The organism is Planomonospora parontospora (assembly GCA_014647935.1).
GTDB lineage: Bacteria > Actinomycetota > Actinomycetes > Streptosporangiales > Streptosporangiaceae > Planomonospora > Planomonospora parontospora.
Genome location: BMQD01000004.1, coordinates 1 through 57,215 on the forward strand (window position 1 = coordinate 1; position 57,215 = coordinate 57,215).

48 protein-coding genes (1 of these 48 running past the window's edge) are annotated in these 57,215 nt (G+C 72.2%); 28 read left to right on the forward strand and 20 right to left on the reverse strand.

Translation table 11 applies throughout. The features are described from left to right. Nucleotides 1-249: 249 nt before the first annotated feature. Genes IEZ07_RS07615 through IEZ07_RS07625 form a run of 3 tightly spaced genes read right to left on the reverse strand, consistent with a single transcriptional unit; the run spans nt 250 to nt 3,801 of the window. Nucleotides 250-2,529 carry an FtsX-like permease family protein gene (locus IEZ07_RS07615; protein ID WP_191894114.1) on the reverse strand — a complete coding sequence of 760 codons (2,280 nt, stop codon included), beginning with the start codon at nt 2,527-2,529 and terminating at the stop codon, nt 250-252. Between the two features lie 5 nt (nt 2,530-2,534). Continuing rightward, nucleotides 2,535-3,281, reverse strand: coding sequence for an ABC transporter ATP-binding protein (locus tag IEZ07_RS07620; RefSeq protein WP_068894784.1), 747 nt, complete (start codon nt 3,279-3,281; stop codon nt 2,535-2,537). A gap of 13 nt (nt 3,282-3,294) precedes the next feature. Beyond that, the gene (locus IEZ07_RS07625; protein ID WP_068894782.1) at nt 3,295-3,801 is read right to left on the reverse strand and encodes a PadR family transcriptional regulator; all 507 of its coding nucleotides are present in this window, start codon (nt 3,799-3,801) and stop codon (nt 3,295-3,297) included. A gap of 133 nt (nt 3,802-3,934) precedes the next feature. Between IEZ07_RS07625 and IEZ07_RS07630 the strand changes: the two genes are divergently transcribed. From IEZ07_RS07630 to IEZ07_RS07655, 6 genes are all read left to right on the forward strand, one after another. Next, nucleotides 3,935-5,200 (forward strand): ABC transporter substrate-binding protein, encoded by a 1,266-nt coding sequence (locus tag IEZ07_RS07630; RefSeq protein WP_191894115.1) that lies wholly within the window; start codon nt 3,935-3,937, stop codon nt 5,198-5,200. A gap of 102 nt (nt 5,201-5,302) precedes the next feature. After that, nucleotides 5,303-6,643, forward strand: a complete 1,341-nt coding sequence (locus tag IEZ07_RS07635) for an ABC transporter substrate-binding protein (RefSeq protein ID WP_191894116.1) — start codon at nt 5,303-5,305, stop codon at nt 6,641-6,643. A gap of 12 nt (nt 6,644-6,655) precedes the next feature. Beyond that, nucleotides 6,656-8,320, forward strand: a complete 1,665-nt coding sequence (locus IEZ07_RS07640) for an ABC transporter permease subunit (protein ID WP_301549308.1) — start codon at nt 6,656-6,658, stop codon at nt 8,318-8,320. Further along, nucleotides 8,317-9,195, forward strand: coding sequence for a carbohydrate ABC transporter permease (locus IEZ07_RS07645; RefSeq protein WP_068894776.1), 879 nt, complete (start codon nt 8,317-8,319; stop codon nt 9,193-9,195). Before IEZ07_RS07640 ends, IEZ07_RS07645 begins: the two co-directional genes overlap by 4 nt. A 111-nt stretch (nt 9,196-9,306) precedes the next feature. Continuing rightward, nucleotides 9,307-9,984 (forward strand): uracil-DNA glycosylase, encoded by a 678-nt coding sequence (locus IEZ07_RS07650; protein ID WP_191894117.1) that lies wholly within the window; start codon nt 9,307-9,309, stop codon nt 9,982-9,984. Nucleotides 9,985-10,032: 48 nt separating this feature from the next. Then, nucleotides 10,033-10,392 carry a hypothetical protein gene (locus IEZ07_RS07655; RefSeq protein WP_191894118.1) on the forward strand — a complete coding sequence of 120 codons (360 nt, stop codon included), beginning with the start codon at nt 10,033-10,035 and terminating at the stop codon, nt 10,390-10,392. 78 nt (nt 10,393-10,470) lie between these two features. Here the strand turns inward: IEZ07_RS07655 and IEZ07_RS07660 are convergent, their stop codons facing one another. Continuing rightward, nucleotides 10,471-11,409: a hypothetical protein gene (locus tag IEZ07_RS07660; protein ID WP_191894119.1), complete on the reverse strand. Its 939-nt coding sequence runs from the start codon at nt 11,407-11,409 to the stop codon at nt 10,471-10,473. A 45-nt stretch (nt 11,410-11,454) separates the two neighbouring features. Next, entirely contained in the window at nt 11,455-12,225 is a 771-nt protein-coding gene (locus tag IEZ07_RS07665; RefSeq protein WP_068894769.1) for an SAM-dependent methyltransferase, read from the reverse strand. 258 nt (nt 12,226-12,483) lie between these two features. Between IEZ07_RS07665 and IEZ07_RS07670 the strand changes: the two genes are divergently transcribed. From IEZ07_RS07670 to IEZ07_RS07680, 3 genes are all read left to right on the forward strand, one after another. Beyond that, on the forward strand, nt 12,484-13,503 hold the full coding sequence (locus IEZ07_RS07670; RefSeq protein ID WP_301549309.1) for a MerR family transcriptional regulator: 1,020 nt from the start codon (nt 12,484-12,486) through the stop codon (nt 13,501-13,503). Nucleotides 13,504-13,582: 79 nt separating this feature from the next. Further along, on the forward strand, nt 13,583-14,140 hold the full coding sequence (locus IEZ07_RS07675) for an RNA polymerase sigma factor (RefSeq protein WP_191894121.1): 558 nt from the start codon (nt 13,583-13,585) through the stop codon (nt 14,138-14,140). A gap of 52 nt (nt 14,141-14,192) precedes the next feature. After that, nucleotides 14,193-15,158 (forward strand): YbgA family protein, encoded by a 966-nt coding sequence (locus tag IEZ07_RS07680; protein ID WP_191894122.1) that lies wholly within the window; start codon nt 14,193-14,195, stop codon nt 15,156-15,158. Here IEZ07_RS07680 and IEZ07_RS07685 read toward each other — a convergent pair. Beyond that, nucleotides 15,091-17,133: an MMPL family transporter gene (locus IEZ07_RS07685; protein ID WP_239319661.1), complete on the reverse strand. Its 2,043-nt coding sequence runs from the start codon at nt 17,131-17,133 to the stop codon at nt 15,091-15,093. The two genes, IEZ07_RS07680 and IEZ07_RS07685, sit on opposite strands and share 68 nt — an antisense overlap. A 903-nt stretch (nt 17,134-18,036) precedes the next feature. On the opposite strand from IEZ07_RS07685, the gene IEZ07_RS07690 reads away from it, so the two are divergent. From IEZ07_RS07690 to IEZ07_RS07705, 4 genes are all read left to right on the forward strand, one after another. Next, entirely contained in the window at nt 18,037-19,986 is a 1,950-nt protein-coding gene (locus IEZ07_RS07690) for a hypothetical protein (protein ID WP_191894124.1), read from the forward strand. After that, nucleotides 19,983-20,603, forward strand: a complete 621-nt coding sequence (locus IEZ07_RS07695) for a hypothetical protein (RefSeq protein ID WP_191894125.1) — start codon at nt 19,983-19,985, stop codon at nt 20,601-20,603. The genes IEZ07_RS07690 and IEZ07_RS07695 overlap by 4 nt, the downstream gene beginning before the upstream one ends. Nucleotides 20,604-20,610: 7 nt before the next feature. Continuing rightward, nucleotides 20,611-20,913, forward strand: a complete 303-nt coding sequence (locus tag IEZ07_RS07700) for a hypothetical protein (RefSeq protein WP_191894126.1) — start codon at nt 20,611-20,613, stop codon at nt 20,911-20,913. Between the two features lie 183 nt (nt 20,914-21,096). After that, nucleotides 21,097-21,906 (forward strand): SAM-dependent methyltransferase, encoded by an 810-nt coding sequence (locus IEZ07_RS07705; RefSeq protein ID WP_191894127.1) that lies wholly within the window; start codon nt 21,097-21,099, stop codon nt 21,904-21,906. A 73-nt stretch (nt 21,907-21,979) separates the two neighbouring features. Here the strand turns inward: IEZ07_RS07705 and IEZ07_RS07710 are convergent, their stop codons facing one another. The 3 genes from IEZ07_RS07710 to IEZ07_RS07720 all read right to left on the reverse strand — a co-directional run bounded on the left by IEZ07_RS07710 (nt 21,980) and on the right by IEZ07_RS07720 (nt 24,449). Further along, nucleotides 21,980-23,068, reverse strand: coding sequence for a virulence RhuM family protein (locus IEZ07_RS07710; protein ID WP_204054304.1), 1,089 nt, complete (start codon nt 23,066-23,068; stop codon nt 21,980-21,982). A 362-nt stretch (nt 23,069-23,430) separates the two neighbouring features. Further along, nucleotides 23,431-23,631 carry a DUF397 domain-containing protein gene (locus IEZ07_RS07715; protein WP_191894129.1) on the reverse strand — a complete coding sequence of 67 codons (201 nt, stop codon included), beginning with the start codon at nt 23,629-23,631 and terminating at the stop codon, nt 23,431-23,433. Then, nucleotides 23,622-24,449: a helix-turn-helix domain-containing protein gene (locus tag IEZ07_RS07720; protein ID WP_191894130.1), complete on the reverse strand. Its 828-nt coding sequence runs from the start codon at nt 24,447-24,449 to the stop codon at nt 23,622-23,624. The genes IEZ07_RS07715 and IEZ07_RS07720 overlap by 10 nt, the downstream gene beginning before the upstream one ends. A 320-nt stretch (nt 24,450-24,769) precedes the next feature. Here IEZ07_RS07720 and IEZ07_RS07725 point away from each other — a divergent pair, with 320 nt between their 5' ends. The 5 genes from IEZ07_RS07725 (at nt 24,770) to IEZ07_RS07745 (ending at nt 27,532) form a co-directional block, all read left to right on the forward strand. Then, nucleotides 24,770-25,057, forward strand: a complete 288-nt coding sequence (locus IEZ07_RS07725; protein WP_191894131.1) for a hypothetical protein — start codon at nt 24,770-24,772, stop codon at nt 25,055-25,057. 92 nt (nt 25,058-25,149) lie between these two features. Then, nucleotides 25,150-25,509, forward strand: coding sequence for an ATP-binding protein (locus tag IEZ07_RS07730; protein WP_191894132.1), 360 nt, complete (start codon nt 25,150-25,152; stop codon nt 25,507-25,509). Between the two features lie 169 nt (nt 25,510-25,678). Further along, entirely contained in the window at nt 25,679-26,122 is a 444-nt protein-coding gene (locus IEZ07_RS07735) for an ArsR/SmtB family transcription factor (protein ID WP_191894133.1), read from the forward strand. Next, nucleotides 26,119-26,769, forward strand: coding sequence for an SRPBCC domain-containing protein (locus IEZ07_RS07740; RefSeq protein ID WP_191894134.1), 651 nt, complete (start codon nt 26,119-26,121; stop codon nt 26,767-26,769). Before IEZ07_RS07735 ends, IEZ07_RS07740 begins: the two co-directional genes overlap by 4 nt. A gap of 118 nt (nt 26,770-26,887) precedes the next feature. After that, complete coding sequence (locus IEZ07_RS07745) at nt 26,888-27,532, forward strand: DNA alkylation repair protein (protein WP_191894332.1); 645 nt, start codon at nt 26,888-26,890, stop codon at nt 27,530-27,532. A gap of 18 nt (nt 27,533-27,550) precedes the next feature. On the opposite strand, the gene IEZ07_RS07750 is transcribed toward IEZ07_RS07745, so the two are convergent. From IEZ07_RS07750 to IEZ07_RS07780, 6 genes are all read right to left on the reverse strand, one after another. Next, nucleotides 27,551-28,009, reverse strand: coding sequence for a GNAT family N-acetyltransferase (locus IEZ07_RS07750; protein ID WP_204054305.1), 459 nt, complete (start codon nt 28,007-28,009; stop codon nt 27,551-27,553). Between the two features lie 134 nt (nt 28,010-28,143). Beyond that, nucleotides 28,144-29,874, reverse strand: coding sequence for a malto-oligosyltrehalose trehalohydrolase (treZ, locus tag IEZ07_RS07755; protein WP_191894135.1), 1,731 nt, complete (start codon nt 29,872-29,874; stop codon nt 28,144-28,146). 3 nt (nt 29,875-29,877) lie between these two features. Continuing rightward, nucleotides 29,878-32,229, reverse strand: a complete 2,352-nt coding sequence (treY, locus tag IEZ07_RS07765) for a malto-oligosyltrehalose synthase (protein ID WP_239319662.1) — start codon at nt 32,227-32,229, stop codon at nt 29,878-29,880. Further along, nucleotides 32,222-34,327 carry a glycogen debranching protein GlgX gene (gene glgX / locus IEZ07_RS07770; RefSeq protein ID WP_191894136.1) on the reverse strand — a complete coding sequence of 702 codons (2,106 nt, stop codon included), beginning with the start codon at nt 34,325-34,327 and terminating at the stop codon, nt 32,222-32,224. Before glgX ends, treY begins: the two co-directional genes overlap by 8 nt. A gap of 156 nt (nt 34,328-34,483) precedes the next feature. Continuing rightward, nucleotides 34,484-34,846, reverse strand: coding sequence for a DUF4267 domain-containing protein (locus tag IEZ07_RS07775; protein ID WP_191894137.1), 363 nt, complete (start codon nt 34,844-34,846; stop codon nt 34,484-34,486). Between the two features lie 78 nt (nt 34,847-34,924). Then, a complete protein-coding gene (locus IEZ07_RS07780; protein WP_191894138.1) occupies nt 34,925-35,398 on the reverse strand; it encodes a cupin domain-containing protein in 474 nt (157 codons plus the stop codon). A gap of 228 nt (nt 35,399-35,626) precedes the next feature. Between IEZ07_RS07780 and IEZ07_RS07785 the strand changes: the two genes are divergently transcribed. After that, entirely contained in the window at nt 35,627-36,427 is an 801-nt protein-coding gene (locus IEZ07_RS07785) for a DUF5937 family protein (RefSeq protein ID WP_204054306.1), read from the forward strand. Nucleotides 36,428-36,474: 47 nt separating this feature from the next. Here the strand turns inward: IEZ07_RS07785 and IEZ07_RS07790 are convergent, their stop codons facing one another. After that, entirely contained in the window at nt 36,475-39,993 is a 3,519-nt protein-coding gene (locus IEZ07_RS07790) for an ATP-binding protein (protein ID WP_191894140.1), read from the reverse strand. Nucleotides 39,994-40,184: 191 nt separating this feature from the next. Here IEZ07_RS07790 and IEZ07_RS07795 point away from each other — a divergent pair, with 191 nt between their 5' ends. Then, on the forward strand, nt 40,185-40,793 hold the full coding sequence (locus IEZ07_RS07795; RefSeq protein WP_191894141.1) for a hypothetical protein: 609 nt from the start codon (nt 40,185-40,187) through the stop codon (nt 40,791-40,793). Nucleotides 40,794-40,946: 153 nt separating this feature from the next. Here the strand turns inward: IEZ07_RS07795 and IEZ07_RS07800 are convergent, their stop codons facing one another. Next, complete coding sequence (locus IEZ07_RS07800; RefSeq protein ID WP_191894142.1) at nt 40,947-41,363, reverse strand: DUF6223 family protein; 417 nt, start codon at nt 41,361-41,363, stop codon at nt 40,947-40,949. Nucleotides 41,364-41,594: 231 nt separating this feature from the next. On the opposite strand from IEZ07_RS07800, the gene IEZ07_RS07805 reads away from it, so the two are divergent. The 4 genes from IEZ07_RS07805 to IEZ07_RS07820 all read left to right on the forward strand — a co-directional run bounded on the left by IEZ07_RS07805 (nt 41,595) and on the right by IEZ07_RS07820 (nt 44,269). After that, nucleotides 41,595-42,761, forward strand: a complete 1,167-nt coding sequence (locus IEZ07_RS07805; RefSeq protein WP_191894143.1) for a sensor histidine kinase — start codon at nt 41,595-41,597, stop codon at nt 42,759-42,761. Further along, nucleotides 42,758-43,420 (forward strand): response regulator, encoded by a 663-nt coding sequence (locus IEZ07_RS07810; RefSeq protein ID WP_191894144.1) that lies wholly within the window; start codon nt 42,758-42,760, stop codon nt 43,418-43,420. Before IEZ07_RS07805 ends, IEZ07_RS07810 begins: the two co-directional genes overlap by 4 nt. Before the next feature lie 160 nt (nt 43,421-43,580). After that, nucleotides 43,581-43,862, forward strand: coding sequence for a type II toxin-antitoxin system Phd/YefM family antitoxin (locus IEZ07_RS07815; protein WP_191894145.1), 282 nt, complete (start codon nt 43,581-43,583; stop codon nt 43,860-43,862). Between the two features lie 11 nt (nt 43,863-43,873). Next, nucleotides 43,874-44,269 (forward strand): PIN domain-containing protein, encoded by a 396-nt coding sequence (locus tag IEZ07_RS07820; RefSeq protein ID WP_275413796.1) that lies wholly within the window; start codon nt 43,874-43,876, stop codon nt 44,267-44,269. 108 nt (nt 44,270-44,377) lie between these two features. Here the strand turns inward: IEZ07_RS07820 and IEZ07_RS07825 are convergent, their stop codons facing one another. Next, nucleotides 44,378-45,358 carry a Gfo/Idh/MocA family protein gene (locus IEZ07_RS07825; RefSeq protein ID WP_191894147.1) on the reverse strand — a complete coding sequence of 327 codons (981 nt, stop codon included), beginning with the start codon at nt 45,356-45,358 and terminating at the stop codon, nt 44,378-44,380. Between the two features lie 49 nt (nt 45,359-45,407). Beyond that, nucleotides 45,408-46,994 carry a peptide chain release factor 3 gene (locus IEZ07_RS07830; protein ID WP_191894148.1) on the reverse strand — a complete coding sequence of 529 codons (1,587 nt, stop codon included), beginning with the start codon at nt 46,992-46,994 and terminating at the stop codon, nt 45,408-45,410. Between the two features lie 236 nt (nt 46,995-47,230). Between IEZ07_RS07830 and IEZ07_RS07835 the strand changes: the two genes are divergently transcribed. From IEZ07_RS07835 to IEZ07_RS07850, 4 genes are all read left to right on the forward strand, one after another. Next, nucleotides 47,231-47,995, forward strand: a complete 765-nt coding sequence (locus IEZ07_RS07835) for a PP2C family protein-serine/threonine phosphatase (protein WP_191894149.1) — start codon at nt 47,231-47,233, stop codon at nt 47,993-47,995. A gap of 394 nt (nt 47,996-48,389) precedes the next feature. Continuing rightward, nucleotides 48,390-49,031: an OB-fold-containig protein gene (locus IEZ07_RS07840; RefSeq protein ID WP_239319665.1), complete on the forward strand. Its 642-nt coding sequence runs from the start codon at nt 48,390-48,392 to the stop codon at nt 49,029-49,031. Nucleotides 49,032-49,043: 12 nt separating this feature from the next. Further along, nucleotides 49,044-51,266 carry a flotillin family protein gene (locus IEZ07_RS07845; RefSeq protein WP_239319668.1) on the forward strand — a complete coding sequence of 741 codons (2,223 nt, stop codon included), beginning with the start codon at nt 49,044-49,046 and terminating at the stop codon, nt 51,264-51,266. 71 nt (nt 51,267-51,337) lie between these two features. Continuing rightward, nucleotides 51,338-56,458: a DNA repair ATPase gene (locus tag IEZ07_RS07850; protein WP_191894335.1), complete on the forward strand. Its 5,121-nt coding sequence runs from the start codon at nt 51,338-51,340 to the stop codon at nt 56,456-56,458. 9 nt (nt 56,459-56,467) lie between these two features. Here IEZ07_RS07850 and IEZ07_RS07855 read toward each other — a convergent pair whose 3' ends face one another. Further along, nucleotides 56,468-57,215, reverse strand: the 3' portion of a protein-coding gene (locus tag IEZ07_RS07855) for a PP2C family protein-serine/threonine phosphatase (RefSeq protein WP_191894150.1). It continues 50 nt past the right edge of the window; the window shows 748 of its 798 coding nt (coding positions 51-798); the start codon falls outside the window, past its right edge — the gene reads right to left on this strand; it ends in the stop codon at nt 56,468-56,470.

Here is a 57,215-nt window from a genome sequence, read left to right on the forward strand (position 1 = left end):
AAGACAGTGATCTTCAACGAAAGATCACTCTCTTGGTGGACGTTTCGCAACAGTCACTGAGGGCGTCCGCGGACCGGCCCCGCACCGGCGGCGACGGGGGTCTGCGCGCGGAACCGCCCCCGCACCGGCGGCGACGGGGGTCCGGCCCCCGCACCGGGCGGTGATGAAGGTCTGCGCGCGGACCGCCCTTCCCGGCGCGGCCCGGGCGGGCGGCTCCTACCGCGCCGTCACCGCGCCGTCACCGGGCCGTCACCGGGCCGTCACCGGGACCTGCGCGCGGGCCGCCCGGCGGGCCGGGATCAGGGTCACCAGCAGGCCCGCGCCGATCGCCGCCAGCGCCGCGACCGCGAGGACCGAGGCGGACGGGGTGCGGCCGATGCCCGCGCCGACGCCGCTGGTGTGCCCCTGCAGGTCGATCAGGCCGCCGACCACCGAGGCCCCGGCCGCGGTGCCCGCCGCCACGCCCAGCACGACCAGCAGCCCGGTCCCGGTGACCAGCGTCGCGGCCACCTGCCGGGGGGTCAGGCCCATGGCCTTGAGCACCGCCAGGTCGGAGGCGTGGTCGCGCAGGCCCAGGGCGCCGGCGGTGAGCAGGTTGGCCAGGCCCAGCAGCGCGAGCACCGCGGTCAGCGCCACGATCACCACCCGGATGACCGCGAGCCGCTCGGCCGGGTTGACCGTCCGCCGCACCTCCAGGGCCTCGCCGGAGGCGGCCAGCAGCCGGGCCCGGACCGCCTCTGCGTCGGCCCCGTCGGCCAGCACCAGCCGGTGGAACTGGGGCGGCAGGGCGTCCTTGGCGGCCAGGGTGTCCAGCCCGGTGGAGAGCACCTCGCCGTCCTGGTCGGGCTCCACCACCCGCCCGACGATGCGCACGATCAGCGGCGTGCCGCCGACGGTCATCCGGACCCGGTCGCCGATCCGCACGCCCAGCAGGTCGAGCAGGCCCTGCCCGGCGACGGCCTCGCCCCGCGCGGCGAACATCCGCCCTTCGGCGACCACCAGGGGGTACGGCGCCGCGGACGTGCCGAGCGCGCGGACCAGCACGCTCCTGGTCTGCCTGGGCTCCAGCGCCGAGACCTCGCTGCCCGGGTGGACGGAGCGCACCTCCGGGTCGGCCCGCGCGATGCGGGCGGCCTCGACGGCCGTGAGCCGGCCCGGGTGGACGGTGAGGGCGGCGGCCTGGCCGACCCGCTCGGGGCGGCGCAGGAAGTCGTCGAGGGTGGCCCAGCAGCCGAGGCCGATGGTGATCATCATCATCGGCACGGCCAGGCCGACGATGCTCAGGAAGGCGGGGGTGCGGCGGGTGAAGGCGTCGCGGGTGCCCAGCACGAGCGCGGGCGGGAGCCGTACCAGCAGGGCGAGCTTGGCCAGCCGCGACAGGCGGCCCCGGGGCGGGGCGGCCGGGGCGGCGGGGATCGGCGGGGTGCGGCCGCCGCGCCAGGCGGGCAGCGCCGCCGCCACCAGGACCACCGCGGCGGTCCCGGCCGCGATGGCGAGCAGCGGCAGCGGCGAGAGCGGCGGGAACGGCAGACCGTCCAGGGTGAGCGCCGCGGCGAGCTGCCCGCCCGCCGCGCCGAGGGCGATGCCGACCAGCCCGAGCGCCCCGTGCTCGGTCACCAGCAGGGCGACGACCTGGCCCCGGGTGTAGCCGAGGGACTTGAGCGTGGCGATGTCGCGCGTCTGGGCGAGCACCCGGCCGCCCGTCACGTTGGCGACGGCCAGCGCGGCGGCGACCAGCCCGGCCACGCCGAAGAGCCCCAGCAGCAGGCCGAGCAGCCGGTTGTCCAGCTCCATGGAGGCGCGGACCTCGCGCCAGGTGGACATGCGGCGGATCTGCTCGTCGAGCAGCGTGACGGCGCCGTGCACGGCCGGCAGCGTGTCCTCTCCGTCGGCGAGGCGCAGCCCGGTGACCGCCTCCCGGCGGCCGGGGGCGGGCTCGATCCGGGTGAGGGTCTCCGGCAGGGTCCAGGCCAGACCGGGCGTCCACTCGGGGTAGAAGCCCTGGTCGGCGGTCTCGGCCAGACCGACCACGACCAGGGGGTGGGAGGAGCCGCTGAGCGCGGTGACCGGGAAGGGGTCGCCGACCCGCAGGTCCAGCGCCTCGGCGAAGGAGCGCTCGACGACCGCCCCGCCGGCGTCGCCCACGCGCAGCCACCGCCCCTCGCGGACGAGCGGCGCGGCCGTCTCCGGCGGCACGGTGGTCGCCTCGCGCAGCGCGACCGGCGACTTGCGGCCGCCCAGGGTGAGCGTCACCGGCGCCGTGCGGTACGGCCCCGCGACCCGCACCACGCCGGGCAGGCCGCGCAGGGCCGCCAGGTCCGGGGCCTCGCCGGTGTGGATCCACACGTGCGCGCCCCGCGTCCGCTCGAACAGCCCGCGCCAGGGGTTGGTGCCGTCCTCCAGCAGGGTCGCCGCGGCGACCAGCGCGGCGACGATCCCGGCCACCGACAGGACGGTGAGCAGCGCCTGCCCGCGGCGCGCCCGCAGGTCTGCGCGGATCCAGCGGGCCGACGCCCGCACGGTGTCCACGGCGGCTAACCCCGCAGCTCCACCACGTCGCCGACGCCGCCCCGGGGGCGGCGCCGGGACACCGGGAGGGCGCCGTCGTCGACGATCTGGCCGTCGAGGAGGGAGACCACCCGGTCGGCGAGGCCCGCCACCCGGGCGTCGTGGGTGACCAGGACGATCGTCTGGCCGTCGCGGTGCACCTGGCCGAGCAGCTTCAGCACGTCGCGGGTGTTGCGGCTGTCCAGGTTGCCGGTGGGCTCGTCGGCGAGCAGCAGCCGGGGGCGGTTGGCCAGCGCGCGGGCCAGCGCCACGCGCTGCTGCTCGCCGCCCGCGAGCTGGGCGGGGGCGGCGCCGGCCCGGTCGGCGAGGCCGAGCGCGCCGAGGAGCTGCTCGCGGCGCTCGCGCGCCTCGCGGGGGGACGCCCCGGCGAGCAGCGCGGGCAGCTCGACGTTGTCGGCCACGGTCATGTTGGCCACCAGGTTGAAGAACTGGAAGACGAAGCCGATCTTCCTGCGGCGGAGCAGCGCCCAGGCGCTCTCGCCCAGCGTGTCGGCCCGGTCGCCGTCCAGCCAGATCTCGCCGCTGGTCCGGACGTCCAGGCCGCCGAGCATGTGCACCAGCGTGGACTTGCCGGAGCCCGAGGGGCCCATGATCGCGACGAACTCTCCCGGCTCCACCCGCAGGTCCACGCCCCGCACGGCGGGGACCGGCACGCCTCCGTCCTGGTAGATCTTGACGAGGTTGACGGTGCTGATCACAGGGGGGGTGTCCATCAGCCTCTCCGGTTCAACTGAGGTCCTCCTGGCAGCGTTCGAGCCAGTCGAGGTCGGCCTGCAGGTGCAGCATGGCTCCCTCGATCAGCAGGAGCGCCACCTGGTTGTCCGGATCGGTCCGCTCGGCGAGCTCGTTCAGGTCGCGCATGAGCGCAAGGTAGTGGCGGCGCTGCCGGTTGATCAATGCCATCCGGTCGGCGATCCCGGTCATCGGGGCCAGGACGAGCTTCATGAAGAACTCGTCGCGGACCCGCGGCCCCTCGGTGGGCTCGTCCACCCAGTCGTCCAGGGCCTCCCGGCCGGCGGCCGTCAGGTAGTAGACCTTCTTGTTCGGCCGGTTGGACTGCTCGACGTCCACCGCCCTGACCAGCCCGTCCTTCTCCAGACGGCCGAGGGTGACGTAGATCTGGCCGATGTTCGGCGAAGGATAGGCGCTGCCGAAGGTCTGCTCCAGCGCCTGTTTGAGTTCGTAGCCGTGGGCAGGTTCCTTCGCGAGGAGCGCCAGCAGGAACGGCCGCACGCCCACCTCCTCGTCGTGCCCGCGTTATGCGAGCGTTACGGACTCATCCGTTGACGTTCACATTAGCGCTGTGCATAACATGAATGCATCTACCTAACACGTATGTAACCCCACCGAAACCCGGAGGTCACAGGTGAACCGCCTGGTCCCGCTCGCCCTCGCCGCAGCGCTGCTGGCGGGGTGCACCGCGGGGACGGGCGGGCAGGAGCCTCCCCGGAGGGAGGGCGGGACGGGCCCCTTCACCCTGGTGACGGGGCGCGATACCACCGGTTACCTGCGTCCCCTGCTGGACCGGTGGAACCGTTCCCGTCCCGCCGAGCGGGTCACCCTGCTGGAGCTCCCCGAGGCGGCCGACGAGCAGCGCGCCCAGATGGTCGCCAACCTCCAGGCCAGGAGCGACCGCTACGACGTGCTCGGTCTCGACGTGGTCTGGACGGCGGAGTTCGCCGACGCCGGCTGGATCGTGCCGCTGGAGCGGAGCATGTTCCCGCTCGACCGGTTCCTCCCGCCGGTCGTGGACACCGCCGTCTACCGCGGCAAGCTCTGGGCGGTGCCGTACACCAGCAACGCCGGCCTGCTCTACTACCGCAAGGACCTCCTCGCGAAGGAGGGCCTCGCCCCGCCCAGGACCTGGGCGGAGCTGCGTGAGCAGGCGCGGGCGCTGCACGAGGAGTACGGCGTCGGCGGCTACGCCGGGCAGTTCCTCGCCTACGAGGGGCTGACCGTCAACTTCGCCGAGGCCGTGCAGTCGGCGGGCGGCGGGCCGATCCTCAGCCCGGACGGCACACGGGTCACCATGGACGCCGCCGGGGCGAAGGCCGGGCTCGACTTCCTGGTCGGCGGGCTCCGGGAGGGGTGGATCCCGAAGGAGTCGCTCTCCTACAAGGAGGAGGAGTCGCGGCTGGCCTTCCAGGAGGGCCGGCTGGCCTTCGCCCGCAACTGGCCGCCCGCCTACGGCCCGGCCACCCAGTCGGAGATCGCGGGCAGGTTCGCGGTCACCCGGCTGCCGGGCCTGGACGGGCCGGGCTCCAGCACGCTGGGCGGGACCAACCTCGCGCTCAGCGCGTTCTCCAAGCGGCAGAAGTCGGCGGCGGAGTTCATCCGCTACTTCACCGGGCTGGAGAACCAGCGGCGGGTGCTCACCGACGGCTCGTTCCCGCCCGTGTGGACCGAGCTGTACGACGACCCCGCCCTCATCAGGCGCTTCCCCTACCTGCCGGTCCTGAAGGAGAGCATCCTCTCCGCCAGGCCCCGGCCGGTGAGCGCCAACTACGACCAGGTGAGCCTGGCGATCGCCGGTGCGGTCTCAGGCGCGCTCACCCCGCCCTTCGAGGAGTCGAGCGACGACGTCGTCGCCTCCCTGAAGGGCCAGCTGAACGAGATCATCAGGGCTCCCTGAAACCGGGGGCGATCCTCCCGGCGAGCCGTCATCCCCATCTCGTCGTCATCCGAAGTCGTGCAAACCTCGGGGGTTTGAAAAACAACAGGAGGTCTTTCCGTTATGCGCAGAACCATCATCACCGCGACGACCGCGGGGCTCGCCCTCGCGCTCGCCGCGTGCGGCGGCGGATCCACCGGCACCACCGGGACCACCACCGCTCCCGCCGCGAGCGGCGGGGCCTCCTCCGCCCCCGCGGCGGCCAAGACCCTGGAGGGGGTGACCATCGAGGTCGCCGCCAAGTGGACCGGCCCGGAGCAGGCCAACTTCCAGAAGGTGCTGGACGCCTTCCAGGCCAAGACCGGCGCCAAGGTCACCTACTCCTCCACCGGCGAGGACACCGGCGCCTATCTCGGCCCGCGGATCCAGGGCGGCAGCCCGCCGGACGTCGCGATCCTGCCCCAGCCCGGCCTGGTCCAGCAGTACGCCGACGCCAAGTCGCTCAAGCCGCTCACCCCTGAGGTGATCAAGCAGATCGACGAGAACTACACCCCGTACTGGAAGGAGCTCGGCTCGGCCGACGGCCAGGTGTACGGCGTGCTGGTCAAGGCCGCGCACAAGTCGCTGGTCTGGTACCGCGACCAGGCCTTCGCCGACGCCGGGGTGCAGCCCCCGGCCACCTGGGACGAGCTGGTGAAGGCCGCCCAGACGGTCGCCGACTCCGGCACCCCGCCGCTCTCGCTGTGCGGGGCGTCCGGCTGGACCCTCACCGACCTGTTCGAGAACGTCTACCTGTCCACCGCGGGCCCGGAGAACTACACCAAGCTCTCCAAGCACGAGATCCCGTGGACCGACCCGAGCGTGACCACCGCGCTGGAGAAGATCGCCCAGCTCACCGGGAAGAAGGAGTTCCTGCTCGGCGGCACCTCCGGCGCGCTGCAGACCGACTTCCCGACCTGCGTGACCCAGGTCTACGGCCAGGACAAGGCGGCGATGGTCATCGAGGCCGACTTCGTCGGCACCACGGCCGAGGAGTCGGGCGCCAAGCTCGGCGAGGAGGCCAAGTACTTCCCGTTCCCGAAGGCCGGTGAGACCGCGCCGGTCGTGCTGGGCGGCGACATCGCGGTGGCGCTGAAGGACTCCAAGGGCGCCATGGCGCTGCTGGAGTACCTCGCCTCCACCGAGGGCGGCGAGGTCTGGGCCAAGCTCCCCGGCTACCTGTCCCCCAACCGCAACGTCTCCCCCGACAACTACCCGAGCGAGCTGACCAAGCAGCTCGCGCAGACGATCATCTCCGCGGGTGAGTCGGTCCGCTACGACATGTCCGACCTGGCGCCCAGCGCCTTCGGCGGCACCGACGGCAAGGGCGAGTGGAAGCTCCTGCAGGACTTCGTGCGCGACCCGTCGAAGATCAAGGAGATCCAGAAGAGCCTCGAGGCCGAGGCCGCCAAGGCCTGGAAGTAGAGGAGGCAGGCCGTGACCGACCGGTTGGACGGCCCGCCGGACCCCCGCGGCGACGACGGCGACGCCGTCGCCGCGGGGTCCTCCCCCGGCCCCCGCATCCCCTCCGCCGAATCCGCCCCGGATTCCGCCACCGGAACCACCCCGGATTCCGCCACCGGAACCACCCCGGACTCCACCTCGGATGCCACCCCGGACTCCACCTCGGATGCCACCCCGGACTCCACCTCGGATGCCACCCCGGACTCCACCTCGGATGCCACCCCGGACTCCACCCCGGACTCCACCCCGGCATCCGGCACCGGGGCCGCCGCCCCGCCCGCGGTCCCGTCCGTCGCCACCGCGGGACCGGCCGCACCGGCCGCGGCGGGCACCCCGAAGGCCCCCCGGCTGGGGCCCTCACCCGTCATGGCGGTCCTGTTCCTGCTGCCGGGCGTGGTGCTGCTCGGCGCGATGGTGATCTACCCGATCGTCTACTCCGTCTTCCGGAGCCTCTACGACGCCGGCGGCGAGAACTTCGTCGGCGCCGAGAACTACGCGACGATCTTCCAGGACGCCTCGACCCTGACCACCATCAGGAACAACCTGATCTGGGTGGTGGTCGCCCCGCTCCTGGTCACCACCCTGGGACTGATCTTCGCGGTGCTGACCGAGCGGATCCGCTGGGCGACCGCGTTCAAGCTGATCGTGTTCATGCCGATGGCCGTCTCCCTGATGGCCTCCGGCGTCATCTTCCGCCTGGTCTACGAGCAGGACCCGGACCGCGGCGTGGCCAACGCCGTCCTCAGCTCGGTCCGCGGCGTCTTCGGCTCCGGTGAGAGCTATCCCGACGCCCGGCCGAGGGAGAACGACCAGTCCCCGGTCACCGCCGCCCAGGGCGCCGTGGTGACCAAGGGGTCCGCGAAGCCCGGCCAGGCCGTACTCCTGCCCCTGGTCGGCGTGAAACCCGCAGACCTCGCCTCGGCCGCGACCGCCCGCCCGGCTCCGCCGGGCCCCGGCGAACTGGCCGGGACCGTGTGGTTCGACTTCACCCAGGGCGGCGGCGGGCAGGCCAACCAGGTGGACGGCACCGAGAAGGGCCTGGCGGGCATGACCGTCGAGGCGGTCCGGGGCGGCCCCGGCGGCGAGGTCGCGGCCACGGCCGTCACCGAGGCCGACGGGACCTTCCGCCTCACCGGGCTCTCCCCGGGCGACTACACCCTGCGGCTCCCCCGGTCGAACTTCGAGGCCTCCTTCAACGGCCTGTCCTGGCTCGGCCCGGCGCTGATCACCCCGGCGATCATCGGCGCGTTCGTCTGGGTCTGGGCCGGGTTCGCCATGGTGCTGATCGCGGCGGGCCTGTCCGCCATCCCACGGGACGCGCTGGAGGCCGCCCGCATCGACGGGGCGACCGAGTGGCAGGTGTTCCGCAGGATCACCGTCCCGCTGCTCTCCCCGGTGCTGCTCGTCGTGTTCGTCACGATGATCATCAACACGCTGAAGGTCTTCGACCTGGTCTTCGTCATCGCACCCGGATCGGTGCAGCCGCAGGCCAACGTGATCGCGCTGGAGATGTGGCGGGTCTCGTTCGGCGGCGGCGGGAACCAGGGGCTGGGCAGCGCGCTGGCCATCTTCCTGCTGGTCCTCGTCCTGCCCTTCATGATCCTCAACATCCGGCGGTTCAGGAGGGACAACCAGTGACGACGACCTCCGCTCTCGGCGCGCCGCCCCGCGGCGTCCTGGGCCGGATCGCCGACCGGGTCGGCGGCGGCCTGGTCCAGGCGGTGCTGGTGGTGATCGGCGTGTTCTGGCTGGTCCCCACCCTGGGCCTGTTCGTGGTCTCGATCCGCCAGGAGACCGCCAACAACTCCAGCGGCTGGTGGACCGCGTTCACCAAGCCGGCCGAGTTCACCCTGCGCAACTACGCCGACCTGCTGGCCACCGGCTTCACCTCGTCGTTCTGGAACACCGTGGCCATCACGGTGCCCACCACGGTCCTGGTGATCGGCATCGCGGCCATGGCGGCCTACGCGTTCGCCTGGATGCAGTTCCCCGGCCGGGACGCGCTCTTCCTGGTGGTGGTCGGCCTGCTGGTCGTGCCGATCCAGATCGCGCTCATCCCGATCGCGAAGCTGTACGGCGGGCTCGGCATCTTCGGCTCCATCCCCGGCGTGGTGCTCTTCCACGTCGCCTTCGGGCTCCCCTTCGCCATCTTCCTGCTCCGCAACTTCTTCGCGGGCATCCCCGGCTCGCTGCTGGAGGCGGCGCGGATGGACGGCGCGGGCGAGTGGAAGATCTTCTCGACCGTGGTGTTCCCGCTGGCCAAGCCGGCGGTCGCCTCGCTCGGCATCTTCCAGTTCCTCTGGGTCTGGAACGACCTGCTCGTCGCGCTGGTCTTCGCCAACACCGAGAACCAGCCGATGACCAAGGCCCTCCAGTCCCAGATGCGGCAGTTCGGGACCAACGTCGACATCCTGGCCCCGGGCGCCTTCCTCTCGCTGATCATCCCGTTGATCCTGTTCTTCGCCTTCCAGCGGTACTTCGTCCAGGGAATGATGGCGGGTTCCGTGAAGTAGGGAGGCGATCCGAGGGGGGCAGGCCCGGTGCGGCCAACGCCGGAAGGCGCGGCCGCACCGGGCCTCACGATGCCGCCCGGACTGTCGGTAGATCCCGATAGGGTGCCGCCCATGGCCGCACGTCCTTTGAACGAACTCGTGGAAGCCGGGTGGGCCCAGGCCCTCGAACCCGTCGCAGACAAGATCGCCGAAATGGGCGACTTCCTCCGGAAGGAGGTCGCCGAGGGCAGGCAGTACCTCCCGTCGGGGGACAACGTCCTGCGTGCCTTCAAACAGCCCTTCGACCAGGTCAAGGTGCTGATCGTCGGCCAGGACCCCTATCCGACGCCGGGCCACCCGATCGGCCTGAGCTTCTCGGTCGCGGCCGACGTGCGGCCCATCCCGGGCAGCCTGCGCAACATCTACAAGGAGCTCACCGAGGACCTCGGCCTCCCGATGCCGGGCAACGGCGACCTGACCCCGTGGGCCGAGCACGGCGTGCTCCTGCTCAACAGGGTGCTCACCGTCATGCCCGGCAAGCCCGCCTCGCACCGCGGCAAGGGCTGGGAGGAGGTCACCGAGCAGGCCATCAAGGCGCTGGTCGCGCGCGACCAGCCGATGGTGGCGATCCTGTGGGGCCGCGACGCCCGTTCGCTCGCGCCGATGCTCGGCGACGTGCCGCGCATCGAGTCGGCCCACCCGAGCCCGCTCTCGGCGCGCAGCGGCTTCTTCGGCTCCCGGCCGTTCAGCCGCGCCAACCAGTTGCTGGAGCAGCAGGGCACGAGCCCGGTGGACTGGAAGCTCCCTTGACCTCCCCCGGGCCGATGGGGTCTCGGCTGGGCACTAGGATTTCTCATCATGAGTGATGAATCTGGCACCGAGCGCTACCTGCGTCTGACGGTCGAGCTGACGGTGGAGGTGCTCGACATCGAAGCCCTCCAGGCCACCGCGCTGAAGGAGATCAACGACCCCGAGACCGACCTCGACGACGACGAGCGCAAGGAGCAGGCGGAGATGGTCTCCGCCGACGACAGCGGTGCCACGGCGCTGCAGTGGCTGATCGAGCCGGACCACGTCCTCGGGCTGATCGAGCACGTCGAGCAGATCGAGCCCCGCGAGGCCGTGCTGAGCGTCGAGCCCTCCGACGGTCCGTCCGACGAGGAAGACGACGATCACGACCACGACGGCCACGGCCACGGCCACGGCCACGGCCACTGAGGTCTGACGCAGGGAACAGGTGAGAGGGGGCCGCACCCGTCCGGGTGCGGCCCCCTTCCGTACGCCGCGGAGCGCCGGTCAGCCCGTCAGCACGTCCTCGCGGCGGGCCTCCAGGGAGTCGCGCCGCCGGGCCAGCTCGCCGCAGCGGGCGGCCAGGCCGTCCACCGTGCCGCTCACCCACCGGGCCGTCTCGGCGACGGCCTCGCCGGTGCGGGCGATCCGCTGGTGCTTGAACGCGTCGGTGACGATGTTGTCGAAGAAAATGTCGGCGAACCAGCGGGTGTCCACCTCGGGCATCACCGGGGCGACGTGCACCCCGACGTCGGCGAGCTCGCGGGCGAAGGCGTCCAGCGCGCGCTGGGCGTGCCAGGCGGCCTCGTCGGCGTTGCGCAGGTGGCCGTGCTCCACCATGTCCGCGAAGGTGCCGCCGCCCAGCATGTCCCAGGCGGAGGCGCCGCGCGCGCCGCCGAGGCAGCGCAGGACCTGCCCGACCGCCTCCGCCGCGGCGGTCCCCGCCCGGTGGGCCTCCTCGTGCTCCCGCAGGTCGGCGGCGGTCTCAGCGAGCTCCCGGGCGATCCGGGAGAGCTCGCCTCCGCGCGGGTCGCCCGACGCCATCAGCAGGCGCTCCTTGCGCTCCAGCAGCGCGCCGTACTCCTGCGGGGCCGGCCCGACCTCGGCCAGGCCGCTCTCCACCGCCGCCCGGTCGGCCTGCAGCCAGCCGAGCCGGGCCCGCTGCCCCTCGATGCGCTGCCGTACGGCCTGCGCCTCGGCCCGCTCCCTGGCGAGCCTCCCCTCCCGGGAACCGGTGAGCCCGGACAGGAACGCGGTGAAGCCGCCCTCCAGCCGGGAGACGTCATCCTCCTCCTCGGCGAGCCGGATCTCCAGGTCGCCGAGGAGCGTCTCGACCTCCTGGATCTGCGCGGCCACGGCCCGGCGCTGCCCGGTCAGTCGTTCCAGCCGCCGTACCCGCTCGCGGGCGGTGCGCAGGTCATCGTCGAGGGTGTCGAAGGAGGTCACACCTGTAGCGACGTCCGGAAAGGGGAAATCGTTCCGTCCGCGCGCTCAGCGCTTGCGGCCGACCCCGCCCCAGCCGAGGATCGCCATGCGCTCCAGCACGTTGGGTGCGATGAAGGCGTCGTTGTCCAGGAGCTCGAAGTCGCCGAAGAAGCGCTTGATCTCCTCGACGGTCCGCGGGGCCACGCCCGAGTTGGCCCGGGAGTAGACGTCCTTCATCCTGTCGGTGTCCTCGGCCCGGCGCTCGGTCATCGACAGGTGGGTGACCACCAGGAAGCTGCCGGGCGCCATCATCTCCCGCAGCTTGGCGACCTCGGCGTAGGGGTCGTCGAGGAAGTGCAGGATCGCCACGAGCAGCACGGCCACCGGCTCGTCGGGTTTGATCAGGCCCGTCCCGGCCGCCCGCTCCCAGATCTCCTCGGGGGCGCGCAGGTCGCCCTCGACCATGGCGACCGTGGGGGTGTTGGCGAGCAGCGCCCTGCCGTGCACGCAGACCACGGGGTCGTTGTCGACGTAGACGGTGCGCGCCTCGGGGGTGGCCGCGTGCGCCACCTCGTGCACGTTCTTCCGGGTGGGCAGACCGGCGCCGATGTCGACGAACTGGCGGACGCCCTGTTCCGCCGCGAGGTGGCGGACCACGTTGCCGAGGAACTCGCGGTTCATCCGGACGCCGTCGCGCGACTCGGGGAAGGCCTTGAGGATCTGCTCGGCCGCCGCGCGGTCGACGGCGAAGTTGTCCTTGCCGCCGAGCATGAAGTCGTAGATGCGGGCGACGTTGGCCGTGCTCACGTCGATCCCGTAGGGGTTCCGATCGCTCATCGCAGCCGCCTCACCCTGCTGTCCCACTCGCCGCGGACCGGCATTTCCGTAGATCGTAGCCGAGACTCCGCCGGCGCGGAGGCCACTACGGACATTGCTCTCTTTCCTGTCTTAGGGCACAAAAGCCTCAGCCATTCCTGTTCGCTCATCCAGCGTCGGCATCCCCCGGCGACCGCGCTCCGAAGACACCTGTGGGGGAACGGACCCGGGCCCCACCTGGCAAGCTGGGCCGGAGAAGTCGTGAGGGGATGGGGGCAGATGACCGCCGAGGACGGGCCGGACTACGGCATCGGAGCCGTCGCGCGCCGGCTCGGCGTGCCCGCCCCCACGCTGCGCACCTGGAACCTGCGGTACGGCGTCGGCCCCAGCCGCCGGAGTCCCGGCGGCCATCGGCGCTACGACGCGGCGGATCTGCGGCGCCTGGAGGAGATGAACCGGCTGATCCGGTCAGGGGTCCCGGCCGCCGACGCCGCCAGGCACGTCCTGGAGGCCCGGTCCGCGACCCGCGGCGAAGAGATCCCGGCGGAGGACGCCGGGACCGCCGCGTCCGCCGTCGGATCCGCTTCGGAGAGCACCGCTGGGACCGTCACCGGTCCCGTCCCGGAGACCGCCGCCGGAACCCCGTCCCCGGCGACCGGGCCGGTCGGCCCGCAGGTCCCGACTCCGGCGATGCTGGCCCGGGCCGCCGTCGCGCTGGACGGCGAGGCCGTGTCCGACTGGATCGGCGAGGCCCTGGCCCGGCACGGCGTCCTGTGGACCTGGGAGCGGCTGGTGCTGCCGGTGTTCGCGGCGGTCTCCAGGCGCCAGCTGGAGACCGGGGCGGCCGTCGAGGTCGAGCACCTGTTCTCCGACCGGCTGGCCGCCGCGCTGGCCCCGCTGACCAGGCGGCCCCGGACGCCGGTCAACGAGCGGCCGGTGCTGCTCGCCTGTGCCGAGGAGGAGCAGCACAGCCTGCCGCTGCACGCCCTGGCCGCCGTACTGTCCCTGGACCACGGGGTCGAGACGCGCGTGCTGGGCGCGCGCACGCCGTACTCCGCGCTGGCGGACGCGATGCGCCGCCTGGGCCCGGCGGTGGTGTTCGTCTGGTCCCACCAGGCCTCGACCGGCGACCCCTCGCCGCTCGCCGCGCTCCCCTCGCTCCGCCCTCCGGCCCGCGTCCTGGCAGGCGGCCCGGGGTGGCGCGACGGGCTGCCGCCGTCCGTCCCGCATGTCACGTCCTTCCGCGACGCCCTCACCCGGATCTCCGCCGCCCTGCAGCCGTCCCCCGGCCCTCGCTGATCCCGGCCCTCATTTGCGATCACACCCCTCCGAGGCGTATGAATAAGTTTTGAATAGGTTATCTCGAAAGGAGGCCGCCATGGCGGCAGGGATCACCATCGAGACCACGGGCGCGGGCGCGAGCCTCAACGTCCGGCTCTCCGCCGGCGACGAGACGGCGCTGGAGGAGTGCCTGCGGGCGCACACCGCCCTCATCCGCTCCTACCTGCGCAAGTACGTGCCGCCGCAGGAGGTGGAGGACGTGCAGCAGGTGGTCTTCGCGGAGGTGTGGCGCTCCCGGCACCGCTTCGACCCGCTCCGGAGCCTGCCCGCCTGGCTGCTCGGCATCGCGCACAAGCGGGCGGTGGACCACCTGCGGGTACGCAGGCTGCACACCGTCCCGCTGGAGAGCACGGCCGAGCCGGCCGGTCCCGCCGAGGCGGCCGACGGCGACGGCCTGGCCGACCGGGACGAGATGCGCCGCGCCCTGGCCGCGCTGCCCGCACCCCAGCGCGAGGCGATCGAGCTGGCCTACTACGGCGAGCTGACCCAGCGCGAGATCTCCGAGCGGCTGGGCGTCCCGCTGGGCACCGTCAAGGCCCGCACCGCCCGGGGCCTGCGCAGGCTCTCGGACATCCTTACCCCGGCCGCGGCATGAACCCCGGCCTCAGCGGCAGGAATCAGATATGGACATAAACCATGTAACCACCATGAACCACTACCAGGAGGACGAGGTCCGGCCGCGTGTCGCGGTCTCCAGTTGCCTGATCGGCGAGATGGTGCGCTTCAACGGCGGCCACAGCCGCGACAGGTTCCTCAGCGGGGAACTGGACCCCTACGTCGACTGGGTGCCGATCTGCCCGGAGATCGCGATCGGCCTGGGGGCCCCGCGTGAGACCCTCCGCCTGGAGCGCTCCCCCGAAGGACCGCACCTGGTGACCAGGAAGACCGGGCGCGACCTCACCGAGAAGATGACGGACCTGGCCGCCGAGCGGGCGCGCACCCTCGACGTGGACGGCTACGTCTTCAAGTCGAAGAGTCCCAGCTGCGGGATTCACGGCATCCCGGTCTACGCGGGCACCGCCGCCGTGGACCGCCGGAGCCGCGGCGTGTTCGCCGGCCGCATCCTCGACGCCCACCCGCTGCTGCCGGTGGAGGACGAAGGACGGCTGCACGACCCGCTGATCCGGGAGACCTTCGTCGAGCGGATCTTCGCGAACGCCCGGCTCCGGGCCCTGCTGGAGAGCGACTGGCGCCCGCGCGACCTGGTCGCCTTCCACGCCCGCCACAAGATGCAGATCCTCTCCCACGACCCGGACGTCTACCGGGAGACCGGCCGGATCGTGGCCCGCGCGGGCGCGCTCGGCCGCGCCGAACTGGCCGCGCGGTACGCCGAGGCCTTCCGCACCGCCTTCGTCAGGAAGGCCAGCGTCGGCCGCCACGTCAACGTGCTCCAGCACTGCGCCGGCATGATCGGCGACCTGCTGGACCCGGTCCGGCGGACCGACCTGGCCGAGGTCATCGCCTCCTACCAGGCCGGCCTGGTGGCGCTCAGCGTGCCGCTGGCCCTGATCCGGCACAACGCGCGCGGCGCGGCCGCCTCCTACGTCAGGGACCAGACGTACTTCGCACCGTTCCCCGAACGGCTCCGGCTGCGGAACCACGTTCCCGCGTGAGCCCGCGGTCCGGCCACCACATCCACCGGCCCACGTCCAGGGTCAGCGCGGTGAGCAGGACCGAGCGGACCACGAAGGTGTCGAGCAGCACGCCGAACGCGACGACGAAGCCCAGCTCCGCCAGGACGACCAGCGGCAGCACGCCCAGCACCGCGAAGGTGGCCGCGAGCACCACGCCCGCCGAGGTGATCACCCCTCCGGTGGCGGACAGGCCGACGAGAGCGGCCTCCCGGGTGCCGCGCCCCGCCGCCTCCTCCCGGATCCGGGTGATCAGGAAGATGTTGTAGTCGACGCCGACCGCCACCAGGAAGACGAAGGCCAGCAGCGGCACCCCGGTGTCCACCGCGGCGAAGCCGAACAGCTCCGTGAAGACCAGGCCGCTCACCCCGAGCGCCGCCGCGAAGGACAGCACCACGGTGGCCATCAGCAGCAGCGGCGCGACCAGCGCGCGCAGCAGGATCACCAGGATCACCAGGACGACCCCCAGGATCAGCGGGACGATCACCCGCAGGTCCCGCTCGGAGGAGAGCTTCCCGTCCAGGTTGACCGCCGCCGTGCCGCCGATCAGCGCGCCGGGGATCTCCCGGAGCCGTTCGACCGTCTCGTAGGCGGCGGGGCTGTCCGGCGCGTCCTTCAGCGTGCCGCGCAGCAGGACCTGCCCGCCTCCCGCGCCCCGGTCGCCGATCCGCTCCACGCCCGGGTCCGCGGCCACCGCCGACGTGACCCGCCCGGCCTCGCCGGAGGGTGCGAGGACCAGCAGCGACCCCTCCTGGCCGGTGCCGAAGCTCCGGTCCAGGACCTCCGCGCCGCGCACCGACTCGGGCGCCGTACGGTAGGCGTCGGCCTCGGCCAGCGGGCCGACCGTCGTGAGCGGCAGCGTCAGCGCCATCGCGCCCAGGACCGCGGCGGTACCGATCCAGACGACGCGGGGGCGGCGGGCGATCACCCGGCCGACCCGATCCCAGAGGCCGGACCCGCCCTCGGCCGCACCGCCGTACACGGGGACCTTCGGCCAGAACACGCCGCGGGGGAAGACCACGAGCAGCGCTGGCAGCAGGGTGAGCATGGCGGCGAGCGCGCAGACCACGCCGACCGCGCAGACCGGGCCGAGCCCGCGGGTGGCGTTCTGGTCGGCCACCAGCAGGCAGCAGAGCCCGGCCACCACGGTCGCGGCGCTGGCCGCGATGGCCGGGGCGGCCCGCCGCAGCGCGAGGTCCATCGCCTCGTGGCGGTCCTCGTGTACGGCGAGCTCCTCGCGGTAGCGGGCGACCAGCAGCAGCGCGTAGTCGGTGGCGATGCCGAACACCAGCACCAGCAGGATGCCGCCGCTCTGCCCGCTCACGGTCAGGTCGGCGTACTCGGCCAGCAGGTAGTTGCCCGCGCGGGAGCAGGCGAGCGCCACGCCCGCCGCGAAGAACGGGATCAGCCAGAGCAGCGGGCTGCGGTAGGTGACGAGCAGCACCAGGACGACCACGGCCGAGGTCGCCGCCAACAGCGTCGCGTCGATCGACCCGAAGACCTCGATCGCGTCGGCGCTCTGCCCGGCCGGCCCGGTCACGTACGCCCGGTCGCCGGTGATCTCGCGGATCCGGTCGACCGCCGCGGTGAGCACGTCGTAGTCGCTCCCGTCGAGCGGCACCACCACCTGTACGGCCCCGCCGCCGGGGGCCGGGACCGGCGGCGACACCTGCCCGGCGACCCCCTCCAGCCCGGCGAACCGCTCCGCGTCGGCGGCGGCCTCCGCCACCGGCCGCCTCTCGTAGACCACGATCGCCGGGACCCGGTCACCGGCCGCGGAGGCGCGCTGCGCGTTCTGCACCAGGGTGGACTCGGCCTCGGCGGGCAGGAACGACGCCGGGTCGTTGCGCTGCACCTCCTCCAACCGGCCGCCGAGCACGCCCGCCCCGGCCGCGACGAGCAGCCAGATCACCAGGACCACCCATTTGCCCCTGCGCCCGCACACCGCCGCGCTCAAGCCCCGCACCGCGCCCGCCCCTCGTAGGAATCGCCACAGTCGTGGGAATCGCCACCGTTCACACGGGCTTCTTCGCCGCCGCGGCCGTCCGCGGTTGCAGCCCCGGGAACGGACCGTCCCGGACGGCCCTCCCCTGAGAGAAATCGGTTACACCACCGGCACCGCCGGACGCCGGAGCAGGGGCCTGTGAGCACCGTCCATGCAATATCTGCATAGTGCTACGCAGGTATTACATGGACGGCGCCGTTGCTCGGGCCGGGGACCCGAAGCGGGCACGCCGATGAGGATGCGCCGACGTCCTCACCGATCACGTGACCGAGGACTTCTTGCCGGACGGCGGGTTGGCCGGTACGACCGTTCTGGCCGCCATGCTGGACCGTGGTGTTGATGAGCCGGACCGGCGACTTGGCGAGGATCTCCTGAAACGCCGATCCCTGCAGGCCATCGCAGATCTCGTTTTTGTACCGTGGGTTTCGTCCCATATCTCCATGGATACGGCACGGCGTATGGCTCGCACATGATATGAGGGTTTTCCGTTTCACGGCAGAACCCGGAGCACGCGGTCACCGACATCCGCTGCTCCGCCCGCTCCGGAGAACACCAAGAGATATACCTCAATACCAAGCCAAGGCATAGTCTGGTCTTTCCGTGCTCGTGTTCTGACCGACCGTGCTGGAGTCCGCCGTCGCCATGGCTCATCCGTATCCCATGCCCCCGTCGGCCACCCGGTCGCCCGGCGTCCGGGAGACGCCCCAGGCCGCCGTCGCCTCACCCTCGCCGAGCGCTCAGGCGGCTCCTGCCGCGCCCGCCGCCCAGCCGCCTCCGGCCCCGTCCCCCTCCGGCTCCCTCCCGCGTCCGACTCCCACTCAAGCCCCACCCGATCCCCGGCGAACTCCGGGAGGCATGAGCGACGAGTTCTCGGGGATAGACCCGGCCGCGATGGACGACTTCGAGGGCGGGCTCGGCCGGGCGGAGGACGCCATCGGCCGCGGCGAACCCCGCGTCCGCGCGGCCCTGGAGAAGCTCGACCTGGACACCTCCGCGCTGGGCGCGCTGCGTGAGGCGCGGAGCTGGATCGGCTCCAGCCGCCCCGACCTGCGGCGGCGCAGCGAGGCCATCCGCTCGGAGCGCACCGAGTGGGGCTCCTCCGGTCTGCCCGGCGGCCTGGCCGCCTTCGACGAGTCCCTGTACGGCAAGGCCTCCCGCGATCCCGACGTCTACGCCGCCACGGTCAAGCTGGCCGAGGCCGCCGAGAAGGGCGAGATCGACGCCAAGACCGTGGCGGAGCTGGAGAAGCGCACCGGCGACGCTGCCTTCACCACCGCGCTGCTGACCACGCTGGGCGCGACGACGTTCCGCGGCCTGCTGATGGGAACCGCCAAGGGGAGCGAGAAGCAGGCCAAGCGGCTGGAGGCCGCCCTCGGCAAGGCGATGGGCACGGCGAGCCCGCGCCTGGGCAAGTCCTGGATCGACGAGCTGACCGCTCCCCTGTCCTCCTCTCCGGCGGGGCGGCAGGGGCAGCACTGGAATTATGAGGCGATCACCCGGGCGCTCAGGCACGGCACCTTCAGCACCGCCTTCCTGGTGGCCCTCGCCAGGAAGGTCGACGCCTGGGACCGCACCTCGGACAGCATGGGCACCCACTCGAAGGTCGTGGTGCCCCTCATGGAGACCCTCGCCCGCCACCCCGAGGCGGCCCAGGACTTCTTCGCGGGCGACCCCACCGCGATGAAGCACTACCTCACCACCCCGTCGAAGATGAGCGACGACGGCGTGGCCCTGGGCAAGGCCCTGGAAGCCTCCATGCTCCACTTCCGCGACCACTCCGGCACCCCGGACAAGCCCTCACGCGGCTACTGGTCGGCCATGCTGGCCTCGCAGTTCATCCACATCGAGGCCGAGCGCATCAAGTCGGGCAAGCCCTCCGAGTCCCTGGTCCCGCCCACCACCACGGGCCGTGTCCTGGCCGGGTTCATCGCCGACGTCAATCGAGTCGCTCACGAGCGAAGCACCGTTGTCCCACCCGCCGTCCACGGCGCCGACGATCCCAACACTCTCGGACAAGATCCCTGGGGAGCCCACTTCAACAAGGAGGAGCTACGCCAGGTGATGAAAGACGCCTTCTCTGACTCCAAGAGCTTCGCCTACGTCATAGCCGCTCAGACGACTTTCACCAGCTGGCTCATCGATCAAGCTGCGGCCGGCATGAATGCCAAGCAGCCCGATGACACACTCCTGGCCAGTACGAAACGGGTCGGAGCAGGCTTCGGCTTGATCATCGATGCAACCAACCTGACCAAGATCGAAGAGGGAAAGGAGTTGGACGAGACCCAACAGCGGAACATGAAGGTGCTCCTGGCTGCGGTCAACTCCGGCCTCGCCATCCCTCAGCAGATGGGCTGGCCGATCCTGGCTGGAGCCCTGGGGTCCTGGACTGGACTGGCCGAGGACTTAGCCAAAGGTGACGCCGAGGACAAGGCGCGTACAACCGCCGATGCCGCCGTCGACGAGTCCTGGATCCTCGTACGAGACCTCACCGCTCAAGCCATGCTCAAGCATGGCCTTTTCGGTTCGGTTGAACCTTCGGCCCCGACCCATCCCTGGGCTTCACTGGAAGACCTGAAGAAGGGTGACGACCCGCGCGACAATCCCAACAACTTCCTCGAAGAGGACGGTCGAACGCTTATGAGCAGGGATGAAATGATCAATGAAGCGGCGACCGACGGCAGCCAGTACCGCAGAGCTGATGCCTACGAGCGTTGGCTCAACGGACCCGCAGGACAACGCTGGCGAGATGCCGAAGAACGATTGGGACAAGGCTTCTCCAGTGCCTTCTCCCAATACGGATCATGATGATGAGAGCATTCGCTCCGATCGCGGCACTGCTGTGCGCACTGGCCCTCATGACCGCATGCCAGAGTGAAGCAGAGACGCCTATCGACCGCACCCCGCTCCCGGCCACAGCCGCACCGCCGTATATCTGCGGCCATATTCCCCTGAAGGCAGTGGAGCTGATGACCGGGGTACGCGATCCGCTGGTTCGTGGCCGGTTCGATCTCACGAGCATCGGAGGTCTCGGGGACGGGAGCTGCGCAATCTATCAGCGGAACGGCGAGCAACTGAAAGTGTTGCTGATCGATCTCACTCCAGTGGGGTCCTTAGAAAAAATCAAGGAGGCGATCGGATATGGGGCCTCGCCCTTACCGGAGATCGTTCCTGGTGCCGTCGGCCATTACTCGAAGGACCCTCTCAGCGAGCACAACGCCGCGGTCGCCGTACTCGTCCGGGGCAAGGCACAGCTCTCCGTTCAACTGGAGATCGGCGTCGAAGGGCGGGACAACGCCGCCGATGTGGCGGCGATGATGAAGCTGATCGCGCCGAAGCTGATCACCGATGCCAGCGCCCCGGCCGCGAGCCCGTCGGTGAGCCCTTCCGTCGAGGCCGCCTCCCCCTCCTCCACGAAGGACTGACCGGACCATGGCCGAGATGGTGCCCAATCCGCTCCACGAGGCGCTGGGAGAGGCGCTCCGGATGGTCGAGCCGCTGCTGGAGGAGGTCGAGGAGGCCGTCGAGACGCCGTTCCAGGCGTTCCACTCCGGCAAGGTCTGGACCGGGCCGGCGGCCAAGCGCTTCGACGAGCGGCTCGCCCACCACCGCACCCGCATCCGCACCTCGGGCGAGAAGGTCGTCTCCGACCTGCGCCAGGCCCTCGCCCGGACCCCGAGCCAGGTGACCGAGGAGGAGGCCAGGGCCATCGGCGCCCGCTACGGCCTGCTCTGAGATCCGGCCCGTCCCGAGATCCGGCGGAGTACCCCCTCCCAGGTTCCACGGGTCGCACCGACCCGCGTCCCACCCCGAAAAGCGGCACCGCATGCCCAGAAGATCCGCACAAAGATCAAAAAATCCTCGTACGTCATCTAGCATCACCAGCAGAGTGATCAATCGGGGTCCGAGGAGAGCGTCATGGAAGACGAGCAGGCACCGGCCGGGATCGATCCGTCGATCCCCAGCGTGGCCCGGATGTACGACTACTACCTGGGCGGCAAGGACAACTTCGCCTCCGACCGCGAGGCCGCAGAGAAGATCATCCAGTTGATCCCGGAGTCACGGGCCAACGCCCGGGCCAACCGCGCCTTCCTCTCCCGCGCCGTGACCGAGATCGCCGGGCGGGGCGTGCGCCAGTTCCTGGACATCGGCTCCGGCCTGCCCACCCAGGAGAACGTCCACCAGGTCGCCCACCGTGTCATCCCCGACGCGAAGGTCGTCTACGTCGACAACGACCCCATCGTCCTGGCCCACGGCCGGGCCCTGCTGGAGGACAACCCTCACACCGTCGTCGTCCAGGCCGACATGCGCGAGCCCAAGGCCCTGCTCGACCACCCCGAGATCCGGGCGCGGATCGACTTCGACCAGCCGGTGGCCGTGATCCTGCTGTCCATGCTCCACTTCATTCCCGACGACGCCGACGCGGAGGCCATCGTCACGGCGGTCCGCGAGGTCATGGTCCCCGGCAGCCATCTGGTGATCTCCCACGTCCACGCCGGAGACCGTCCGGTGGCGGCCCACGACGAGGCGAAGGCGGTCTACCGCACCACCACCGCCGGATCGGTCACCACGCGGACCCCCGCCCACCTCGCCGCCTACACCGAGGGCCTGGAGGTGCTCGACCCCGGAATCGTCCCGGTCCAGGCATGGCGTCCGGAGTTCGAGGAGGACGCCGCGTACGACCTCGGCAAGCCCGGCATCCTCGGTGTGGTCGCCAGGGTGCCGTGAGCGGGGAGGCACATGCGTTCATCGCGTCCCACGCTCCCGGTCGCCGAACAGGTATCCGCACGTTCCGGGGGTCTTACCGGTCAGCGTCCGGCGGCCGATTCCAGCGGCGCCGTTCGATGTCGTTCTCGATCTCTCCGAGGTCATCGAGCACATTCTCGTCCTGTCCGGCGAGGAGCTCGCGCAGCTCCTGCTCCGCCTCCTCCTCTGCGCGTGCGGCCTCCAGCGCCCGGCGCTGCGCATCGAACCCCGCGAACCGTTCGTGGGCGATGCCCGCAGCCCGCTCGGCGGTGACCCGGCCAGGTCCTTTCAACACGTCCATCTCGTTGGCCGCGATGAACCGGTCCGTGGCCTCGGCCCACTCGGCCATGGTGATCTGCTGTCGACGCCGAACCCGCAGCTCGGCGAAGTCGAGGAACTGCGTGGTCAGCATGTTCAGCGTGCTGATCTCGTCGGAGTCGAGGTAGTTCTTCGAGACCGCGACATCGCTCTTGCGGACCCGACTGCCCTGCCACGAGGTGAGCCTCATGTTGGGCTTACCGGAATCGGCGCGCTTGACGACCAGCTCGGCCGCGGTGCATCCGGTCACCGCGTAGACGAGCTTGTTCTGGATGGTCGCGAAGAAGGTCTTGGCGGCGTCGGACGTCTTCTCGTAGTCCACGCTCGTCTCCGCGAAGAGGTCGCGGATCTTCTGGTAGAAGCGCTTCTCGGAGGCCCGGATCTCCCGGATTCGCTCGAGCAGTTCGTCGAAGTAGTCGAACCCGCCGCCGGGCTCCTTGAGCCGCCGGTCGTTGAGGACGAATCCCTTCACGAGGTACTCCCGCAGGGTCGTGGTCGCCCACTGGCGGAATTGGATCCCTCTGGGGGAGCGCACCCGGTAACCGACCGCGAGAACCATGTCGAGGTTGTAGACGAGCACCTGCCTGCGGACCTGCCGCGGCCCCTCCGAGCGAACTATTTCCTGATGGGAAATAGTTGCTTCCGTAAGCTCCCCGTCCTCAAGGATCGACGCGATGTGCTTGTTGACGTTCGGGACACCCGTGTCGAAGAGCTCTGCCATCTCCGCCTGGGTCAGCCAGACGGTCCCCTCTGCGGCCCGCAACTGGATCTCCGCACGGCCGTCCTCCGTGCGGTAGAGGATGAGCTCACCGTTGTCATGCGTCACGCCGTCAGCCTCCTGCTCGCTGGATAGGCCCTGATCGGAACCGGGATGGGAGTACTCAACCAGGGTTGTCAGCAGCCGGACCGGCATTTCCCCCTATCTGCTCTCGCACGCGTTCGGTGCAGGGCCACCGACCGGTCCGTCTCGAAGCATCGGCCCGCCGACGGTGACCGGAGACCTTCGGCACGCGGCGACAGGACCATCGCCTCCGACCACTCCCATCCGGCGGTGGTCGGCTGGAGCCGTGAGTACCGCCCTCCGGCACGGCCACCACTACAGGAATCGGTGCTCATGCTTCTTGCGCGATCTCCCGGCTCGTTGGCTGCCGTCGCGGCCCCCAGGTCGAGGCAGGAGGCGCGTCGGGGTCAGAGGTCGAACTCGCCGGCCTTGACGCCGCCGACGAACGCCCGCCACTCGGCGGGGGTGAAGAGCAGCTTGGGACCGTCGGGGTCCTTGCTGTCGCGGACGGCGACCACACCGGGCAGGTTGTCGGCGACCTCGACGCACTGACCGCCGTTGTCCGAGGAACGTGACGACTTCCGCCATACAGCGGCGCTCAGGTCCATTCCCGCTTCACATCCTCGATCATTTTGAGGGATATGCGCTCAGGATAGGCCCACAACCGGATCGCCTCATAGCGCTTCCAGATCGAGGCGACGAGGTCGCAGTCGGTGGCGATCTGCCCCTGAGCCGGTGAGTCCGCATGGACGACATCCGGTTGCCCGTTCGGCAGCTCAGCGATCATGAAGGCCCCCGCCAGTCCTGCCACGCATTCCGAATCGACCACCTGAATGGAGATATCAGGCCGCTCCGTGGATTCCAGCAGGTGGTCGAGTTGTTCCCGCATCAGCTCTGGGTCACCGATCCTGCGGCGCAGTACACCTTCGTCGATGAGGACCAGAAGCATGGGAGGGTCGTCCCGGTCGAGGATTCGCTGTCGCCGCATACGGGCCTCAACGCGCTCCTCCACCCCTTCAGAGGTGATCTGAGGGCCTCGGCTGAAGAGATGGCGTGCATAGGCCTCCGTCTGCAGCAGGCCCGGGACCAGCAGCGGGTCCCAGGAGCGGAGGACGAGGGCGGTGGGCTCGATCTCCTCGGCCCAGCTGCGGAACCAGACCGGGCCGCCGGGGCGGGAGACGATGCGCCGGTAGAGCCCGGTGAAGGAGACGCCGTCGGCCTCGCCGAAGAGCCGGTCCAGCTTCTCCGCGTCCGACCGCGACGGGGTCCGGGTGGCCATCTCCAGGCGGCTCACCTGCGTCTGCGTGCAGCCGAGACGGGCGGCCACGGCGGCCTGCGAGAGCTGCGCGGTCTCGCGCAGGCGGCGCAGCTCCGCGCCGAACCGCACGCGCGGCGAGCCCGGGTCCAGAGACGGCGCGACACTCATCGCATTCCTCCCCAAATAGAGAAAAACGGTCTTTTCGATTAATCGGCCACACCGGCCCACACCTCGCCACACCGATGGCCGTCATTATCGGGCGTCGCATGGATTGCCGACCCCATTACCGATCAATCGAAGGAAAGGCAGTCTAGACAGAGGACTTCTCCGCCGGACAGCGCGGAAAAGAAAGCAGTTCATCACCTCCGGCCGGATCGCGGAGGGCGGGATGCAGGGCGTAGGGGGCGGAGTGCCGATCAGGTCGCGCGCCCGCCAGGCGGACCCCTCCTCTCCGCCGGAGCGCAGGACAGGTGCGGAAAGGCGGGACCATGACGGTGGGCGAGCGGTACGAGAGGTTCATGCACCTGGTGCGGCTGGGCTGGGACCTGCACGGTCTCGGCGTGTGCGCCTCACTGGTCCTCCCGGTCGGCGGGGAACCGGTCCTGGAGGTCCGTACGGCGGCCGGTGACCCGGTCCGCATCACCGTCATCCGGCGCTACTGCGGCTGGGTCTTCACCTGGCGGCCGTGGTGGGCGCGGCTGTGGCGGCGGGACAAATGGGTGGTGGCCGAGGCCGACAACGCCGCCGACATCATCATGGCCGAAGTGAACGCATGAGAATGCGCGATCCGATCCGCCATCGCGAATCCCCCGAAGAATTCCCGGAGACCGCCCGGAACGCCTGGCATCGGGAATTCCCGGGAAACGCGGTGTCCGTCTCCCGCGTCCGCGAATGGGCCCGGGGCTCACTGTCCGGGCACCTGCCCGCCCCGGTCCTCGAGGACCTCCTGCTCCTGCTGAGCGAACTGGTCACCAACGCGGTCGTGCACTCCGACTCCGGCCGTACGGCGGGCGGCCGGGTGACCGTCCGCCTGGCAATGTCCCCCGGAGCCGTCCGCGTCGAGGTGACCGACGACGGCTCGGCCGCGGGCGTGCCCGCCGTACAGGTCCCCGAGCCCGAGGACGACGGTGGCCGGGGTCTGTGGCTGGTGGACCTGCTCGCGACGGAGTGGGGCCACCACCGCGACGAGGCGGGCGGGTCGGTCTGGTTCCGTCTGTCCGATCACTGACCCGCCCCGCCCTGAGCCGTCACCGTTCGCCCGAACCGGTCGGCCACCGACGGAGGCGGGTACGGCGGGCAGCCGCGGATCGCCTCTTCAGGGAGGTCTCACACCGCGGAGAGATCCGATCCAAATTTCAGCCTTGACTTAATTAAGTAGAAACTGAAACAGTAAGCGAGTGCACGCCTTCGACGTCCTCGGCGATCCGGTCCGGCGCCGGATCCTGGAGCTGCTCGCCGGCGGAGAGCAGGCCGCCGGGGTGATCAGCGAGGTCATCCGGGCGGAGTTCGGCATCTCGCCACCCGCGGTCTCCCAGCATCTCCGGGTCCTTCGGGAGTCGGGGTTCGCCTCCTGCCGGGCGGAGGGCACCCGTCGCATCTACGCCGTGGAGCCCGATCCCCTGCAGGAGGCAGACCTGTGGCTGGAGCGTTTCCGCCCGTTCTGGAACCAGCGGCTCGACGCGCTGGCCACCGAACTGGCGCGGAGCAGACGCGAACGACGTCCGGTCTCCGACGACCGCGGAAACCCCACCGCGACCTCCGAGGCCGAGCCCGGCACGGACACCGACACCGACACCGACACCGACACCGACACCGACACCGACACCGAGGAGAACACGTGATCGACATCGTCGACCAGATCAACGCCACGCACCGGGAGATCGGAAACCTGCCGGTCGCCAGTGGCGCGGGCCGGTCGCTGCTGCTGCGCCGGGTCTACGACGCCCCGATCGAGGACGTCTGGGACGCCTGCACCGACCCGGTACGGCTCAGCCGCTGGCTGGGCCCCATCGAGGGCGACTTCCGGATCGGCGGCGCGTTCCAGCTCAAGGACAACGCCGGCGGCGAGATCCTGCGGTGCGAGCAGCCGAGTCTGCTCAAGGTGACGTGGGTGCTGGGCGAGGGCATGGCGACCGAGGTCGAGGTCCGGTTGACGGCCGCCGGCGACGGGCGCACCGCCTTCGAACTGGAGCACTCCTCGCCCGCTGAGATCGTCGACGAGCTCGTCAGGACCTACGGGCCGGGCGGCACGATCGGCATCGGCGGCGGCTGGGACCTCACCGTGCTCGGCCTGGACCTCCACCTGCGCGGTGTGGACGTCGACCCGGCCACCTGGGAGGACACCGCGGAGGCGAAGGAGTTCGCGACGCGCAGCTGCCGCGCCTGGGGCGCGGTCGTCCAGGAGGCGTGGGGCATCGGCGACGAGGACATCGCCGCGGCCGTCGCGTTCGGCGTTCAGCACTTCGCTCCGGAAGCCGGCGAGTCGTGACCGGGCCCCTCACCGCTCGGCCGTGGGCGGAGCCCCCGCCCGCCCGCGGCACGGCGGCCGGACCCCCGCGCAGGAGGCACAGGAGGCACAGGTGACCGAGACGACGGTGGCCGAGGTGATGGCCGAGCTGGCCTCGCTGGAGGACCCGAAGGCGCGCGAGGTGAACGAGAGGCACGGCGACGACCACGGGGTGAACCTCGGCAGGCTGCGCGCGCTCGCCAAACGGCTGAAGACGCAGCAGGACCTCGCGCGCCGGCTCTGGGAGACGGATGACAGTGCGGCGCGGCTGCTGGCGATCCTGGTCTGCCGCCCGAAGGCGTTCACCCGCGACGAGCTGGACGCCATGGTGCGTCAGTCGCGCACTCCCAAGGTGCACGACTGGCTCGTGAACTACGTGGTGAAGAAGAGCCCGCACGCCGAAGAGCTACGCCTGGCCTGGTCCGCCGATCCGGACCCGGTGGTCGCGAGCGCCGGCTGGGCGCTGACCACCGAACGCGTGGCCAAGCAGCCCGGGGGACTCGACCTTCCGGGACTGCTCGACGTCATCGAGGCGGAGATGAAGGACGCCCCGGACCGCCTGCAGTGGGCGATGAACCACTGCCTGGCGCAGATCGGCATCGAGCACGCCGGGCACCGCGCCCGCGCCGTCGCCATCGGCGAACGTCTGGAGGTGCTCAAGGACTATCCGACCCCGCCGAACTGCACGTCCCCGTTCGCACCCGTCTGGATCGCGGAGATGGTCCGCCGGCAGCACGCCGGGTAGGCGGACGCCCGGGGCCGGTCAGCCCTCGGCGGGACGGGCGTACCTCGTGATCCAGAGCCCGGGGATCACCTCGGCGTCCTCGGCTCCGCCGAACCCGAGCCGCTCGTAGAGCGTGCGGGCGGGCGTGTTCGCCCTGCCGGTGGACACCGTGATCCGGCGCCCGCCCGCCCGGGACGTCAGCTCCTCCACCAGCGCCCTCCCGATGCCGCGCCGGTGTGCTCCCGGGTCCACGACGAGCCGGTCGATGTCCACCTCGTCCTCCGTCTCCGACCACGCCACGGCCCCGACCAGCCGGTCGCCGTCGAAGGCGCCCAGCCAGGTCAGCGGCTCGGCGCACATCTCGTCCAGGGTCTCGTGGAGCGCGGGGATGCGGTCGTCCCCGATGATCTCCGCCTCGACGGCGTAGGCCGCGTGCTGGACGGCCAGCACCTCCTTCGCCAGGGCCTCGTCGTCGAGTGTCATGTCCGCGATGCGCATCCCATGATTGTCGCAGCCGGGCAGGCGGCGCCGGATCCGCCGGGCGGAGTCCTCCACCCGGCCGCCGACCCGCCGGGCGGAGGACTCCGCCTGTGTGGCAGGGCCCTCCGCCCGGCGAGGGCGGCGGCGGACCGCTAGGCGGTCAGTCTGAGGATCGCCAGCGAGCGGGCGGGCAGGGTCAGGTCGTCGCCGTCGAGGTGGGTGCCGGGGTCGGAGGCCAGGACGATCTCGGCGGGCTGGACCCGGAGCGCGACCGGGGACCGGCCGAGGTTGGCGGCCACCCGGAACGCGCCCCGGTGCACCACCAGCCAGGAGCCCTCGTGCTCCACCCGGACCCGGTCCAGGCGCGGGTCGGACAGGTCGGGGTGGGCCCGGCGGAGCGCGATGAGCGCCCGGTACCAGTCGAGGTGGGCGCGGTGCGCGTCCTGCTCCAGCTCACTCCAGTCGAGTTTGGAGCGCAGGAACGTCAGCTCCTCCCCGGGGTCGGGGGCCTTGTCCGCCCAGTCGTCGTAGCCGAAGCCGACGAACTCCCGCCGCCGCCGGTCGGCCTCGCCCTCGCGCAACTGCGGCTCGACGTGGTCGGTGAAGAACAGGAACGGCGTGCGCGTCCCCCACTCCTCCCCCATGAACAGCATCGGGGTGAAGGGCGAGGTCAGCAGGAGCCCGGCGGCCAGCCGGAGCGCCTCGGGGTCGACCCGGTCGCCCTCGGCCCGGTTGCCGATCTGGTCGTGGTTCTGCGCGCAGACGACGAACCGGTGGCCGGGCACGTGCCCGGCCGGGCGGCCGTGGGAGCGGCGCCGGAACGACGAGTAGGTCCCGTCGTGGTAGTAGGCCGAGGTCAGCACCTTGGCCAGGGCGGCGGCCGGGGACCCGGACGGCCCTCCGGCGAAGTCGTCGTAGTAGCCGTGCCGCTCGCCGGTGACCGCCGTGTGCAGGGCGTGGTGCACGTCGTCGTTCCAGGCGGCGGCCAGGCCGTACCCGCCGGCCTCGCGCGGGGTCATCAGCCGGGGGTCGTTGAGGTCGGACTCGGCGATGAGTGTCAGCGGGCGGCCGACGGCGGCCGACAGGGCGTCCACCTCTCCTGCCAGCTCCTCCAGGAAGTGCACGGCCCGGTCGTCGTGCAGCGCGTGCACGGCGTCCAGCCGCAGGCCGTCGACGTGGTAGTCGCGCAGCCACTGCAGCGCGTTGCCGATGAAGTAGCGCCGCACCTCGTCGGAGCCGGGGCCGTCCAGGTTGACCGCCTGGCCCCAGAAGGAGGAGGCGGAGGAGTGGAAGTACGGGCCGAAGGGCGCCAGGAAGTTGCCGGACGGCCCGAGGTGGTTGTAGACGACGTCGAGGATCACGCCGAGCCCCTGGCGGTGGCAGGCGTCCACGAACCGCTTGAACCCGTCGGGGCCCCCGTAGTTGTCGGTGACGGCCCACAGGTCCACCCCGTCGTAGCCCCAGTTGCGCCCGCCCGGGACCGGCGGCACCGGCATGACCTCGACGAAGTCGACGCCCAGCGCCACCAGGTGCTCCAGCTTGCCGATCGCCGCCTCGAACGTGCCCTCCGGGGTGAAGGTCCCGATGTGCAGCTCGTAGACGATCGAGCCGGGCAGGGCCCGGCCCTTCCACAGGTCGTCGCTCCAGGCGAACCGGTCGTGGTCGTAGACCCGGCTCGGCCCGAAGATCCCCTCGGGCTGCCACCGGGTCCGCGGGTCGGGCAGCGGGTCGCCGCCGTCCAGCCGGAACCGGTAGTCGGTGCCGTGCCCGGCTCCCGGCACCTCCGCCGACCACCAGCCGCCGTTCCCGCGCCGCATCGCGTGCCGGGTCCCGTCGATCTCCACCTCGACGGCGCCCGCCTCCGGCGCCCACACCTCGAACATGTGTCAGTCCCTTTCCAGCAGCGCGACGGGGTGGTGGGAGAGCAGGTGGGCCATGGGGATCCGCCCGGTGTGCTCGGCACCGGACAGCAGGTCGCGCCAGTGGCCGGGCGGGAGCGTGAGCGTCTCGCCGCCCCAGCCGCCGTGCCGCTCCAGGCCCACCGGGAGCCGGGTCGCCACCGCCACGGCCCGCTCCCCGCGGGCGAAGGCGACCGCGTGCTCGCCGGTCTCCAGCGGGACGTACGGCGCCGCGGGGTCGATCCGCCGCCGCAGACCGAGCGCCTGCCGGGTGACGAGCAGCTTGGCGGCGTCCCACTCGGACCAGCCGGCCCCGGCGGACCCGGCGGACCCGGCGGACCCGGCGAACCCTGCCGGTCCGGAGGACCCGGTAGACCCGGTGGACCCGGCGAGCGCCGCGGACCCGGCCGGTCCGGCGGTCCCGGGAGATCCGGAAGACCCGGCGGCCCCGAGAGCACCGGGCGAACCGGGGGCTCCGTCCCCGGCGAGCATCCAGGCGCGGAGGCCGAAGTCGACCGGGCGGCGGTTGTCCGGGTCCACCAGGGAGAAGTCGGTGATCTCGTTGCCCCAGTACAGGTCCGGCACGCCCGGCATCATGAGCTGGACGAGCTTCTGGCCCAGCGAGTTGGACCGGGCGTAGGGCTCGATCCGGGCGGCGAACTCCCCGATCGAGGGGCCGCACTCGCCGATCGCCCGCTCCACGAAGGCCCGCAGGCCCTTCTCGTAGGACGGGTCGGGCGTGGCCCAGGAGATCGCGGTCTTGGCCTCGCGGGCCGCCTTGAACAGGTAGTCGAAGAACCGGTCCGGGTCGATCGGCCAGGCGGCCATCAGGTTCTGCCAGGCCAGGTAGTCCAGCGCCGGGTCGAAGGAGACCTTCGCGGACCACTCCTCGACCGCCTCGGTCCACTCGCCGGGCAGCTCCGAAAGCACGGCCAACCGGGCCCGGACGTCCTCCGAGCGCTTGGTGTCGTGGGTGGACAGGGTCGTCATCGTGCCCGGGGCCATCCGGTGGCAGAACGCGTGGAACTCCTCCACCGGCCCGCCGAACCGGTCCGGCTCACCGCCCACCTCGTTCAGGCAGGCCAGCGGGTACCACCGGTAGAGGGCGGTGTCCTCCACCCCCTTGGCCATCACCGGGCCGCAGGTCTGCTGGAACCGGACGACCGCCTCGGCCGGGCCGTACAGCACCTTCTCCACCGTCTCGGCGACGGGGGCGCCCTCGGGCAACCGCGCGGCGGCGAGCTCGCCGGCCGCCTCCACGATCGCCGCCGAGGCCGCGCGCACCGGCTCCCCCGGGACCGCGTAGGCCCGGTAGACCGGCATGGCCGCCAGCAGCTCGGCGAGCGTGTCGCGGTCGGTGCCGACGACCGCGTGCAACCGGTCGATCTCGGCGCCGAAGAACAGGTCGAGGACGTGCTTCTTGGCGGTGTAGACCACCTCCGCGTAGTCGCGCGGCATGCCGGTCCGCCGGACGAACTCCTCGACCAGCGGTTCCTTCCCGGCCGCGTCGACGAAGAGCCCGGTGATCCGGTTCAGCGCCTCGTAGCCGGTGGTGCCGTCGCACGCCCAGTCGTCCGGGAGCCGCTCGTCGCCGACGAGGATCTTCTCGGCGACCGTCCACACGCCCGACGCGGCGCGCAGCCGGGCCAGGTAGCCGCGCGGGTCGGCCAGGCCGTCGGGGTGGTCGACCCGCAGGCCGCCGATCACGCCCTCGGCGACCAGGTCCAGGATCACCCGGTGGGTGGCGTCGAAGACCTCCGGGTCCTCCACCCGCAGGCCGATCAGCGAGGACACGTCGAAGAAGCGCCGGTAGCCGGGGCCGCGCCGCCAGTCGACCAGCCGGTAGTGGGTGTCCGGGTAGGGGAACGCATGGTCGTGGTAGCGCAGCACGTCGCCGTCCACCACGGGCTCGGTGTCGTCACCGATCACCGGCATGTTCACCCTGCCGTCGGTCCACTCGATGTCGAACCACGACGCGTACGGCGAGGCCGGCCCCTCGGCGAGCACCGACCACAGCGGCGCGTTGCCCGACTCGGGCACCGGGACCGTCATGTGGTTGGGCACGATGTCCACCACGATGCCGATCCCGTGCCCGGCCAGCGTCGCGGCCATCGCCCGCAGACCCTCGATCCCGCCGAACTCCTCGCGGATCCGCGAGTGGTCGGTGACGTCGTAGCCGTGCCGCGACTCGGGCACGGCCTGCAGGATCGGCGAGAGGTAGACGTGGCTCACCCCGAGGTCGCGCAGGTAGGGGGCGAGCTCGGCGACCCGGTCGAACCCGAAGTCGGGGGTCAGCTGGAAGCGGTAGGTGGACACCGGCGCGGGTACGGGCTCAGACACGGCGCAGCACCCGCATCGAGCGGCCCGCCACCGGCACTCCCTCTCCCGCCCGGCAGAGCGGGGTGTCGACCGTGATCGGCATCGCCGTGTCGATCTCCGTCAGCCACATGTCGCCGTAATCCTCCGGGATCGTGAACTTGATGGTCTCGTGGTGGGCGTTGATCAGCAGCAGGAACGAGTCGTCGGTGATGCGCCGTCCCCGGCGGTCCGGCTCGGTGATGGCGTCGCCGTTCAGGAAGACGGCCAGCGACTTGGCGTACCCGACGTTCCAGTCGGCGTCGGTCATCCGCTTCCCGTGCGGGGTGAGCCAGGCGATGTCGCTCAGCCCGTCGTCCGACCCGCGCACCGGCCGGCCGTAGAAGAAGCGGCGCCGCCGGAAGACCGGGTGGTCGGCGCGGAGCTTGGCCAGCTTCCGGGTGAACTCCAGCAGCAGCCAGTTCTCCCTGACGTCGGACCAGTCGACCCAGCTGAGCTCGTTGTCCTGGCAGTAGACGTTGTTGTTGCCCTGCTGGGTGCGGCCGAGCTCGTCGCCGTGGGAGAGCATCGGCACGCCCTGCGACAGGAACAGCGTGGTCAGGAAGTTGCGCTTCTGCTGCTCGCGCAGCGACTCGATGGCCAGCGTCGCGGGCCCCTCGGCCCCGCAGTTCCAGGACCGGTTGTCGTCGGTGCCGTCGCGGTTGTCCTCGCCGTTGGCCTCGTTGTGCTTGTGGTTGTAGGAGACCAGGTCGGTGAGGGTGAAGCCGTCGTGGCAGGTGACGAAGTTGATGGAGGCGGCGGGACGGCGGCTGTCGTCCTGGTAGAGGTCGCTGGAGCCGGTCAACCGCGAGGCGAACTCGGGCAGCGCGGCGGGCTCGCCCCGCCACAGGTCCCGGATCGTGTCGCGGTAGCGGCCGTTCCACTCGGTCCACCGGGCCGGGAAGTTGCCCACCTGGTAGCCGCCGGGGCCGACGTCCCACGGCTCGGCGATGAGCTTGACCCGCGACAGCACCGGGTCCTGCTGGACCAGGTCGAAGAAGGCGCTCAGCCGGTCGACCTCGTGCAGCTCGCGGGCGAGCGTGGCCGCCAGGTCGAATCGGAATCCGTCCACGTGCATCTCGGTGACCCAGTAGCGCAGCGAGTCCATGATCAGCTGCAGCACCTGGGGCGAGCGCATGAACATGCTGTTGCCGGTGCCGGTGGTGTCCATGTAGTAGCGCCGGTCGTCGTCGACGAGCCGGTAGTAGGCGGCGTTGTCGATGCCGCGCATGCTCAGCGTCGGGCCCAGGTGGTTGCCCTCGGCGGTGTGGTTGTAGACCACGTCGAGGATGACCTCGATGTTCGCCTCGTGCAGCGCCTTGACCATGGCCTTGAACTCCAGCACCTGGCCGCCGCGCTGGCCGCTGCTGGAGTAGGTGTTCTGCGGGGCGAAGAAGCCGATGGTGTTGTAGCCCCAGTAGTTCGACAGGCCCTTGTCGGCCAGCATGTGGTCGGTGACGAACTGGTGCACCGGCATGAGCTCGATCGCCGTCACGCCGAGCGCGGTCAGGTGGTCGATGATCTCGGGGTGCCCGATGGCCGCGTAGGTGCCGCGGATCCGCTCCGGGATCTTCGGGTGGTTGATCGTCAGACCCTTGACGTGCGCCTCGTAGATCACCGTGTCGTGGTACGGCGTGGCGGGCGGGCGGTCGTGCCCCCACCCGAAGAACGGGTTGACCACCACGGAGAGCGGCATGAACGGCGCCGAGTCCGCGTCGTTGCGGCTGTCCGGCCGTCCGAAGCGATAGCCGTACACCGCCTCGTCCCACGCCACGTCGCCCTCGATCGCCTTGGCGTAGGGGTCGAGGAGGAGCTTGGCGGGGTTGCAGCGCTGCCCGGAGCCCGGGTCGTAGGGCCCGTGCACGCGGTAGCCGTACCGCTGCCCCGGGCCGACCCGGGGCAGGTAGCCGTGCCAGACGTGGCCCTCGACCTCGGTGAGCGAGACCCTGGTCTCCTCGCCCTCGTCGTCGAACAGGCACAGCTCGACCTTCTCCGCGGCCTCGGAGAAGAGCGCGAAGTTGGTCCCCGCGCCGTCATAGGTGGCCCCCAGAGGATAGGGGTCACCAGGCCAGATTTCGATCATTTCACCGCCCTTCAGCGGTGTGGAGACATGCCCAATGCTCTCCCGTACATGCATGTTCCGCCATCTCCGGCGCGCCGCATTCCGAGCGGCACCTCCGAGGCCTGGTACGGCATGGCGCCTCCCCGGGCACCGGAACGTCCCTCTGGACGACACGCCTCACATCAGGATGAGAACGGCCGCGGCCGCCGCCATCACCGCGGCGGTGAGGCCGTGGACGCCGAACGCCACCGCCCGCGGACCCCCGTTCCTGAGCACGACGACCATGTCGCCCAGTGGGGCGAACACGCTGGCGAGGATCAGCCAGCCGAGCATGTGCCGGTCTCCCGTCACGAGGGCCGGGAGCACGACGAGGCCGGCGGTGATGTCCCGTACGCCCTTGACGGTCAAGTACGCGTTCATGGGCACGGGAACCCCGAAGCCCTCCGCCGACGCGACCGGCTGCAGCAGGAAGCGGACGCCGATGAGGATGATGCCGACGGCGACCAGACCGGCGAGCACAGTGGCGATGTCAGTGAGCATGGGTTGTCTCGTCTCTCGGGAGCAGTTCTACGAGTGCGGTCCAAGGAGCGGGGCGGGGCTTGTTCCGTGCCGGCTCCATCACCGTTCGAAGTCGTGGACGAAGTGGTTGTCGTGGGCTTCGTGAAGCCGGCTCAGGTCCCGTTCGTCCGCAGTGGCGAGCTGCGCGAAGTACTCCTCCCGGGGTACGCCCGGCGAGAGTGCCATGAGGAGGGTGGCGGGTTCGGCGCGCTCCTTCCGGATCGCGTGGACGCCGCCCATCGCGACGTGCGCGGTGTCGCCGGGCAGCAGTGTCCGCCAGGTCCGCCCGTCGAAGTAGTCGACCTCGCCTTCCTCGACGGTGAAGGTCTCGCTGAAGGTCGTGTGGAAGTGCGGGGCGGGTCCCCGGCTGGAGGGCGACATGCGCCACCGGTAGATGCTCATGGTCCCGCCGGTCTCCGCGGGGCCGACGAGGACTTCGATGGTCGATCCGCCGGCGCCCAGCCGGATCGTTCGTGTCTGCCGGGCTCGCTCGGGTCGCTGGGAAAGCCGGGCAGTCGGCTCCGTGTCGGTCATGACCCGAGTCTCGGGGCCTCGCCACTCCGCTCGCGCTCATTTCGGCGGTGGCCTAACAATTGGGGAGTGATCCGCTACCGATTGGGCGCCGGCGCTGCGAGCGTGCGGTGGGCGATGTCGCCGATCCACGAAGTGGTCAGTCTCGCCCGGCTCTTGACCGAACCGCAGCGTCACCCGATGTTCCACCCGTGGCTTCGCCGTCGCCACCGCCGTCTCTCGGAGCCGGACTTGAGCGCGCTCACGGTCTTCATGGCCGACGGCGCGTATCGACCTGACTTCCTCGACCCGTCGCCGATGTCCAGTGAGCCGACGTTCGAGGAGGGCATGGACGCCCTCCTCGCCGCGCCGGCGGACCAGACGTACGCCGAACTGGTCGACGCCGCGAGGGGGCGCGGGACGGAGACGGTCCGCCGGTTGCTCGACGACCCCGGCCGAGCCAGGTCCGAGGCCGCCGACGCGCTGCGCCGCCTCTGGAAGGCGGTCGTAGAACCGGAGTGGCCGTCCATGCGGCAGGCGCTGCGTGCCGAGATGCTGGATCGGGCCGTCCAGGTCAACCGCGAGGGGTTGCGCGCGGTCCTTCCGCGCCTCCACCACTCCGCCGCGTGCGAAGGCGACACCATCACCGTCGGGAAAACCGTCGACATCGACGTCGACTGCCCCGAGGGGCTCATTCTCGTTCCGTCGCTGTTCATCACCGACCGGATGCAGTGCACCACCTCGGACCACTGGACTCCGGCGATCTATTACCCGGCATCCGGGCGGTACCTCTGGACGGCACCTCCCACTCCGAGATCCCTCGACCGGCTTCTGGGAGCAACTCGATCCAGGATCCTGGCCGCGCTCACCACTCCGCTGCAGACGACCGTCGTGGCCAGGCTGGTGGGCGTCACCGCCCCGACGGCCAGCGAGCACCTGGCGATCCTGCGAGACGCCGGGTTGATCGACAGCAGCCGGACCGGTCGCACGGCCACGCACGAGCTCACCGAGGCCGGACGTGCTCTCCTGGACGCGGCCTCGCCGCGGCCATGACCGGTCCGGGACCTGCCGGTCCTCCTTCGAGCGCGCCGGTCCCGGTCTCAGCCGGAGAGCCGCGTCCGCAGCTCCCGCAGGGCGGGTTCGTGGACGCGGACGCCGGAGCGGCGCACGAACGCCTCGGCCGCCCGCAGGTGCTCCCCGGCCCGGTCCCGGTCGCCGTGCAGCAGGGCCAGCCTGGCCAGGCACAGGTCGGTGACCGACCAGCCCAGCAGGCGTCCCGCGTGCGGCGCCAGGTGGCCCGCCAGGACCTCGCCCGCCTCCGCCTCCCCGAGCGCGGCGCAGAGCTCGCAGACCGCGTCCGCGACGAACCGGTAGCCCAGGTCGGGCAGGAGCTCCGCGAAACCGTCGCGGGCGAGGCCGGCGAAGTCCGCCCGCGCCTCCTCCGCCCGGCCCAGGTCGGTCAGGGCCAGGCAGCGCAGGAGCCGCCAGGGCCGCTGACCGGGGCGCGCGCCGAGGGTCTCGTCGGCCAGCGCCAGCGCCTCCGCAGAGCGTCCGCCCGCGCGCAGGGCGAGGAAGCGGAGCGTCTCGTGCCGCAGGTGCGCGTCGTCTCGGCCGAGCGCGCCCTCCGGGTGGGCCGCCTCCGACTCCCCGGCCGCCGCGAGGGCGTCGCCGGACCGCCCGTCCAGGTAGGCGTGGACCGCGCTCTGCCAGGCGGCGAGACCGGACAGCGAGGGCAGCCGGAGCCGCTCGGCGGTCTCCCGCAGCCAGGCGAGGTCCCCGGCCGCGCCGTCGCGCTCGCCCCGGGCGGTCCGCTCGACGTGGCCGGTCTCCCGGCCGATCCACTCGGTCACCAGGTCGCCGGTGCGCACGCCGAGCTCCACGATCTCGTCGATGACCTCCCGCCGCAGGTCGTGGTCGGCGCCGGAGCGGAGCAGCAGTTCCCAGGCGATCAGCGTCCGGGACAGGGTCCGCTCGTCGCCGCCGCGGCGCGCCAGCCGTACGGCCTGCGCCGCGAGCTCCAGGCTCTGCGCGACCGGCCGCCCCGTGGAGCCGATGAACGCCGAGGCGGCCAGCAGGCGGGCGCGCCACGGCGAGCCCTCGGCCAGGTCCGAGGCGAGCGCCCGGTCGATGCGCCCGGCGAGCCGCTCGACGTCGGTCACCTCCTCGTACATGGCCGTGTAGATCTGGTCCGACAGGCCGAGCGCCGCCCGGGCCAGGCGGTTGTCGTCGCCGAGGTCCTCGGCGATCCGTGCGGCCTCCTCCAGGCGGGTGCGGGCGGCCGTGCTCAGGCCCGCCGCCGCCTGCGCCTCGGCCAGGTCGAGCAGGAGGTCGCAGCGGAGCGCGTCGTCGGACCGGGGCAGGGCGCCGATCAGGGCGATCGCCCGTTCCAGGTGCTCGACCGCGTCCTCGTGCGCGAACTGGGCCGTGGCCTGCGCCGCCGCGCGCCGGGCGTAGCCGATGGCCTTGCCCGCCGTGCGCCCGCTCAGCACGCCCTCGCCGTAGTGGTGGGCGATCTCGACCAGCCGGGTCCCGCTCCGCTCCTCCAGCACCTCGGCGATCCGGGCGTGCAGGCGCCTGCGCCGCAGCGGCGGCAGCGCCTCGCGCAGCACGTCGCGGACGATGTCGTGGACGAACCGGCAGGCCGGCCCGTCCCCCTCGGCCAGCAGCCGGGCCCGGACCGCGGCGTCGAGGATGTCGAGCACCTCCTCCTCGGGCAGGTCCGCGACCCGGAACAGGATGTCGGCGGGCGCGTCCCGGCCGAGCAGGGCGGCGACGGTCAGCACCTCCTCCGTCCCGGGAGGCAGCCCGGCCAGCCGGCCGCGCACCACGTCCGACAGGTCGGCCAGCGCGGCCGGGGCCGCCGGGGACTCCGCGGCGCCGGGCCCTTCGGCCAGGTGCAGCACCTCGCCGAGGAAGAACGGGTTGCCCGCGGTGAGCCGGGTCATCTCCGCGGCGCGGCCGGTGTCGGCCCCGGCCCGGCCGAGGTATTCGCGGATGTCGTCCTCGGCCAGGCCGCGCACGGCCAGCCGCCGCACGTGCGCCAGCCGCACCAGTGCGCCGAGGGCGTGCTCCAGCGCTCCGCCGGGCCGTACGTCGGTGTCCCGGTAGGTGGCCACCACGACCAGCTCCGGGCAGAGCCGGGTCGAGGCGAGGAACTCCAGCAGCCGGATCGAGGAGGCGTCGGCCCACTGGAGGTCGTCCAGGACGACCAGCACCCTGCCGTACCCGTTCAGCAGCCGGGCGAAGGCCTCGTAGAACCGGAACCGCCCGCCCTCTCCCTGCGCTCCCGCTCCGCCCGGTCCCGCGGAGGCCGTACCGGGCCCCGTCAGGCCCGCGGAACCGGCTCCCATCAGGCCCGCGGAGGCCGTACCGGGTCCGGTCAGATCCGCAGAGTCCGCGCCGGCTCCGATCAGGCCCGCGGAGCCCGCGCCGGGTCCTCCCGGTTCGGTGGAGCCCGCGAGTTCCGTGGCGGCCTGCGTCCACGGCCAGAAGGGCGGGGCACCGCCCTCGTCCCAGCAGCGGCCCCACACCACCCGCCGCCCGGCCGCCTCCGCGGTCGCGGCGGCGTGCTCGGCCAGGCTCGTCTTGCCGATCCCGGGTTCCCCCGCCAGCAGCACCACCCGGTGCCCGTCGCCGGTGACCGCGCGGTCGAGGACGGCGATCTCCGCGTCCCTGCCGACCAGCCGGGGCGCCGGGGACCCCGGAGCGACGGGCGCCGCTGATCCCACCGACGGCGGGACGGACGCCGCAGCGACCGCGGCTCCCACCGACGGCGGGACGGACGCCGCAGCGACCGCCGGCCCCGCCGACGGCGGGACGACCGTCCCGTGCGCCCCGCGCGCCTCCGTCCGGCGGACGAGCGCCGGGTCCTGGGCGAGGATGCGCCGTTCCATCTCCCGCGCGGACGGTCCGGGGTCCAGGCCGAGCTCTTCCACCAGAAGCCTGCGGCCCTCGGCGAGCACGGTCAGCGCGTCCGCCTGCCGCCCGGCCTGGTAGAGGGCGTGCGCGGCGAGCACGCGGAGCCGTTCGCGCAGCGGGTGGGCGGCCACCAGCCTGGCCAGCCCGCCGGTGAGCGCGTCACCCCGGCCCAGGACCAGGGCCGCCTCGGCGGCGTCCTCCTCCAGTGTCAGCCGGAACTCGGCCAGATGGGCCCGCTCCTGCTCCGCCCAGGAGGCGCCGGTGAAGTCGGCCAGCGGCTCCCCCCGCCACTCCCCCAGCGCCCGCCGGAACTCCCGCTCCGCCCCCGCGTGGTCCCCGGCGGCCGCCAGGCGAGTGCCCTCCGCCGCGTGCCCGCGTGCCCGCGCCAGGTCGAGGTCCGCCTCACCGATCGCGAGGGCGTAGCCGCCCGGGCGGCTGACCAGGACGGACGGGGGCGTGTTCCGCCGCCGGTCCGGTTCGAAGACCCGGCGGAGCTTGGAGACGTAGGCCTGGACGGTGTTGACCGCCCCCGGCGGGGGCCCGTCCTCCCAGAGCACGTCGATGATCCGCCCCGGCGCGACCGGCCGGGGCGCGGCGAGCATGCACAGGGCGAGCACCGCCCGCTGCTGGTGGGGGCCGATGTCCAGCGGCTCCCCGCCGTCGCCGGCCGCGCCGACCGGCCCCAGCACCCGAAAGTCCATCCCGGCCACCTCGCTCCCGAACTGCGCCGATGCTAGCCCTTCGCGACCGGTGCCCGGTCCCCGCGGTCCGGTCGGCCCGCGCCGCGGTCAGGCCCCGTCCCGAGCCTTCCCGTCCCTCCGGGCGGTGGGAAACCCGCCGCCGCCCGCGAGCGGAGACCGGTTCTCCGCGGGGGCTGTAGGACGATGGAAGGGTGAGCTTCAAACTGGCCGTCTGGTACGAGCCCAAGCCGATCACCAAGGAACACGCGGAGAACGTCTTCCAGGCGCTCCGCCGCGGGGAGCCCGACGCCGCCGCGGCGCACCCCGGGGTGGCGGCGTTCGCCGAGCGCCTGCCCGAGGCCCGGCAGGTCTCCCCGGAGTACGCCCTCGTCACCGTGGAGCGCGAACGGTCCGACGAGGTGTCGGGGGTCGCCTTCGAGGCGGCCCGGGAGTGCGAGCTGGTCTGCTACGACCCGCAGCGCCGGCTGGTGCACAACCGCGAGCCGCTGGGCGCCTACCCCGGCATGCAGATGCACACGGGCGACGGGATGATCCTGATCGACCCCGACCTCCAGCTCGTCCACGACGCGCTGGCCACGATGGGCCCGCAGAACCCGTTCACCGCCCTGGTCGTCTTCGGCGAGCACTTCATCCAGACCTCCCCGGAGCCCGGCGGCTACGAGCTGGAGTACAAGGACAGCGTCCGCAACGCCATGTTCCGCACGCACGTCGCCGACCTGGAGACGGTCCAGGACGCCTTCGCCGAGTACGCCGTCGACAACCGGGCCTTCCTGGAGCGCCACGACTGGGAACGGGTCTGAGCGAGAGGGCTCCGGGACGCGGCGGCCTCCCCGGCTGACCGGCCGACCGCCGCACCCCGCTCGCGACGCCCCACTCGCCGCACCCACTCACGGCGATCGGCTCACGGCGATCGGCTCACCGCGGGTCAGCTCACCGCGCCCCGCTCACGGCGGTCAGCCGGTGCGGCGGGAGCGGACCAGGGCCAGCCCGCCGAGGACCGCGGCGACCAGCCCGACCACCAGGGACAGGACGCCTCCGACTATTCCGTAGCCGGTGCCGGGCCCGCCCTCGGCGGCGGCCACGACCAGCCCGCCGACGACCGCGCCGGCCAGCCCCGCCGCCAGGGCCGCGACGGCTCCCCTTCCCCCGGTGCCGAGCCGACCGGCGGGGCGGGCCAAGGCCAGCCCGCCGACGACCGCACCGGCCAGCCCCAGCAACGCGCCCACCAAGGACCAGGCACGCCCGGCGGTCAAGGTGTAGGCGTCGGTGACGGCCGGCTGGGCCAGGACGTGCGCGGCCGCCGGTGCGGCGAGCCCGAGGACGCCGAGCGGGGCGGCCGCGGCGGCGGCGAGCAGATGACGGACCGACATGGGTGCTCCTTCTCTCCTACGACTTCTCTCCTACGACCGGACACCGCCTGATCATGTCCGCCGGACCCGCCGCCCGTCGTCCGGCGGGCGCAGACAATCGGCGCTGCCGCCGACGCCGCATCCGGCTACCGCGGACGCCGCGGGAGCCGCGCGGGTACCGCGTGCGCGGTAGGCGGCCGATCATCCGTACGCGGGATTCGCCTCGTGCGGGCATCCGGTTAGGGTTCGCGCATGAGCACAGGGCGGACCGGTATCCGGACCGGTATCCGAGCCGCTGTCCGGATCGGTGCCCGGGCCGGTGCCGGAGACTGGGCGATCACCGCCGGCGTGACGGCGGCGCTGCTGTTCACCGGACTGTCCGGGCGGCACTCCCACCCGGACCTCGCCCCGCTGGGCTACGCGTTGCTGCTGACCGGCGGGCTGGCGCTGGCCGCACACCGCCGGGCCCCGGTCGCCGTACTGGCCGTGACCGGGCTGTGCGCGGTGGGTCACCAGGCCGTCGGTCTCGACGTGCCCGCCGTCGCGTACCTGTTCGCGGTGTACGCCGCGGTACGGGCGGGCCACCGCATCGTCGCGGTGGCGGGTACGGTGACCGTGCTGGTCGCCCTCCCGCTCGCGCTGCTGGCCTCCTCCCACGACCTGTCGGTGGGCGGGGCGCTGGCGCAGAGCCGGGACGCCCTCCAGCTGGCCTGGCTGGTCGCCGCCGGAGCGGCGGGCGAGGCGCTGCGGCAGGCCGAGCAGCGGGCGGAGGAGGCCGAGCGCACCCGCGAGGAGACCGCGCGGCGCCGCGCCGACGAGGAGCGGCTGCACATCGCACGGGAGCTGCACGATTCGCTCACCCACCAGATCTCCGTCATCAAGGTGCAGGCCGAAGCCGCCGTCCACGTGGCCCGCAGGCGGGGTGAACCGGTGCCGGAGGCCCTGCTGGCGATCCGGGACGCCGGTCGTGAGGCGTCCCGGGAACTGCGGGCGACCCTGGAGGCGCTGCGCGACGACGGCAGGAGCCCGCCGCACGGGCTCGACCACGTCCCGGAACTGGTGCGACGGGCCCGGGCGGCCGGTCTGGACGCGACGCTGACGGTCGAGGGGCACCGCGACGACGTGCCGGCCGCGGTGGAGCGGACCGCGTACCGGATCGTTCAGGAGTCGCTGACCAACGTCGCCCGGCACGCCGCCGCCACCACCGCGTCGGTCCGGATCGACCATCGTCCCGACGCCCTGGTCGTCCAGGTCGACGACGACGGCACGGCCGCACCGCACGCCGTACCCGTGCCCGGCGTCGGGCTGCTCGGCATGCGCGAACGCGTCACCGCCCTCGGCGGTCGCCTGCGGGCGGAGCCGCGCGGCGAGGGCGGCTTCACCGTCCACGCCGAACTCCCCCTGGAGGGAACGCCGTGATCCGTGTCCTGCTGGTCGACGACCAGCCGCTCATCCGCAGCGGGTTCCGCGCGCTCCTCGACCTGGAGGACGACATCGAGGTGGTGGCCGAGGCCGGGGACGGGCTGGAGGGCCTGGCCCTGGCCAGGGAGCACCTGCCCGACATCGCGCTCGTCGACATCCGGATGCCGGTCGTCGACGGCGTCGAGGCGACCCGGCGCATCGCCGCGGATCCGGCCCTGGCCGGGGTGCACGTCGTCATCCTGACCAATTACGGCCTGGACGAGTACGTCTTCGACGCGCTGCGCGCCGGCGCGGCCGGATTCCTGGTCAAGGACATCCAGCCGGAGGACTTCCTGCACGCCGTACGCGTCGCCGCGCGCGGTGACGCCCTGCTCGCCCCGTCGATCACCCGCAGGCTGATCGACCGGTACGTCGCCCAGCCGCCCGGCACCGGCGACCCGGCGGGGCTGGAAGAGCTGACCGCCCGGGAACGCGAGGCCGTCGCCCTGGTCGCGCGGGGCCTGTCCAACGACCAGATCGCCGGCCGCATGGTGATCAGCCCGCTGACCGCGAAGACCCACGTCAACCGGGCCATGACCAAACTCCGCGCCCGCGACCGCGCCCAGCTCGTCGTCATCGCCTACGAATCCGGCCTGGTCACCCCGCGCGGCTCCTGACGCCCGCGACCCGGGCGCGGGCCCGGCGGCCGCGGCCTCAGAGAGCATTCGCATCCCGGATCAGGTCGCAGCGAAACTCCCTTCGAACCGCGCACCTGGAGCTCCGGATAGCTCCGGTGACCTCCGGAATCATCCGGAGGCCAGAGCTACAGTGGACGGTATGAGTGCACTTCCCATCGACTCCTCGCCCGAGGAGCCCACCAGCACGGTCGGCGTCGCCGAAGCGGGCAAGACCCTCTCCCGGCTACTCGACCGGGTGGAGGCCGGAGAGCAGATCATCATCACCCGAGGCGGACGGCCCGCCGCAGTCCTGGGCCCCGCTCCCCGGCCGCCCTTCTCCGGCCAGGCCATAGGAGACCGCCTGGCTCGCTGGTTCGAGGAGTTCGGTCCCGACCCCGACTTCGCCGACGACATCGAGGCCGCCATACGGGACCGGTCTTGACCTCGCGTGTCGTGATCGACACATGTGTCATGGCGGACATCGAGCGTGGAGTCCTCGATCCTCGGCGTCTCGCTCCTTACGACCCGGCGATGTCCGTGCTGACCTTGGGAGAGTTGCTGACCGGGCTCGCGAAGGCGAAGACCAAGGCGGAGCGCGAGCAACGGACCCGGAGGATCAGCGGTCTGGCGCGCCTGGTTCCGGTGCTGGACTTCTCTCTCCGTACGGCCGTCGCCTACGCGATGCTCAACGCCGCAGCCCTGTCCAAAGGACGCGAAGGGCAACGATCCGACATGCTCATCGCCGCTTCGGCGATGGAACACGGCGCCTTCCTCCTGACGAAGGACAACGGGTTCGAGCGATTGCGCCACATCAGCCGGATCAAAGTCCTGCACCCGAGAGATCTCTGAGAGACTCCTCCGCTTCTGGCGCCCCGTCCGCCGCCGAGCCTGTCGCAGGCGCAGCGACGGCGCCCCTCCTCCCCGCCCCGCCGGGCGGACAGGAAGGGCCCGGCCGGGTCATTCGCCGGGGAAGCGCACTCCCGCCTGGGCACGGATCTCGTCCAGGAGGCCCATCACCTCGAGCGTCGCCTGCCAGGGCACCAGCGGACTCTCCAGCAGCCCCTCGCGCAGGCAGCGCATGGCCTCGACGGCCTCGTGGTTCATGCCGTTGCCGTCGAAGGGCACCTGGAAGGTCTCCGGCTCCCCGTCCGTCCGGTACAGCGTGAAGGCCTCCGGCCGGAAGAACAGGTGCGGCAGCTCGATCCGGCCGAGCGGCCCGGAGACCGAGGCCGTGACCGGGCTGTGCGTGGTGATGCCGCAGGAGAGCATCGCGACGGCGCCGTCCTCGTAGCCGAAGAGCATGCCGGTGTTCTCGTCCACGCCCTCGGGGGTCAGGCGGGCCCAGGACTGCACCCTCTCCGGCGCGCCGAGCAGCATGTGGGCGAAGGAGACCGGGTAGACGCCCAGGTCCATCAGGGCGCCGCCGCCCAGCGCGGGGTCGCGGAGCCGGTGGTCGGGACCGACCTCGACGGAGATGCCGAAGTCGGCGTGCACGGTGTTCACCGGGCCGAGCACGCCCTCCCGGACCAGCTCGACGAGTCTGCGGATCGCCGGGTTGCAGCGCATCCACATGGCCTCCATGAGGAACAGCCCGCGCTCGCGCGCCAGGTCCACCAGCTCCGCGGCCCGGGCCCGGTCGAGGGTGAACGGCTTCTCGCACAGGACGGCCTTGCCGGCGTTCAGGCAGGTCGTGACGGCGTCGTAGTGGGCGCTGTGCGGGGTGGCGACGTAGACGATGTCCACCTCGGGGTCGGCGGCCAGGTCGGCCCAGGTGCCGTGGGCGCGGGGGATGCCGTGGCGGTCGGCGAAAGCCTGCGCGCTCGCGATCGACCGGGACCCGACGGCGACCACCTCGGCGTCCGGCAGCAGCTTCAGGTCCTCGGTGAAGGTCGCGGCGATGCCGCCGGTCGCCAGGATGCCCCACTTAATCGTGCTCATAACGACATATCACATCATGCCTGGACAAGTGGTGGGAACGCTCCCACCGTCAGGCTCGGGTGTCGGCGAGCAGCGGTTCCAGGACCAGGTCCGGGTGGTCGCGCAGGACGCCGCGCATCCGCCACTCGTCGGTGAACAGCGCCAGCAGCGCCCCGTCGATGGTCCGGGTGAGGACCTCGACCCCGCGCTGGCGGGTCAGGACGGGCGCCGACTCGGCGTCGGTGAGGCGGGCCAGGCTGAAGTCGAGCCGGTCCAGGGCGATCTCGGTGTTGAACTCTCCGGCCAGCCGGTGCTTGACCACGTCGAACTGCATCGGGCCGACCGCCGCGAGCACCGGCGACTGGTCGCCGCGGATCTCGGAGCGGAGCACCTGGACGACGCCCTCGGCCTCCATCTGCTCGATGCCCTTGCGGAACTGCTTGGAGCGGCTGGAGTCGCGGACCCGCGCGGTCCAGAAGTGCTCCGGCGCGAAGCTCGGGATCTTGGGGAACTCGACCGCGCGGCCGTCGTAGAGGGTGTCGCCCGGCCGCAGGGCCGTGGCGTTGACCAGGCCGATCACGTCGCCGGGGTAGGCCTCGTCGATCGTGGCGCGCTCCTGGCCGAAGACCGACTGGGCGTACTTGGTGGCGAAGGGGCGCCCGGTCGCCGCGTGGGTGAGCACCATGCCGCGCTCGAAGCGGCCGGAGCAGACCCGGACGAACGCGATCCGGTCGCGGTGCGAGGGGTCCATGTTGGCCTGGACCTTGAAGACCAGCCCGGAGAACGGCTCCTCCAGCGGGCGCGGGTCGCCCTTGACGTCGGGGCGAGGCGCGGGCGGCGGGGCGAGGTCCACCATGGCGTCCAGCAGGCGGCCGACGCCGAAGTTGGACAGCGCCGCGCCGAACAGCACCGGGGTCGTCTCGTGGGACTCGAACGCCTTCTGGTCGTGGTCGGACCCGATCGCCGTGAGCAGGTCGGCCTCGTCCCTCGACCGCTCCCAGTCCTCGCCGATCTCGGCGACCGCCCGCTCGGGGGTGAGCTCGGTCTCGATGGCCTTGGTGGCGCCGCCGGGCGTGCGGGTGTAGCGGACGGCCCGGTCGGCGATCCGATCGATCACCCCGTGGAAGAAGCCGCCGGTGCCGATCGGCCAGGTGATGGGGGTGGGCTTGAGGCCGGTCTTCTCCTGGATCTCGTCCAACAGCTCCAGCGCCTCGCGGCCGGGCCGGTCCCACTTGTTGACGAACGTGATGACGGGGATGCGCCGGTGCCGGCAGACCTCGAAGAGCTTCAGGGTCTGCGGCTCCATGCCCTTGGCCGCGTCGAGCAGCATGACCGCGCAGTCGACGGCGGCCAGCACGCGGTAGGTGTCCTCGGAGAAGTCGGCGTGGCCGGGCGTGTCCACCAGGTTGAACATGTGCCCGCGGTACTCGAAGCGGAGGGCGGCCGAGGTGATGGAGATGCCCCGGGCCTTCTCCATGTCCATCCAGTCGGAGGTCACGCCGCGCCGGCCGGCCTTGCCGTGCACGGCGCCGGCCTCGGTGATCGCCGAGGCGTGCAGCGCCAGCGCCTCCGTCATGGTCGACTTTCCGGCGTCGGGGTGGCTGATCACCGCGAACGTGCGGCGCCGCGCCGCCTCCTGCGCGATCGCGGTGCTCATCGTCTTCTCCTCGCCGTGCCGTGGGGACTCGCGTCCGGGTACTGTCGTCCGTACTCTCATCCAGAGTGCCGGAACAGCTTACGCGCCGCCGCGCGCGCCGATTGATGTGACGACACTTCCCCGGGCCGCTTGCGCCAGTACGGGCGCACAGTGGATCGTTGGGAGATCTCGTGCCCGTACCGACCGTCCGAAAGCGATTCACTCGTGCGACTCGACGTTTCAGCAGTGATGTGCAGATGATCACGCTTCGCTATGCGGCGGGTTCCGATGTCGGCCGGGTCCGCCAGGGCAACGAGGACTCCGCCTACGCGGGCCCCCGGTTGCTGGCCGTCGCCGACGGGATGGGCGGCCACGTGGGCGGGGAGGTCGCCAGCGCGGCCGCGGTCGCCACGGTCGCGCCCCTGGACCACGAGTGCCCGCCCGACCTCGTCGCCGCCGCGGAGAACGGTGTCCACCGCGCCAACCGGCGCCTGCGCGAGATGGTCGAGCAGGACCCGAGCCTCACCGGGATGGGCACCACGCTGACCCTGATGCTCTGGGACGGGCCGCGCGTGGCCCTGGCCCACATCGGCGACTCCCGCGCCTACCTGCTGCGCGAGGGCGACCTCTACCAGATCACCTACGACCACACGCTCGTCCAGACCCTGATGGACGACGGTCGGATCACCGCCGAGGAGGCGGCCCGCCACCCGCACCGATCGATCCTGCTCCAGGTCCTGGACGGCAGCGACACCATCGAGGTCGACCTGTCGCTGCGGGACGCCGAGGTGGGCGACCGCTACCTGCTCTGCTCCGACGGCCTGTCCGGGGTGGTCGACGCCGACCGGCTCCGGCACGTGCTCGCCACGATCGACGACCTCGACACCGTCACCCGCACGCTCATCGAACTCGCCTGCGACGCCGGCGGCCCGGACAACATCACCTGCGTGGTGGCCGACGTGATCGACGAGCCGGGACCCGCGCAGGACGCCCCGATGATCGTCGGCGCCGCCGCGTCATAGGACCACCGCTGCCACGAAGGGACGCCGCCATGTACAAGGAATTCGCCCGCGAGGCCGTCGTCTGGCTCATCCCCGTCGTCATCCTCGTCGGCCTCGCCTACATGATCACGAGCGCCTAGGATCCGCCGGGCCGTCCCGCCCGGTTCCCGGCGCGTCCCTCGCGACCCGCCCGGCGGACTCCGGGCGACCCGCCCGGCGGATCCCGGATGGACCGCCGGGCGGATCCCGGGTGACCCGCCCGGCGGACCCGGGCCGCCGCCGTCTCCCTCTCCAGGCGGATATTTCTCGACTTTCGGGAACTATCGCTTTTACTCGCTCTTTATACACATATAGTCAGGCGCATGCGTTCGGGGGGACGCACCGGTGGGCACCAGCAGGGGGATCTCTCATACAAATGGGTCGGTTGCACGAGTTCGTCGACGCCGCGCTGGCCTTTCCCACCGTGCTGTTCAGCTTCCCGCTGGTCGTGGTGATCGGCTACTGGATCGTCTCCCTCCTCACCGGCACGGCCCTCGGCGACGACGCCGCGGGTGAGGGGGCCCCCGCCGCCGAGGCCCCCGGCGGCGGGGGCTTCGCCGGGTTCCTGGCGGGCCTCGGGCTCGGCGGGGTGCCGGTCGCGGTGACCGTCTCGCTGCTGGTGGCCGTCGCCTGGTTCGCCGGCCTCACCGGGTCCGTCCTCGCCGCGGGGACCCCGGTCCTGCCCGCCGTGCCGGTCGCGGCGGTCGCCTGCGCCTGGCTGGGCACCCGCCTGCTCACGCTGCCGCTGCGGCGCGCCGTACCGAAGGAGCGCGTCCCCTCCCGCGCCGACTTCGTGGGCCGCACCTGCGTCATCCGCACCGGCCGGGTGGGGCGGGACTTCGGCCAGGCCGAGGTCACCTCCCCCGACGGCTCCTCCGCTCTCGTCCAGGTGAGACAGACCGGCGACGACGTCTTCGGCGCCGGCAGCACCGCCCTGATATTCGCCTACGACGCCCCGGGCGAATTCTTCTGGGTGATGCCGTACGACGCGGAACTCGACCCCGACCGTCCCATCTGAACGAGGGAGTCCATGGACGTCATCTCCACCGGTTTCGGCGTGCTCCTGGCCGTCGTGCTGCTCGTCGCCATCGGCGTGATATTCATGATCACGCGCCTTTTCCACAAGGTCGAACAGGGCAGGGCCCTGATCGTCTCGAAGGTCAACAAGGTCGACGTCACCTTCACCGGCGCGGTCGTCCTGCCCGTGCTGCACAAGGCCGAGTTCATGGACATCTCGGTGAAGACCATCGAGATCGAGCGCTCCGGCAACGAGGGCCTGATCTGCCGGGACAACATCCGGGCGGACATCAAGATCACCTTCTTCGTCCGGGTCAACAAGACCGTCGAGGACGTGGTGAAGGTCGCCCAGGCGATCGGCACCGCCCGCGCCAGCGACGCCGAGACGCTGCAGGAGCTGTTCAACGCCAAGTTCTCCGAGGCGCTGAAGACGGTCGGCAAGCAGCTCGACTTCGTCGACCTGTACACCCAGCGCGACCGGTTCCGCGACCAGATCATCCAGGTCATCGGCACCGATCTGAACGGTTACAGCCTGGAGGACGCGGCGATCGACTACCTGGAGCAGACCCCGCTGAGCAAGCTCGACCCGGCCAACATCCTCGACGCCCAGGGCATCCGGAAGATCACCGAGCTGACCGCGATCGAGCACGTGCGGACCAACGAGTTCCAGCGGCACGAGGAGAAGGAGATCACCCGCCAGAACGTGGACGCGCGGGAGGCCATCCTGGAGCTGGAACGCCGCCAGGCCGACGCGGAGATCAAGCAGAAGCGCGAGGTCGAGACCATGCGCGCCCGCGAGGAGGCGGAGATCGCCCGGGTCCGCGCCGAGGAGCGGCTCAAGGCCCAGGCCGCGGACCTGCGCACCCAGGAGCAGCTCGGCATCCAGCAGGAGAACCAGGCCCGGGAGATCGCGGTCGCGGCCAAGAACCGCGAGCGGGTCATCGCCATCGAGAGCGAGCGGATCGAGAAGGACCGCATGCTGGAGGTCATCTCCCGCGAGCGCGAGACCGAGCTCTCCCGCATCTCCAAGGACAAGGAGGTCGAGGGTGAGAAGCGCTCGATCGCCGAGGTGGTCCGGGAGCGCATCGCGGTCGAGAAGACGGTCGCCGAGCAGGAGGAGAGCATCAAGCGCCTGCGGGTGGTCGAGGAGGCCGAGCGGACCCGTCAGGCCGTGATCATCCAGGCGGAGGCCGAGGCCCAGGAGAACCTGGTCAAGGACATCAAGGCCGCCGAGGCCGCCGAGGCCGCGTCCAAGCACAAGGCCCGCGAGGCCCTGGTGCTGGCCGAGGCGCGCCAGCAGGCCGCCGAGCTCGACGCCCGCGCCAAGATCCGCCTGGCCGAGGGCGTGCAGGCCGAGGCCGCCGCCGAGGGCCTGGCCGAGGTGCAGGTCGCCGAGCGCAACGCCGCCGCGATCGAGAAGGTCGGCCGGGCCGAGGCCGCGGTCGAGCGGGAGAAGGCGCTGGCCGCCGCCGAGGGCGAGCAGGCCAGGGCGCACGCCGTCGCCACCTCGGTGCGCGAGAAGCTCAAGGCGGAGGCCGAGGGCGAGCAGGCCAAGGCGCTGGCCGAGGCGGCCCGGATCGGCGAGCGGCTGAAGGCCGAGGCCGAGGGCCTCACCGAGAAGGCGGCGGCGATGGCCGCGCTGGACGACGCGAGCCGGGGCCACGAGGAGTACCGCCTCCGCCTCGACATGGAGAAGGAGATCCGCCTGGCCGGCGTCACCTCCCAGGTCAAGCTCGCCGAGGCGCAGGCGATGGTGCTCGCCGCCGGGCTGGAGAAGGCCAACATCGACATCGTCGGCGGCGACAGCGTGTTCTTCGACAAGCTGGTCGGCTCGGTCACCATGGGCAAGACCGTCGACGGCTTCGTGGAGCACTCCGACGTCGCCCGCGCGCTCGCCGGGCCGTACCTCGACGGGTCGCAGAGCCTGCCCGCCGACCTGACCCGGATCCTCGGCTCGCTGGGCAGCGGCGACGTGCGGGACCTGTCGGTCTCGGCGCTGCTGGTCAAGCTGATGAACGAGGGCGGCTCCGAGGGCGCCCGGCTGCGCGAACTGCTCGGCACCGCGGGCGGCGCGGCGCCGACGGTCACCGCGCCGCCGGTGGCGCCGGTGGCGTCCGCGGCCGCCGTGCCGCCGGTGACGACCACCGCCGCCGTGCCGGCCGTCGCGGTCGCCGACCTCGCCGACCGCGCCGATCTCACGGTGAACGGTCCGGTCGCCGACGCGGGCCGGGAGTGACACCGGACGTGACCGTCACCGAGACCCCGGACGGGACCGGGAGCGCGGGGAGCGCGGGGAGCACAGGGAACATGGAGGACACGGCGGGCTCGGCGGGTACGGCGGGTACGGAGAGCGCGGCGGGCCGGACGCTGGACGCGGGCACCTACGAGGTGCTCCGCGCCCGGCTCGCCGAGCAGGCGGCCGAGCTGGCCCGGCGGTCCGAGGAGCTCAACGCCCGGCGTCTGGACGTCTTCGGCGGGGCCGAGCTCCGCCTGATCGGCACCGAGCGCATCCGCACCGAGAACAACTGCGTGCCCCGCGACATCGTGTCGATCGGCGACCTGATGCTGTTCGGCTACAACGTATTCATCGGGCTCAGGCCGGAGACGACCGTCGCGGACGTCTTCTCGCTGCACCGCTTCAGCCGGGACGGCGACGCCGTCGGCTTCGGCACCGACGCCGACGCCGAACGGCTCTTCCGCCACCCGCAGTTCGAGCGGGACTTCGCCGAGCTCTACCGGTACTACCGGGAGACCCGGCTGGTCCAGCTCCGCCGGGTCGAGGGCAGGCTGCTGGCCGTCTTCCAGACCGGCCCGAAGGACATCCGGGTGCTGCGCTGGCAGGTCGGCGCGGACGGCTCGCTCGCCTACGTCGACGACCGGGGCGAGCGCGACCACGTCTTCCCCGCCTCGCACGACTTCGAGTGGACCGCCGCCACCCGCGACGACCACGTACTCGGCCGCCACCCGCACATCTCGATCCAGGGGGAGGTGTTCGTCGAGACCGTCGGCGGCGACCTCACCATCAAGATCGAGAACAACACGGAGACCGGCGAGGGGATCTACCGGGAGCCCGTCGACGAACCGCTGCAGAGCCTCGCCGACGCCGACGTGCAGCACGCCAGGATCGGCCCGCTGATCCTGCTGCGCATCCGGCCCTACAACGAGTCCGTCTGGCGGCACCTGGTCTTCAACACCCGGACCAGGGACGTCGTACGGCTGGACGGCATCGGCCAGGCCTGCCGGCGGCTCCCCGAGGACCAGGGCATCATCTTCCCCGGCGGCTACTACCTGTCCACCGGGGTCAGCAAGACCTTCGACACCGACGTCACCGACCTGGAGTTCGAGCGGGTCGTCCGCTCGGCCAACGGCGAGGACGTGCTCTACGTGTTCTACGCCCGGGCCGAGGGCCGGTCGCTGCTGCTGCCGTACAACGTGATCCGCAAGCAGGTGGCGACGCCGATCCCCTGCCACGGCTACTCGCTGTTCGACGACGGCACGCTGGTGGTGTTCCGGGCGACCTCGGACGAGCCGACCCGGGTGCACCCGATGCAGGTGTGGCAGACGCCGTTCACCTCCGACGTCTACGCCGCCGCGCAGCCGGTCGGGACCGGGCCGCTGGAGCGGATCGGCAACGCGGAGCTGGTGCGCGGCATCTCCGACTGCCTGTCGGTGGCGCGCATGGTCGAGGAGATGGCGCCGTCGGACGCCGTCTTCGAGGCGCTGATCGCGGCCTGCACGCGCGTGGCCGACCACTACCACTGGCTGGGCGACCACGGGCTGCGCGGGCCGCTGGCCGACGTCCGGGCCACCGCCGAGCAGGTGCTGGACGAGTTCGAGAAGGTCCGCTCGCTCACCGGGCAGGCCGCGGCGGCGCTGGACGCCGCCGAGGAGGAGATCTCCTCCCTCGTGCGGCGGGCCCGCGGCGAGGCGGCCCGCTCCGCCACCGAGTGGGTCACCCGGCTGGCCGGGCTCCGCCAGGCGCAGGGCCACCTGGTGACCCTGCGCGAGCTGCGCTACGCCGACACCGGCCGGATCGACCGGCTGGACGCCGGACTGGCGGCCGCGCTCGACGACACGGCGCAGCGCGCGGTCGGCTTCCTGCGCGGCGAGGACGCCTTCGCCGGCTACCACGCCGAGGTCGAACGGCTGGTCGAGGAGGCCGGGGCCATCACCGGCACGGCCGAGGCGGCGGGCGTGGGCGAGCGCCTGGCCGCGCAGTCGCGGGGCCTGGAGACCGTGATCGAGGTGGTCGGCACGCTGGACATCGCCGACGCGGGGGCGCGCACCGGCATCCTGGAGCGGATCGGCGAGGTCCTCGGCGGGGTCAACCGGGCCCGGGCCACCCTGGAGGCGCGCCGGCGCGAGCTGCTGGCGACCGAGGGCCGCGCCGCCTTCGCCGCCGAGTTCGCCCTGCTGGGGCAGGCGGTCACCGGCGCCCTCGCGATGGCCGACACCCCCGACCGGTGCGACGAGCAGCTCGGCCGGCTGATGCTCCGGCTGGAGAACCTGGAGTCGCGCTTCGCCGAGTTCGACGACTTCCTGGCCCGGCTGGGCGCCGAGCGCGAGAACGTCTACGAGGCGTTCTCCTCCCGGCGGCAGGCCCTGCTGGACGAGCGGGCCCGCCGGGCCGGCCGGCTGGCCGAGTCGGCCGACCGGATCCTGTCCAGCGTGCGGCGCCGGGCGGCCTCGCTCGGCTCGGTCGACGAGATCAACACCTACTTCGCCTCCGACCCGATGGTGACCAAGCTGCACGCGGTCGCCGGGGAGCTGCGCGAGCTGGACGAGGCGGTCCGCGCCGAGGAGCTGGAGGGGCGGGTCAAGTCCGCCCGCCAGGAGGCCGGCCGCGCCCTGCGCGACCGCCTCGACCTCTACAGCGACGGCGGCGAGACCATCAGGCTGGGCCGGCACCGCTTCGCGGTCAACACCCAGGCAGCCGACCTGACGCTGGTCCCGCACGGCGAGGCGATGGCGTTCGCGGTCACCGGTACCGACTACCGCTCCCCCGTCACCGACCCGGCGTTCGCCGCGACCCGGCCGTTCTGGTCCCAGCTGCTGGTCTCGGAGTCGCCGGAGGTCTACCGGGGCGAGCACCTGGCCGCCTCGATCCTGGCCGCCGCCGAGGCGGGCGCACCGGCCGCGGGCGCTTCCGGGAACGGCACCTTCGGGAACGGCGCTTCCAGGAACGACACCTCCGGGGACGACACCTCCGGGCACGGCGGCTCCGCGGTCTCGCTGGACGCGCTGCACGAGGCGGCGGTGGCCGAGGGCGGGCTGCTCGGGATCGTCCGGCGGGTCGCGGAGAGCCGCTACGACGAGGGTTACGAGCGGGGCGTGCACGACCACGACGCCGCGGCGATCCTGGACGTCGTGCTCCGGCTGCACGCGGGCGCGGGGTTGCTGCGCTATCCCCCGGCCGCCCGCGCCGCCGCCCAGTTCTTCTGGGCCTTCGGCACCGACGAGGCCGCACGCGCCTCCTGGAGCACCAAGGCGGTCTCGCTGGCGCGGGCCCGCGCCCGGTTCGGGCGGGTGGAGGCGGTGGAGGAGACCTGCCGCGCCCTGGGCTCCGCCGTCGCGGCCTTCATGGCCCGTCTGGACGGCACGCCCGGCACCGGCGGCGCGAGCGCCCCGGACGGCACCGGCGGTCTGAACGGCACCGGCGCCGCAGGTGCCCTGGACGGCGGCGGCGCGGACGGCGGGGAGGGGCCGGAGGTCCGGGACGACCTCGCCGGGCTCGCCGGGGAGTACCTGTTCGAGGAGCTGGCGGGCGCGCCCGCCGGGTTCGTGACGAGCGCCGGGGCCCGGAGGCTGCTGGAGCGCTTCGACCGGGCGCTGGGCCCGGCCCGCGCGGAGTTCGAGGACGACCTGCGCGCCCTGGCCGGGGACCTGCCCGCCCGCGTGCGGCTGGCGGGGGCGTGGCTGGAGGCGTTCGAGCGCTCCCCCGAGCTGCCCGAGGCGCTGGCCGTACTCCTGTGCGAACTGCCCCGCCACGACTCGTCGGCGGCGCTGACCGCGACCGCCGAGGGCCTGCTCGGCGCGCACCCGCGCGTCACCGGGCGGCGGCTGGAGGTGCGCCTGGACGAGTTCCTCGCCAGGACCCGGCGCTTCAGGACCCACCGCGTCCCCGCCTACCGGGAGTACCTGCGGCGGCGCAACGAGCTGGTCGCCGCCGAGCGGGCGCGCCTGCGGCTGGAGGAGTACCGGCCGAAGGTGATGAGCTCGTTCGTCCGCAACCAGCTGCTCGACGAGGTCTACCTGCCGCTCATCGGCGACAACCTGGCCAAGCAGCTGGGCGCGAGCGGCGACGCCAAGCGGACCGACCAGATGGGACTGCTGCTGCTCGTCTCCCCGCCCGGTTACGGCAAGACGACCCTGATGGAGTACGTCGCCGGCCGCCTGGGCCTGGTCTTCGTGAAGGTCAACGGCCCGGCGCTGGGCCACCGCGTCACCTCGGTGGACCCGGCCGAGGCCCCCGACGCGACCTCCCGCCAGGAGGTCGAGAAGATCAACCTCGCGCTGGAGATGGGCGGCAACGTCCTGCTCTACCTCGACGACATCCAGCACACCTCCCCCGAGCTGCTGCAGAAGTTCATCTCGCTCTGCGACGGCCAGCGCCGCATGGAGGGGGTCTGGAACGGCCGGAGCCGCACCTACGACCTGCGCGGCAAGCGCTTCGCGGTCTGCATGGCGGGCAACCCGTACACCGAGTCCGGCAAGCGGTTCCGCATCCCCGACATGCTCGCCAACCGCGCCGACGTCTGGAACCTCGGCGACGTGCTCTCGGGCCGGGAGGAGCTGTTCGCGCTGAGCTACGTGGACAACGCGCTGACCTCCAACCCGGTCCTGGCGCCGCTGTCCACCCGCGACCGCGACGACGTCCGCCTGCTGGTACGGCTGGCGCAGGGCGACCCCGCCGTCCGCGCCGACCGGCTCGCCCACCCCTACTCCCCGGTCGAGCTGGAGCAGGTCCTCGCCGTGCTGCGGCGGCTGCTCCAGGTGCAGCGGGTGGTGCTGGCCGTCAACCGGGCCTACATCGCCTCGGCCGCCCAGTCCGACGACGCGCGGACCGAGCCGCCGTTCCGGCTGCAGGGGTCCTACCGGAACATGGCCAAGCTCGCCGCCCGGATCGTGCCGGTGATGAACGACGCCGAACTGGAGGCCGTCATCGACGACCACTATCTCGGCGAGGCGCAGACCCTCACCTCCGGTGCCGAGGCCAACCTGCTCAAGCTGGCCGAGCTCCGGGGGCGGCTCACCCCGGAGCAGGCCGGGCGGTGGGCCGAGGTGAAGGCCGCGTACGTGCGCGCCCGGGCCCTCGGCGGCAGCGAGGACGACGCGGTGACCCGGGCCGTCGGCGCCGTCGGCCTGCTCGCCGACCGGGTCAGCACCGCCATCGGGCAGGCCGCCGAGCGGCTCGCGCCGGAGCCCTGAGAACCGGGGTCAGGGGGTCAGTCTGCGTTCGGCCGCGGCGCCGACGACGAGGCGCTCCGCGGAGGCCGGGTGGGGGCCGAAGTCGGCGATGACGCAGGTGATGTTGTCCGGACCGCCGCCCCGGTTGGCCAGGTCGATCAGGAGACGGGCGGCCTCGTCGGGGTCGCCGACGTCGGTGAGGGTGTTGAACAGGGTCTCCGGGCCGACCACGGCGGTCAGGCCGTCGGAGCAGAGCAGGTAGCGGTCGCCCGGCCGGGCCTCGCGCAGGGTCAGGTCCAGCTCTCCGTCGCCGGTGCCCTCCAGCACGCGCAGGACCATCGACCGGCGCGGGTGCTCGGCCGCCTGCTCCGGGGTGATCCGCCCCTCGTCCACCAGCGACTGGACGAGGGTGTGGTCGTGGGTGATCTGGAAGAGGGCGCCGTCGCGCAGCATGTAGGCGCGGGAGTCTCCGACGTGGGCCAGCGCGAACGCGGCGCCGTCCCAGAGCATGGCGGTGAAGGTGGTGCCCATCCCGCGCAGCGCGGGCTCGCGCTCGGCCATCTCGCGCAGCGCGTGGTTGACGTCCCTGGCGACGCCCTTGAGTGCGTCCTGCAGGTCGGCGCCCGTCACCGGGAGGCGCTCGTCCAGCGCGGCCAGGGTGGTGACGGCGAGCGAGCTGGCGACCTCTCCGCCCGCGTGGCCGCCCATCCCGTCGGCGACGGCCAGCAGGCGGGCGCTGGCGTAGCCCGAGTCCTCGTTGGACTCGCGGCGGACCCCG

Bases quoted from the DNA above. Each gene is read 5' to 3' on its own strand.
- IEZ07_RS07620 (WP_068894784.1), bottom strand. From the start codon at position 3,281: ATGGACACCCCCCCTGTGATCAGCACCGTCAACCTCGTCAAGATCTAC.
- IEZ07_RS07635 (WP_191894116.1), top strand. From the start codon at position 5,303: ATGCGCAGAACCATCATCACCGCGACGACCGCGGGGCTCGCCCTCGCG.
- IEZ07_RS07650 (WP_191894117.1), top strand. From the start codon at position 9,307: ATGGCCGCACGTCCTTTGAACGAACTCGTGGAAGCCGGGTGGGCCCAG.
- IEZ07_RS07655 (WP_191894118.1), top strand. From the start codon at position 10,033: ATGAGTGATGAATCTGGCACCGAGCGCTACCTGCGTCTGACGGTCGAG.
- IEZ07_RS07665 (WP_068894769.1), bottom strand. From the start codon at position 12,225: ATGAGCGATCGGAACCCCTACGGGATCGACGTGAGCACGGCCAACGTC.
- IEZ07_RS07670 (WP_301549309.1), top strand. From the start codon at position 12,484: ATGACCGCCGAGGACGGGCCGGACTACGGCATCGGAGCCGTCGCGCGC.
- IEZ07_RS07675 (WP_191894121.1), top strand. From the start codon at position 13,583: ATGGCGGCAGGGATCACCATCGAGACCACGGGCGCGGGCGCGAGCCTC.
- IEZ07_RS07680 (WP_191894122.1), top strand. From the start codon at position 14,193: ATGAACCACTACCAGGAGGACGAGGTCCGGCCGCGTGTCGCGGTCTCC.
- IEZ07_RS07690 (WP_191894124.1), top strand. From the start codon at position 18,037: ATGAGCGACGAGTTCTCGGGGATAGACCCGGCCGCGATGGACGACTTC.
- IEZ07_RS07695 (WP_191894125.1), top strand. From the start codon at position 19,983: ATGATGATGAGAGCATTCGCTCCGATCGCGGCACTGCTGTGCGCACTG.
- IEZ07_RS07700 (WP_191894126.1), top strand. From the start codon at position 20,611: ATGGCCGAGATGGTGCCCAATCCGCTCCACGAGGCGCTGGGAGAGGCG.
- IEZ07_RS07705 (WP_191894127.1), top strand. From the start codon at position 21,097: ATGGAAGACGAGCAGGCACCGGCCGGGATCGATCCGTCGATCCCCAGC.
- IEZ07_RS07715 (WP_191894129.1), bottom strand. From the start codon at position 23,631: ATGGACCTGAGCGCCGCTGTATGGCGGAAGTCGTCACGTTCCTCGGAC.
- IEZ07_RS07720 (WP_191894130.1), bottom strand. From the start codon at position 24,449: ATGAGTGTCGCGCCGTCTCTGGACCCGGGCTCGCCGCGCGTGCGGTTC.
- IEZ07_RS07725 (WP_191894131.1), top strand. From the start codon at position 24,770: ATGACGGTGGGCGAGCGGTACGAGAGGTTCATGCACCTGGTGCGGCTG.
- IEZ07_RS07745 (WP_191894332.1), top strand. From the start codon at position 26,888: ATGGCCGAGCTGGCCTCGCTGGAGGACCCGAAGGCGCGCGAGGTGAAC.
- IEZ07_RS07750 (WP_204054305.1), bottom strand. From the start codon at position 28,009: ATGCGCATCGCGGACATGACACTCGACGACGAGGCCCTGGCGAAGGAG.
- treZ (WP_191894135.1), bottom strand. From the start codon at position 29,874: ATGTTCGAGGTGTGGGCGCCGGAGGCGGGCGCCGTCGAGGTGGAGATC.
- glgX (WP_191894136.1), bottom strand. From the start codon at position 34,327: ATGATCGAAATCTGGCCTGGTGACCCCTATCCTCTGGGGGCCACCTAT.
- IEZ07_RS07775 (WP_191894137.1), bottom strand. From the start codon at position 34,846: ATGCTCACTGACATCGCCACTGTGCTCGCCGGTCTGGTCGCCGTCGGC.
- IEZ07_RS07780 (WP_191894138.1), bottom strand. From the start codon at position 35,398: ATGACCGACACGGAGCCGACTGCCCGGCTTTCCCAGCGACCCGAGCGA.
- IEZ07_RS07790 (WP_191894140.1), bottom strand. From the start codon at position 39,993: ATGGACTTTCGGGTGCTGGGGCCGGTCGGCGCGGCCGGCGACGGCGGG.
- IEZ07_RS07800 (WP_191894142.1), bottom strand. From the start codon at position 41,363: ATGTCGGTCCGTCATCTGCTCGCCGCCGCCGCGGCCGCCCCGCTCGGC.
- IEZ07_RS07805 (WP_191894143.1), top strand. From the start codon at position 41,595: ATGAGCACAGGGCGGACCGGTATCCGGACCGGTATCCGAGCCGCTGTC.
- IEZ07_RS07815 (WP_191894145.1), top strand. From the start codon at position 43,581: ATGAGTGCACTTCCCATCGACTCCTCGCCCGAGGAGCCCACCAGCACG.
- IEZ07_RS07825 (WP_191894147.1), bottom strand. From the start codon at position 45,358: ATGAGCACGATTAAGTGGGGCATCCTGGCGACCGGCGGCATCGCCGCG.
- IEZ07_RS07830 (WP_191894148.1), bottom strand. From the start codon at position 46,994: ATGAGCACCGCGATCGCGCAGGAGGCGGCGCGGCGCCGCACGTTCGCG.
- IEZ07_RS07835 (WP_191894149.1), top strand. From the start codon at position 47,231: ATGATCACGCTTCGCTATGCGGCGGGTTCCGATGTCGGCCGGGTCCGC.
- IEZ07_RS07840 (WP_239319665.1), top strand. From the start codon at position 48,390: ATGGGTCGGTTGCACGAGTTCGTCGACGCCGCGCTGGCCTTTCCCACC.
- IEZ07_RS07845 (WP_239319668.1), top strand. From the start codon at position 49,044: ATGGACGTCATCTCCACCGGTTTCGGCGTGCTCCTGGCCGTCGTGCTG.
- IEZ07_RS07850 (WP_191894335.1), top strand. From the start codon at position 51,338: ATGGAGGACACGGCGGGCTCGGCGGGTACGGCGGGTACGGAGAGCGCG.